General features: G+C 40.3%; 60 protein-coding genes and 1 riboswitch (1 of these 61 running past the window's edge). Of the genes, 6 read left to right on the top strand and 54 right to left on the bottom strand.

The window, feature by feature from the left end:
• The 4 genes from ACFX4I_RS07775 to ACFX4I_RS07760 form a co-directional block, all read right to left on the bottom strand.
• A protein-coding gene (locus tag ACFX4I_RS07775; protein WP_230303338.1) for an APC family permease crosses the window boundary here: on the bottom strand, window positions 1–590 show its 5' portion. It extends 748 nt beyond the left edge of the window; 590 of the gene's 1,338 nt are visible here — the first part of the coding sequence; the start codon lies at window positions 588–590; the stop codon falls past the left edge of the window.
• A gap of 387 nt (window positions 591–977) precedes the next feature.
• Window positions 978–2,030, bottom strand: a complete 1,053-nt coding sequence (locus tag ACFX4I_RS07770; RefSeq protein WP_377419894.1) for an NAD(P)H-dependent glycerol-3-phosphate dehydrogenase — start codon at window positions 2,028–2,030, stop codon at window positions 978–980.
• Window positions 2,031–2,046: 16 nt separating this feature from the next.
• A complete protein-coding gene (der, locus tag ACFX4I_RS07765; RefSeq protein ID WP_034308039.1) occupies window positions 2,047–3,357 on the bottom strand; it encodes a ribosome biogenesis GTPase Der in 1,311 nt (436 codons plus the stop codon).
• Between the two features lie 498 nt (window positions 3,358–3,855).
• Window positions 3,856–4,476 (bottom strand): YphA family membrane protein, encoded by a 621-nt coding sequence (locus tag ACFX4I_RS07760; RefSeq protein ID WP_377419892.1) that lies wholly within the window; start codon window positions 4,474–4,476, stop codon window positions 3,856–3,858.
• 111 nt (window positions 4,477–4,587) lie between these two features.
• On the opposite strand from ACFX4I_RS07760, the gene ACFX4I_RS07755 reads away from it, so the two are divergent.
• On the top strand, window positions 4,588–4,719 hold the full coding sequence (locus ACFX4I_RS07755) for a YpzI family protein (protein ID WP_069981702.1): 132 nt from the start codon (window positions 4,588–4,590) through the stop codon (window positions 4,717–4,719).
• 67 nt (window positions 4,720–4,786) lie between these two features.
• Here ACFX4I_RS07755 and fni read toward each other — a convergent pair whose 3' ends face one another.
• The 20 genes from fni to ACFX4I_RS07655 all read right to left on the bottom strand — a co-directional run bounded on the left by fni (window position 4,787) and on the right by ACFX4I_RS07655 (window position 23,608).
• A complete protein-coding gene (gene fni, locus ACFX4I_RS07750) occupies window positions 4,787–5,833 on the bottom strand; it encodes a type 2 isopentenyl-diphosphate Delta-isomerase (RefSeq protein WP_377419890.1) in 1,047 nt (348 codons plus the stop codon).
• Window positions 5,834–5,852: 19 nt separating this feature from the next.
• The gene (gene rpsA / locus ACFX4I_RS07745; protein WP_230302227.1) at window positions 5,853–6,992 is read right to left on the bottom strand and encodes a 30S ribosomal protein S1; all 1,140 of its coding nucleotides are present in this window, start codon (window positions 6,990–6,992) and stop codon (window positions 5,853–5,855) included.
• 215 nt (window positions 6,993–7,207) lie between these two features.
• The gene (locus ACFX4I_RS07740; RefSeq protein WP_170956575.1) at window positions 7,208–7,795 is read right to left on the bottom strand and encodes a lysophospholipid acyltransferase family protein; all 588 of its coding nucleotides are present in this window, start codon (window positions 7,793–7,795) and stop codon (window positions 7,208–7,210) included.
• The gene (cmk, locus tag ACFX4I_RS07735; protein ID WP_377419888.1) at window positions 7,792–8,466 is read right to left on the bottom strand and encodes a (d)CMP kinase; all 675 of its coding nucleotides are present in this window, start codon (window positions 8,464–8,466) and stop codon (window positions 7,792–7,794) included. Before cmk ends, ACFX4I_RS07740 begins: the two co-directional genes overlap by 4 nt.
• Before the next feature lie 192 nt (window positions 8,467–8,658).
• Complete coding sequence (locus tag ACFX4I_RS07730; protein ID WP_048681726.1) at window positions 8,659–8,844, bottom strand: YpfB family protein; 186 nt, start codon at window positions 8,842–8,844, stop codon at window positions 8,659–8,661.
• A 66-nt stretch (window positions 8,845–8,910) separates the two neighbouring features.
• Window positions 8,911–9,324: a flagellar brake protein gene (locus ACFX4I_RS07725; protein WP_377419886.1), complete on the bottom strand. Its 414-nt coding sequence runs from the start codon at window positions 9,322–9,324 to the stop codon at window positions 8,911–8,913.
• Window positions 9,325–9,699: 375 nt separating this feature from the next.
• Entirely contained in the window at window positions 9,700–11,055 is a 1,356-nt protein-coding gene (ypeB, locus tag ACFX4I_RS07720; protein ID WP_377419884.1) for a germination protein YpeB, read from the bottom strand.
• A gap of 14 nt (window positions 11,056–11,069) precedes the next feature.
• Window positions 11,070–11,909 carry a spore cortex-lytic enzyme gene (gene sleB / locus ACFX4I_RS07715; protein WP_377419882.1) on the bottom strand — a complete coding sequence of 280 codons (840 nt, stop codon included), beginning with the start codon at window positions 11,907–11,909 and terminating at the stop codon, window positions 11,070–11,072.
• 124 nt (window positions 11,910–12,033) lie between these two features.
• Window positions 12,034–12,720, bottom strand: coding sequence for a glutamic-type intramembrane protease PrsW (gene prsW / locus ACFX4I_RS07710; RefSeq protein ID WP_230302223.1), 687 nt, complete (start codon window positions 12,718–12,720; stop codon window positions 12,034–12,036).
• A gap of 97 nt (window positions 12,721–12,817) precedes the next feature.
• On the bottom strand, window positions 12,818–13,783 hold the full coding sequence (locus tag ACFX4I_RS07705) for an asparaginase (RefSeq protein ID WP_230302222.1): 966 nt from the start codon (window positions 13,781–13,783) through the stop codon (window positions 12,818–12,820).
• A 27-nt stretch (window positions 13,784–13,810) separates the two neighbouring features.
• Window positions 13,811–14,779, bottom strand: a complete 969-nt coding sequence (locus tag ACFX4I_RS07700) for a YpdA family putative bacillithiol disulfide reductase (protein ID WP_377419880.1) — start codon at window positions 14,777–14,779, stop codon at window positions 13,811–13,813.
• 152 nt (window positions 14,780–14,931) lie between these two features.
• Window positions 14,932–16,209: a Glu/Leu/Phe/Val family dehydrogenase gene (locus ACFX4I_RS07695; RefSeq protein ID WP_048681753.1), complete on the bottom strand. Its 1,278-nt coding sequence runs from the start codon at window positions 16,207–16,209 to the stop codon at window positions 14,932–14,934.
• A 272-nt stretch (window positions 16,210–16,481) separates the two neighbouring features.
• Window positions 16,482–17,057 carry a genetic competence negative regulator gene (locus tag ACFX4I_RS07690; RefSeq protein ID WP_230302220.1) on the bottom strand — a complete coding sequence of 192 codons (576 nt, stop codon included), beginning with the start codon at window positions 17,055–17,057 and terminating at the stop codon, window positions 16,482–16,484.
• 91 nt (window positions 17,058–17,148) lie between these two features.
• Window positions 17,149–18,042 (bottom strand): MerR family transcriptional regulator, encoded by an 894-nt coding sequence (locus ACFX4I_RS07685; protein WP_377419878.1) that lies wholly within the window; start codon window positions 18,040–18,042, stop codon window positions 17,149–17,151.
• A gap of 98 nt (window positions 18,043–18,140) precedes the next feature.
• Window positions 18,141–18,956 (bottom strand): metallophosphoesterase, encoded by an 816-nt coding sequence (locus ACFX4I_RS07680; RefSeq protein ID WP_377419876.1) that lies wholly within the window; start codon window positions 18,954–18,956, stop codon window positions 18,141–18,143.
• Window positions 18,957–19,051: 95 nt separating this feature from the next.
• Window positions 19,052–19,510 (bottom strand): YpbF family protein, encoded by a 459-nt coding sequence (locus ACFX4I_RS07675; protein ID WP_230302217.1) that lies wholly within the window; start codon window positions 19,508–19,510, stop codon window positions 19,052–19,054.
• Window positions 19,511–19,653: 143 nt separating this feature from the next.
• The gene (locus ACFX4I_RS07670) at window positions 19,654–20,445 is read right to left on the bottom strand and encodes a LysM peptidoglycan-binding domain-containing protein (protein ID WP_377419874.1); all 792 of its coding nucleotides are present in this window, start codon (window positions 20,443–20,445) and stop codon (window positions 19,654–19,656) included.
• Window positions 20,423–21,049, bottom strand: coding sequence for a CPBP family intramembrane glutamic endopeptidase (locus ACFX4I_RS07665; protein WP_377419872.1), 627 nt, complete (start codon window positions 21,047–21,049; stop codon window positions 20,423–20,425). Before ACFX4I_RS07665 ends, ACFX4I_RS07670 begins: the two co-directional genes overlap by 23 nt.
• Window positions 21,039–22,544, bottom strand: a complete 1,506-nt coding sequence (locus ACFX4I_RS07660; RefSeq protein WP_377419870.1) for a RecQ family ATP-dependent DNA helicase — start codon at window positions 22,542–22,544, stop codon at window positions 21,039–21,041. The genes ACFX4I_RS07665 and ACFX4I_RS07660 overlap by 11 nt, the downstream gene beginning before the upstream one ends.
• 2 nt (window positions 22,545–22,546) lie before the next feature.
• Window positions 22,547–23,608 carry a YpbB family protein gene (locus ACFX4I_RS07655; protein ID WP_377419868.1) on the bottom strand — a complete coding sequence of 354 codons (1,062 nt, stop codon included), beginning with the start codon at window positions 23,606–23,608 and terminating at the stop codon, window positions 22,547–22,549.
• A gap of 290 nt (window positions 23,609–23,898) precedes the next feature.
• Between ACFX4I_RS07655 and ACFX4I_RS07650 the strand changes: the two genes are divergently transcribed.
• Window positions 23,899–24,147, top strand: a complete 249-nt coding sequence (locus ACFX4I_RS07650) for a ferredoxin (protein ID WP_034308087.1) — start codon at window positions 23,899–23,901, stop codon at window positions 24,145–24,147.
• 139 nt (window positions 24,148–24,286) lie between these two features.
• Here ACFX4I_RS07650 and ACFX4I_RS07645 read toward each other — a convergent pair whose 3' ends face one another.
• Complete coding sequence (locus ACFX4I_RS07645; RefSeq protein WP_230302212.1) at window positions 24,287–24,868, bottom strand: ECF transporter S component; 582 nt, start codon at window positions 24,866–24,868, stop codon at window positions 24,287–24,289.
• A 164-nt stretch (window positions 24,869–25,032) separates the two neighbouring features.
• Window positions 25,033–25,169: riboswitch (FMN riboswitch) on the bottom strand.
• Between the two features lie 309 nt (window positions 25,170–25,478).
• On the opposite strand from ACFX4I_RS07645, the gene serA reads away from it, so the two are divergent.
• Window positions 25,479–27,056 (top strand): phosphoglycerate dehydrogenase, encoded by a 1,578-nt coding sequence (gene serA / locus ACFX4I_RS07640; RefSeq protein WP_377419866.1) that lies wholly within the window; start codon window positions 25,479–25,481, stop codon window positions 27,054–27,056.
• A gap of 133 nt (window positions 27,057–27,189) precedes the next feature.
• On the opposite strand, the gene ACFX4I_RS07635 is transcribed toward serA, so the two are convergent.
• The 18 genes from ACFX4I_RS07635 to ACFX4I_RS07550 all read right to left on the bottom strand — a co-directional run bounded on the left by ACFX4I_RS07635 (window position 27,190) and on the right by ACFX4I_RS07550 (window position 45,168).
• The gene (locus ACFX4I_RS07635) at window positions 27,190–28,413 is read right to left on the bottom strand and encodes a GerMN domain-containing protein (RefSeq protein WP_377419864.1); all 1,224 of its coding nucleotides are present in this window, start codon (window positions 28,411–28,413) and stop codon (window positions 27,190–27,192) included.
• Window positions 28,379–28,939, bottom strand: a complete 561-nt coding sequence (gene sigX / locus ACFX4I_RS07630; protein ID WP_377420014.1) for an RNA polymerase sigma factor SigX — start codon at window positions 28,937–28,939, stop codon at window positions 28,379–28,381. The genes ACFX4I_RS07635 and sigX overlap by 35 nt, the downstream gene beginning before the upstream one ends.
• 213 nt (window positions 28,940–29,152) lie before the next feature.
• Window positions 29,153–30,946, bottom strand: coding sequence for an ATP-binding protein (locus ACFX4I_RS07625; RefSeq protein WP_230302229.1), 1,794 nt, complete (start codon window positions 30,944–30,946; stop codon window positions 29,153–29,155).
• On the bottom strand, window positions 30,943–31,659 hold the full coding sequence (locus tag ACFX4I_RS07620; RefSeq protein WP_230302209.1) for a response regulator: 717 nt from the start codon (window positions 31,657–31,659) through the stop codon (window positions 30,943–30,945). Before ACFX4I_RS07620 ends, ACFX4I_RS07625 begins: the two co-directional genes overlap by 4 nt.
• Before the next feature lie 292 nt (window positions 31,660–31,951).
• Window positions 31,952–33,130: a c-type cytochrome biogenesis protein CcsB gene (ccsB, locus tag ACFX4I_RS07615; protein WP_230302208.1), complete on the bottom strand. Its 1,179-nt coding sequence runs from the start codon at window positions 33,128–33,130 to the stop codon at window positions 31,952–31,954.
• The gene (gene resB / locus ACFX4I_RS07610; protein WP_377419862.1) at window positions 33,123–34,772 is read right to left on the bottom strand and encodes a cytochrome c biogenesis protein ResB; all 1,650 of its coding nucleotides are present in this window, start codon (window positions 34,770–34,772) and stop codon (window positions 33,123–33,125) included. The genes ccsB and resB overlap by 8 nt, the downstream gene beginning before the upstream one ends.
• 18 nt (window positions 34,773–34,790) lie before the next feature.
• On the bottom strand, window positions 34,791–35,321 hold the full coding sequence (resA, locus tag ACFX4I_RS07605; RefSeq protein ID WP_230302206.1) for a thiol-disulfide oxidoreductase ResA: 531 nt from the start codon (window positions 35,319–35,321) through the stop codon (window positions 34,791–34,793).
• A gap of 206 nt (window positions 35,322–35,527) precedes the next feature.
• On the bottom strand, window positions 35,528–36,268 hold the full coding sequence (gene rluB, locus ACFX4I_RS07600; RefSeq protein ID WP_034308106.1) for a 23S rRNA pseudouridine(2605) synthase RluB: 741 nt from the start codon (window positions 36,266–36,268) through the stop codon (window positions 35,528–35,530).
• A gap of 315 nt (window positions 36,269–36,583) precedes the next feature.
• On the bottom strand, window positions 36,584–37,111 hold the full coding sequence (locus ACFX4I_RS07595) for a spore maturation protein (RefSeq protein WP_377420012.1): 528 nt from the start codon (window positions 37,109–37,111) through the stop codon (window positions 36,584–36,586).
• 13 nt (window positions 37,112–37,124) lie between these two features.
• Complete coding sequence (locus ACFX4I_RS07590; protein ID WP_230302204.1) at window positions 37,125–37,718, bottom strand: nucleoside recognition domain-containing protein; 594 nt, start codon at window positions 37,716–37,718, stop codon at window positions 37,125–37,127.
• On the bottom strand, window positions 37,711–38,871 hold the full coding sequence (locus ACFX4I_RS07585) for a D-alanyl-D-alanine carboxypeptidase family protein (protein ID WP_377419860.1): 1,161 nt from the start codon (window positions 38,869–38,871) through the stop codon (window positions 37,711–37,713). The genes ACFX4I_RS07590 and ACFX4I_RS07585 overlap by 8 nt, the downstream gene beginning before the upstream one ends.
• 147 nt (window positions 38,872–39,018) lie before the next feature.
• Window positions 39,019–40,665, bottom strand: coding sequence for an FAD-dependent oxidoreductase (locus ACFX4I_RS07580; RefSeq protein WP_377419858.1), 1,647 nt, complete (start codon window positions 40,663–40,665; stop codon window positions 39,019–39,021).
• Window positions 40,666–40,843: 178 nt separating this feature from the next.
• Window positions 40,844–41,407, bottom strand: coding sequence for an alkyl hydroperoxide reductase subunit C (gene ahpC / locus ACFX4I_RS07575; protein WP_063233159.1), 564 nt, complete (start codon window positions 41,405–41,407; stop codon window positions 40,844–40,846).
• A gap of 445 nt (window positions 41,408–41,852) precedes the next feature.
• Window positions 41,853–42,728, bottom strand: coding sequence for a superoxide dismutase (locus ACFX4I_RS07570; RefSeq protein ID WP_309518766.1), 876 nt, complete (start codon window positions 42,726–42,728; stop codon window positions 41,853–41,855).
• 121 nt (window positions 42,729–42,849) lie between these two features.
• The gene (locus tag ACFX4I_RS07565; protein ID WP_377419856.1) at window positions 42,850–43,338 is read right to left on the bottom strand and encodes a DUF3907 family protein; all 489 of its coding nucleotides are present in this window, start codon (window positions 43,336–43,338) and stop codon (window positions 42,850–42,852) included.
• 22 nt (window positions 43,339–43,360) lie between these two features.
• A complete protein-coding gene (locus ACFX4I_RS07560; protein WP_309518765.1) occupies window positions 43,361–43,777 on the bottom strand; it encodes a hypothetical protein in 417 nt (138 codons plus the stop codon).
• A gap of 55 nt (window positions 43,778–43,832) precedes the next feature.
• Window positions 43,833–44,414 carry an SMC-Scp complex subunit ScpB gene (gene scpB, locus ACFX4I_RS07555; protein ID WP_076365560.1) on the bottom strand — a complete coding sequence of 194 codons (582 nt, stop codon included), beginning with the start codon at window positions 44,412–44,414 and terminating at the stop codon, window positions 43,833–43,835.
• Complete coding sequence (locus tag ACFX4I_RS07550) at window positions 44,401–45,168, bottom strand: segregation/condensation protein A (RefSeq protein ID WP_309518764.1); 768 nt, start codon at window positions 45,166–45,168, stop codon at window positions 44,401–44,403. Before ACFX4I_RS07550 ends, scpB begins: the two co-directional genes overlap by 14 nt.
• A gap of 215 nt (window positions 45,169–45,383) precedes the next feature.
• Here ACFX4I_RS07550 and ACFX4I_RS07545 point away from each other — a divergent pair, with 215 nt between their 5' ends.
• Window positions 45,384–45,476: a YjcZ family sporulation protein gene (locus ACFX4I_RS07545; protein ID WP_072273196.1), complete on the top strand. Its 93-nt coding sequence runs from the start codon at window positions 45,384–45,386 to the stop codon at window positions 45,474–45,476.
• Window positions 45,477–45,643: 167 nt separating this feature from the next.
• Window positions 45,644–46,180 (top strand): DUF309 domain-containing protein, encoded by a 537-nt coding sequence (locus tag ACFX4I_RS07540; protein ID WP_377419854.1) that lies wholly within the window; start codon window positions 45,644–45,646, stop codon window positions 46,178–46,180.
• 28 nt (window positions 46,181–46,208) lie between these two features.
• On the opposite strand, the gene ACFX4I_RS07535 is transcribed toward ACFX4I_RS07540, so the two are convergent.
• Complete coding sequence (locus tag ACFX4I_RS07535) at window positions 46,209–46,553, bottom strand: GNAT family N-acetyltransferase (RefSeq protein WP_076365552.1); 345 nt, start codon at window positions 46,551–46,553, stop codon at window positions 46,209–46,211.
• 567 nt (window positions 46,554–47,120) lie between these two features.
• Here ACFX4I_RS07535 and ACFX4I_RS07530 point away from each other — a divergent pair.
• Window positions 47,121–47,990, top strand: a complete 870-nt coding sequence (locus ACFX4I_RS07530) for a DUF1002 domain-containing protein (RefSeq protein WP_377419852.1) — start codon at window positions 47,121–47,123, stop codon at window positions 47,988–47,990.
• A 38-nt stretch (window positions 47,991–48,028) separates the two neighbouring features.
• On the opposite strand, the gene lysA is transcribed toward ACFX4I_RS07530, so the two are convergent.
• From lysA to ACFX4I_RS07480, 10 genes are all read right to left on the bottom strand, one after another.
• The gene (gene lysA, locus ACFX4I_RS07525; RefSeq protein ID WP_098370824.1) at window positions 48,029–49,357 is read right to left on the bottom strand and encodes a diaminopimelate decarboxylase; all 1,329 of its coding nucleotides are present in this window, start codon (window positions 49,355–49,357) and stop codon (window positions 48,029–48,031) included.
• 274 nt (window positions 49,358–49,631) lie between these two features.
• Window positions 49,632–51,098 carry a spore germination protein gene (locus tag ACFX4I_RS07520; protein WP_377420010.1) on the bottom strand — a complete coding sequence of 489 codons (1,467 nt, stop codon included), beginning with the start codon at window positions 51,096–51,098 and terminating at the stop codon, window positions 49,632–49,634.
• Window positions 51,099–51,102: 4 nt separating this feature from the next.
• Window positions 51,103–51,684 carry a stage V sporulation protein SpoVABEA gene (spoVAEA, locus tag ACFX4I_RS07515; RefSeq protein ID WP_098370826.1) on the bottom strand — a complete coding sequence of 194 codons (582 nt, stop codon included), beginning with the start codon at window positions 51,682–51,684 and terminating at the stop codon, window positions 51,103–51,105.
• 43 nt (window positions 51,685–51,727) lie between these two features.
• Window positions 51,728–52,150 carry a stage V sporulation protein AB gene (locus ACFX4I_RS07510; RefSeq protein WP_377420008.1) on the bottom strand — a complete coding sequence of 141 codons (423 nt, stop codon included), beginning with the start codon at window positions 52,148–52,150 and terminating at the stop codon, window positions 51,728–51,730.
• On the bottom strand, window positions 52,140–52,760 hold the full coding sequence (locus ACFX4I_RS07505) for a stage V sporulation protein AA (protein ID WP_230304085.1): 621 nt from the start codon (window positions 52,758–52,760) through the stop codon (window positions 52,140–52,142). Before ACFX4I_RS07505 ends, ACFX4I_RS07510 begins: the two co-directional genes overlap by 11 nt.
• Before the next feature lie 154 nt (window positions 52,761–52,914).
• On the bottom strand, window positions 52,915–54,210 hold the full coding sequence (locus ACFX4I_RS07500) for an NCS2 family permease (protein ID WP_230304082.1): 1,296 nt from the start codon (window positions 54,208–54,210) through the stop codon (window positions 52,915–52,917).
• A gap of 284 nt (window positions 54,211–54,494) precedes the next feature.
• Window positions 54,495–55,262 (bottom strand): RNA polymerase sporulation sigma factor SigF, encoded by a 768-nt coding sequence (gene sigF / locus ACFX4I_RS07495; RefSeq protein WP_230304083.1) that lies wholly within the window; start codon window positions 55,260–55,262, stop codon window positions 54,495–54,497.
• 13 nt (window positions 55,263–55,275) lie between these two features.
• On the bottom strand, window positions 55,276–55,716 hold the full coding sequence (gene spoIIAB, locus ACFX4I_RS07490) for an anti-sigma F factor (RefSeq protein WP_053346844.1): 441 nt from the start codon (window positions 55,714–55,716) through the stop codon (window positions 55,276–55,278).
• Between the two features lies 1 nt (window position 55,717).
• The gene (gene spoIIAA, locus ACFX4I_RS07485) at window positions 55,718–56,068 is read right to left on the bottom strand and encodes an anti-sigma F factor antagonist (RefSeq protein ID WP_034308142.1); all 351 of its coding nucleotides are present in this window, start codon (window positions 56,066–56,068) and stop codon (window positions 55,718–55,720) included.
• Between the two features lie 131 nt (window positions 56,069–56,199).
• The gene (locus ACFX4I_RS07480; protein WP_283931898.1) at window positions 56,200–57,366 is read right to left on the bottom strand and encodes a D-alanyl-D-alanine carboxypeptidase family protein; all 1,167 of its coding nucleotides are present in this window, start codon (window positions 57,364–57,366) and stop codon (window positions 56,200–56,202) included.
• Window positions 57,367–57,671 lie beyond the last annotated feature (305 nt).

Genomic DNA, 57,671 nt, shown 5'->3' with positions numbered 1-57,671 from the left:
GATATGAGCGTCGACATTTCCAAATGCGGCCCGATGAATGGCTGAACCGACAAGACCTCTCCAGTGCCTTCTCCACTCATGACTCCTTTAACGACAAGTGCCACAAAAATAACGATGACCAACATTTGAAAAAAAACAAGGAAGCTATTAAAGTTGGCTGCAAAATTAACATTGAATAAGTTAATGAATGTCATTAAAAGGACAAATGCCACCACCCATATCCACGGGTATACTTCCGGAAAAAGAGCAGTTAAGTATATTTTTGTTAAAATGCCGTTCACCATTGGTAAAAATAAATAATCGAGTAACGAAGACCACCCGACAAGGAAGCCTAAATGTGGATTAATCGTTTTTTGTGTGTAAGTATAGGATGAACCTGCCTGTGGATAGATTTTCACCATTTTTCCATAACTTGCTGCAGTAAACAACATCGCTGAAAGAGCAATGACATATGCGGTTGGCACATGCCCCCCCGTTTTTTCGGAAACTATCCCGAATGTATCAAAAACAACCATCGGCGTCATATATCCAACACCAAGCAATACGATATGCCATAAGTTTAAGGACCTTTTCAGTTTACCTGTTTGCATGTATCATTCCCCTTCCTTTTTTAGCGAGAAAAGTAAACTAACTTTTCTGGCCTCCCTTATAATTTTTTGGTCATATTACACTTCGCAATTTTCATACCAAAAAAAACAGTCGATTTTTAACAATAAACAAGGAAATATGTAGAATGATTTATGCAAAACTGAATAACCTATTCGATTATTCATAAATCAAAAAAGAACTGATGATTTTTAGACCATAAAAAAAAAGCAGAAGATATCTGGATATCTTCTGCTCATTTGACTAAATCCCCCGTGCCGAGGTCAAATTACTAGTTTACTTTCGTTGCATTGTATGCTGATACACGGCAAGGCGCATCATCAAATGCCTAATTTAATGAAATTCTTTTATGAAAATCAACAAATTGGAGGTTAATCCTGCTGCCTGCTATCCAATATGTTATAAAGTTCTTCCATCTCATTCGTTTTTGAACGATTCATCAAAAGGTCAACAGCCTTTTTCACTTCTTCCCCATTGAATAAAACATCGTACAAGGCTTCTGTGATCGGCATGTTCACTTCGTACTTTTGGGCTAGTTGATAGGCTGCTTTAGTGGTTCTGACACCTTCAACGACCATACCCATGTTTTCCAAAACTTCTTCAAGCTTTTGCCCTTTACCAAGCATATTCCCAGCTCTCCAATTACGGGAATGAACGCTTGTACAAGTGACGATCAAGTCGCCAATCCCAGCTAAACCTGAAAACGTTAGTGGGTTAGCCCCCATGGCCACCCCTAGACGGGATATTTCAGCCAATCCCCGTGTCATTAATGCAGCCTTGGCATTATCCCCATAGCCTAAACCATCCGTAATGCCGGCAGCCAAAGCGATGATGTTCTTTAATGCCCCACCGATTTCAACACCAATCAAGTCCGGATTTGTATAGACACGGAAATTATTATTGATAAAGATGTCCTGAACCCTTTCGGCAGCTTTCATATTCTTTGAAGAAACGGCAACTGTTGTCGGGTGACGTAAACTGACTTCTTCTGCATGGCTCGGTCCAGAAAGAACCACTATATCTTTAAGCCAATCCGCCGAAGAGACTTCTTCAATCATTTCTGATATACGAAGCAGTGTATCAGGTTCAATTCCTTTACTCACATGAACGATCGTCAATGGTTTATCATGAGCCTCTTTAATCTGACCAAGCACTTCCCTGTAGGCTTTTGTCGGCACCGCCAAAATAATTATTTCAATCCCGGCCAACGCTTCCTTAAGGGAAGAATAACCTTTAATCCCCAAAGGCAATTCAATCCCAGGCAAGTATTTTTCATTCGTATGATTTTGATTGATTTCATCGATTTGTTTCTGATTATGTCCCCACAATCTCACTTCATGCTGGTTATCGGCGATTACGAGCGCTAAAGCAGTTCCCCAGCTCCCCGCTCCAATCACTGCGATACTTTCTTTTTCTTTTACCACGGTATAACCACCTTTACTATTTTCTCTGGCGTCCAAAAATTCGTATTGGTGTTCCTTCAAAACCAAAGGCATCCCTAATTCGATTTTCTAAAAATCTCTCATATGAAAAATGCAATAACTCCGGATCGTTAACGAATACAACGAAAGTTGGCGGCTTGATCGCTACCTGAGTCGTATAATAAATTTTCAAACGGTTGCCATTATGAGTCGGTGTCGGATTCATCGCAACGGCATCCATGACCACTTCATTCAAGACATTTGTCTGAACCCGGATAGCATGATTCTCACTAGCCTGATCAATGACCGGAATTAATGTATGTGTCCGTTTTTTCGTTAAGGCAGAAAGATAAATGATTGGCGCATAATCCAAGAATAGGAAATGGGCACGGATCTTTTCTTCAAAATCCTTCATCGTTTTTTCATCTTTCTCGATGGCATCCCACTTATTGACGACGATGATGACCGCCCTACCCGCTTCATGGGCATATCCCGCAATTTTCTTATCCTGCTCACGAATTCCTTCTTCAGCGTTCAGGACTACAAGAACAACGTCTGAACGTTCAATTGCCCTTAATGCACGAAGTACGCTATATTTTTCCGTGCTTTCATACACCTTGCCTTTTTTCCGCATCCCTGCTGTATCAATAATGACATACTCTTTGCCATTATATTTATAAGGAGAGTCAATCGCGTCGCGAGTAGTACCTTCAATATCACTTACAATGACACGTTCTTCACCTAACAATGCATTGACCAAAGATGATTTACCTACGTTCGGTCTTCCAATCAAACTGAATTTAATGACATCATCAGCATAATCCGGGCCGTCAAATTTAGGGAAATGTTTGGCCGCTTCATCCAGAAGGTCACCAAGACCAAGTCCATGAGACCCGGAGATCGGGAATGGATCCCCAAAACCTAACGCATAGAAATCATAAATTTGATCTTTCATTTCTGGGTTATCAACTTTATTTACTGCAAGGACAACTGGCTTTCTCGATTTATAGAGTATCTTAGCTACTTCTTCATCAGCAGCCGTTACCCCTTCACGACCATTCGTCATAAAAATTATCACATCAGCTTCGTCGATGGCAATTTCAGCCTGCTGGCGAATTTGTTCCAGGAACGGCTCGTCACCGATATCAATTCCACCTGTATCAATTATGTTAAAATCATGTGTTAACCATTCACCAGAACTATAAATCCTGTCCCGAGTTACTCCAGGAACGTCTTCGACAATCGAAACCCGTTCTCCAACTATTCTATTAAAGATTGTCGATTTTCCCACGTTCGGACGACCGACTATCGCAATTACCGGTTTTGGCATTGCTATTCACCCTTTCTGCTACTATATCTCTGTCAAAGTCACGAAATTCATGAATGCATTTATTACGGTTGCTGTGCATTATTGATTTTCATCATTTCCTTTTAAAGGAAATGGCTGTATCCATCATCATTTAAAGGAATCTTTCATCAGTAAGAAAATCCTAACTGATATTCAGTTAAACTCATCAAGTAGTCACGGGCAGTTTGTCCTCTTGACGCCCCGGTTCAAAAAGAGACGTGAAGCCGAACCTCTGCATGCTCAAACTTGATTATAAACAGCCCAAAAAAATGAAGAAAGCTTCGACATACGGCTTCCTTTTTAATTGTTTAGAGCATTTTACGATTTATCTACAGACCTCTAACTATCCTATAGTAACAAATTTCTCGCCAATCAACAATGATTGTATGAATAAAAGCCTTCCAATTCCAAATGGTTCCATTTATTCTTCTGCCTTTTGATAAAGCGGCTAATACCCCATACCATTTTTCACCATACTCTTCATTGATTAAAATTCTCTTTTCCTTGTTTTGATAAAAATCTCGATTGGGATATTAAATAAATGTATTGGCCAACCATTTCCAACATTCTCCACAGTATGTTTGCGCCCAATACCAGAACTGCATTATCATGCCATGCGTAAGCGAGGGCCACATAAGGTAAAGAGTGGTAAGCAAGTAATCCAGAATATATGATATCTCCCATCATCATCCCCATTAAAAGGACGAACAATCGATGTTTCCAATTTTTAAAAAGTAATAGGATAAGATAATTCAGGAAAATACACAAAAGATAAGAGGGCTTCATGATGAGCCATATCGGATCAAGCAAAGAAAAAAGTTGAAAACTGGCATAAGCGAGAGTGATAATAAGACTTCCGCTGATCAGTTCCATCATCTTGATGATTGATTTCTTCCTAATATACACACACATTATAAAGAAAAGGTACGGTCCACTCAAATGAACGGAAACCAATGGAGCCTCCAGTTTATAGCCCGCTATTACCATAACGGCTAATAGATGAAAAAGAAAATCAAAACGAAAGGGAACCGTTTTCGGAATAAAAAACATGACAATGACCCAAACTATCCATGAAATCCAATAAAATATAATTCCATCCATGCAACGTCCCCCTTTTAGGAACATTATGGCTTGTTAATTCAAAGTATAAACATAAAGCACGGCATTTAATGAAGAAAACCTTCCCCCTATCAATTAAAAGGAGGTGTGAACATGGGAAAAGATCGGCAAGAGAAGAAATTGAAAGAAAGTAAACGGGTGGAGTCCGACAGGGACCAATCACTGGATCATAAAGGGGCAACAAGAATGGAAAGCCCTGAAGAGGCACGAAAAAGGAATAGTTAAGTCTGTCCCTGAACAAAAAGGAAGCATCTCAATTTGTTTCAATTGAGATGCTTCCTTTTGTGGTCATTCATTTAGCATATGCCGAACAATCAATGCCTCTTTGAGATAACCAATGATAGGTATTTCCTTTGATGATTAATTTCGAATTCCTTAGTTCTGGGATATTACCGCACCCGAGTGCAGTCATGATGACCTTCAAATCTTCATGTATGTAATCTATTTCTTTAATCAATTGTTCCAAGCCCAACTCTTTATAGATTTTGAGGAAATGTCCGGCCAATCCGACTCCCTTCGCTCCTAATGCCAGGCTTTTTGTAATTTCCAAAGGGCTTTGAATGCCACCCGACCCAATGACTGAAAGCTGTGGTGAAACATTAACTGCTTCGACAATCGAAGCGGCTGTCGGTATGCCCCATTCATTAAAATATCCGAGTATTTTTGCTCGTCTTTCATTCTCGATTTTAGCAAAATTCGTTCCGCCAAACCCGCCTACATCAATGATCGAAACACCTACGGAATGTAATTGCCGCACCGTTTCCATACTCATCCCAAAGCCAACCTCTTTTACGATGACAGGAATTCCGATCGTTCTGTTGATTTTTTCTATTCTCGAAAGGGTACCCGCAAAATCCCTGTCCCCTTCAGGCATCGTCAATTCCTGGATGACGTTAATATGAATCTGAAGGGCATTGGCCCCGATCATTTCGCTTGCCCGCTTAGCCTGTTCGACTGTTGCTTCACCACCGAGATTACCAATCAACACACCATCAGGATTTTCCTTCCTTACAACTTTATAAGAAGCTTGCTGGCCAGAATCCTTGATGGCTGCCATTTGTGATCCTACCGCCATGGCGATTCCTGTTTCCCTTGCTGCAATGGCTAGGTCACCATTCAATTTTTCGGTTTCAGGACCTCCGCCTCCGGTCATGGCATTTATAAAAATTGGCGAACTTAATTCAAGTTCGCCAACTTCTGCTGTGAGGTTCACATTATTCAAGGAAATACCTGGTAAGCTTTGGTGAATAAACGAAATATCTTCTAGCCCGGTTTTATGCTGCTGTCCTGTCTTTAGCGCAAATTCTATATGATCTAATTTTCGTTGTTTTCTCTCCAAGGCCATCACCATTATTATATTATTTTAGTTTTTTCAATTGATCACCGATCATTTCACCTAGCTGAAAGCCCTTCGATTCTTCTGGGAGCTCATAATCTGATGTGTTGTAATTGGATTGAGGTTCTTCAAGTTCCTTTATGCTCAATGATAGACGTTGATCCGTTTCATTGACTTCCAGCACTTTCACTTTGACAGACTGGCCTTCGTTAAGTACTTCTTGCGGTGTGGCAATATGCTTGTGTGAAATCTGTGAAATATGGACAAGCCCTTCTACCCCTGGAAAAATCTCCACGAATGCACCAAAAGAAACAAGGCGTTTGACGATACCTTCCAGTGTAGAGCCTTTGGGCGCTTTTTCTGCAATGCCTGCCCAAGGTCCCGGAAGGGTATCCTTAATGGAAAGTGAAATCCTTTCATTATCACGATCGATGGATAGTACTTTCACCTGCACCATATCCCCTTCAGAAACGACATCGGATGCCTTGTCGACATGCTGATGGGAAAGCTGGGAAATGTGGACAAGGCCGTCTACGCCTCCAATATCCACGAATGCACCAAAATCGGTAATCCTTTGGACCACGCCCTCAAGCACTTGCCCGCTTTCAATCTTATCCAAAACGTTTGCTTTTTGCTTTTCCTTTTGGTCTTGGACCACTGCCCGATGTGAGAGGATTAAGCGATTCTTGTCTTTCTCAAGCTCAACGATCTTGAATGTTAAAGTTTTGTTTTTGTAATCAGAAAAGTCTTCAACGAAATAGTCTTCTACTAGAGAAGCTGGAACAAAACCACGTACGCCTAGATCTACAACAAGCCCGCCTTTGACGACATCTTTAACTTCTGCCTCAAATACGTCTCCATTTTCAAATTTCAATTCCAGGTCATCCCATGCTTTAAGAGCGTCAATTTTACGTTTTGATAGAATGAGAGCTTCTTCTTCGACTTTAATGACTTCCAGCTCCAATTCATCACCTTCCGAAACGGCATCTGACGCCTTTTCGACATGCAGGCTTGAAAGCTCACTGATGGGTATGATTCCATCAGTCTTGCTGTTTTCCACATCGACAATGACCTGTTTTTCTTCTACCTTTGAAACGGTTGCTTTAACTTGATCCCCTACTTTGTAATTGTTCACTTCTACTTGGTTCATATCTTCTGTCATTACTAACTCCTCCTTAACCCATGACTGATCAGCAAATTTCCTCTTCATCGGCCACATATTTTATTTAAAGTGGTTCAATAAAAACACTTTCCTAATAAAGATAAAAACAGTTTTTTTTAGAGTAATAATGTTATATTCCTTTTCATCGGCAATAAGGAACAATACCCTTATTTTATAAATTCTAACAAAATCAGAAAATTGTCAAGTATGAAGGACTATTTATGCTCGGAAATCAATTTCCCAATATGCTCCATGATGATCTTGGTGGCTTCATCGGCTGATATTTTCTGTTCACGATATTCGGTAAAATTTATTGGAGGACCGTAAACGACCTTCAATGGACGTAAAAATTTATATGGGCCGATGATTGCACACGGTATGATAACGGCATCAGACCGCAACGCAAAAAATCCGGCCCCTGCCAAACCTTCTCCCAATTGACCAGTCTTGCTTCTGGTTCCCTCGGGAAACAGACCAATCGCCTTGCCCTCCTTCAAAAGCTTTAAGCCTTTTCTAAGGGATTCCCGATCGCTATTGCCGCGTTTCACGGGAAATGCATTTACTCTTGGTAATATCCCCTTTAAAACAGGTGCATGAAACAACTCTTCTTTCGCCATGAAATGAATATCCCTTGGAGACGTCATGCCAACTACGGGCGGATCCAAATTATCAATGTGATTGGCACAGATCAATACCCCGCCCTCTTTAGGGATATGTTCCTTTCCGAGTGCTTTAACCCTAAACGAAGGCGTTAAAACGCCTTTTACGATGTTCTTGGCAAATGTGTAAAAATCCAATGTCATCTTTTCCTCTCTTCTATTAAGGACATGATACTTTCTGCAACTTCCTGAATCGATAATGAGGTCGTATCGATTTCGATAGCATCCGCTGCCTTTTTCAATGGCGATACCTCGCGTTCGGAGTCCAGCTTGTCCCTTGTTGCGATTTCTTCCCTTAATTTTTCGATATCTGATGGAAAACCTTTCAATATATTTTCCTGATGCCTCCGCTGTGCCCTTTCATCCACAGAAGCGATTAGAAATACCTTTACTTCGGCGTTTGGTAACACATGCGTACCGATGTCCCTGCCATCCATGACGACACCGCCATTTTCACCTAAGATTTGCTGCCTGCGAACCAATTCCTCCCGGATGCTCCGGTGCTTGGCCACTTCCGAAACGGAACCAGTCACTTCATTGTTCCTGATCTGGGCTGTCACGTCCTCGTTATCCAAGAAAACCAACTGCCCATTTTCACTTGGTCTTAATTCGATTTCCGTATTGGTGAGAACTTCTGATAATGCTTGTTCATCATCAAGAAGAATCTTTTGATTAAGGGCCTTATAGGTAATGGCCCTATACATTGCCCCTGTATCCACATATATGTAATTGAACTTTTCTGCAACAATTTTAGCAACCGTGCTTTTTCCAGCAGCAGCTGGTCCATCGATTGCAACTGATAATTTTTTTTCCATAAATCCTCCCAAGAATCCTACAATCATGCTGATTATTTAGTACCCTTTCATTTTATCACAACTAGCGGGAAAATCATTAATAAAAGGGATGTGTACTTTCAAAATAACCTTTGTTCTTTTTTTGATCGCAACAGCCATCAATAGTGATCCTTTACCTGAAAAACTTCATACAAAAAAAGCGGATCACCTCTTTTACTTATGGGTCCCATTGAATGTTTCAATGATTTTCGTATAATTATTGCTGGTGACACCTTCATACCTCGAGAGCTTGGTCAAATCAAAGATTTGATCCTCCCTGCTCAAAAGGAACTGGAAAAAAAATAAGCAGGCCAATTGGATGATGATCACTTTAATTAATAGTCTTTCAAATGTTTTCATAAGCCGCACCCTCCATCTGTTTATATTAGCAGTATGGATGGAATCTCTGTTTTTCATTCAATCATGTTAAACATACAAGCCTTTTTTCTTTAAATCCGCCTGCTTTTCAAATATAAATCTCATTAATATCTGTACATCATTTTTTGCAGTTTCAAGAAATTGGACGTGCAGCAGCATATTTCCATGCTTTTTCTCCGTCACGCGAATGACTTTGCTTTTTAGCCTTAAATAATGAATCTCACCTGATTTTAACGTAAGCTCCATCCACAGGTATAATTGCGAAACCGATTGAATATTAGTGCCTTTTAAAAGCCTTATTGAAGCTCCGCCTGCACTGATATCCTCCGTTAATGCGCGCAAAGGGGTGAACTCGGAATGTTCTGGATGAATGGCTGTATCCAAGGTTACATCCAGGCGCACGTATTGCCTCCGTTGGATTTTCACAAACGTTTCTGCTTCGGGCAGCAATAGTTGCATCATGGGTATTCTACCTTTCACTTTTCCAAGCACTTCTGAATCACATACATAATCAGCCTGCTATTCATTGGAAAATGTAACGTTGAACTGTGTCTCACCCATGAGAAATGCTATTTTTCCAGTCCCTACATTGATGGGAAAGTCGGTATAGACACAACTCGGTCCCATTTCGACAACCATACAATTGAACGTTTCCTTCTGTTGTTTTAACCATCGTCGTCCACGTCCTTTTTGATCGTAAGGAAACTGCATAATATTACCTACTAATTTTCCTATATAATCCAATTATTATTTAAATCATTATGTCATGAAATAAGAAAAAGGGAAAGTGACTAAGCACATTTCCCCACAACTAATGATTCATGATAATAGTTTAAATTAAATAATATTCTCGTATACAGGTTCGGAATTCTTTAATTTTTCCACCTTTTCTTCTTGACCGGTATCTGCATTAATGAAAATACGGTAGGTATCATCTTTAATCGTACCGAGAAATTCATAACAAAGAACTTCTTCACCGATATCATTGATGATTAGCGCCTTTCCTTCTTCCATTATTTTTACATTATTGTTGATTTTGTCCTTAGCATCTTTCTCGGATATATTCGGATTCCCTATTTCCCTGGTTTTATGTGATTTTAAATACTCGTCGGCTGAAAACCCTATAACAGATCCATCATCCAATGCGATTTTGACCTTGACTGAATCTGGATAAATCTTGACGCCATTTTCTGATGTTACGAAATTCAATAATGCGATATTATCGTATTGAGCACTTTCAAATAATTCAAGTGAACTGAAATCATGTTCCTTTAAAAAATCTTCGGCTTTTGTATAGGCTTGATTCAAATCAATATTTGTTTTGTTCACGTCCCTATTATTGATATACCAAATAGGGTAACCGCCTTTTTTTGTCAAATCCATATTCAATTCGGTATTGGAATCTTTATCGAGGATGCTCACACTATAAAATCCAAAATCCGAACCTTTTCCGTTCTCTTCCACATTCACCTTCAAATTCTTGCTTTTTGAGTGTGCATAGTTTTTTGCCGTCGCAATTGCTTCTTCCTTCGTAATGGTTTCACCTTGCAAATTATTAAAATTTTCATCCCTCTGTTGTGCAGAAGTAAAAGTCGGATTCATCTCATTCGTTTCCCCGTACCCAGATACTTTTTTCTCTACAGTCTTTAATCCGTCGATGATCGTGTTATCCGAATTTTCTTTCCCTGATGCAAGAGCCATTTCGACATCCATCCATCTTAAATTGTTTTTAAGGACTAGATACTGCACTTTTCTTAACTCGCCCTGGATGTCCCCTGCCTGTGTGTACAAGGATTGGAGCGTCGCATATTCCTTATCATTCAATGGTTCTTTTTCAAGGTCACGTACCGCTGTTTTATAACTGAAGTCCGCAATTTTAGATAAAAATTCCTCTGTCTTATTAAAAGGAAGCAAGGTCAATGGCAACTGCCCGACATCACTTTGGGCTTCGGAAGTGATACGCCAAACATCTGTTAAAGCCGGACTTAATGAATAACGTGAATTCATAGCCAAAGTACTGCCGACCTTATCGTGCAATAAATCCACTTGATAGCTTAGATCATGAAAGGCTCGCTGATACGTATTTTCCGCGTTGATTAGTACAGCATTTTTTTCCTTATGTTCTTGATAGCCCCAGAATGCAGTTCCCGCAACAACTACAACAAGCAGGGCAATCACTATATTCCTGATCATTTTCCTTCACCTCTTTACTTACAAAAGATATGTTTTCCGATTCTTTTAATTTGTTCCCTTGACCAGATCCATTTGCTTGTTGCTGTATCGGGATTAAAGTAATATTCTGCATTACCGCTTGGATCCCACCCGTTGATAGCATCCACCACGGCTTCTTTCGCCCTTTCGTTCGGTGTCAGCCAAATCTGCCCATCCGCAACAGCCGTAAAGGCCCCAGGTTCAAAAATCACTCCCGAAATGGTATTAGGAAAGGCAGCACTTTCCACCCTATTCAGAATTACTGCTGCAACAGCAACCTGACCAGTATACGGCTCCCCTCGTGCCTCTCCATAAACGGCATTGGCCATCAGCTGAATATCGTTTTGAGAATATCCTCCTGGAAGATTGGCTGATGTCGTAGTTTTGGAAGGAGCATTTCCCGAAGCGGCCCCTCCGGAAGTAGATCCATTTCCTTTCGCTTTTACCTGTTTTTCAATGGGGACTCCCCCATAATAGGTGAACTCGTTCCCTTTATTGATCTGTTCGTGAACAAATTGTTTATTGAAATTAGACGCATTCGTCAACTTCTGTTTTGTTGTTGTCCCTGCCAAACCATCGATTGGAAGCCCGAAATCTTGTTGAAAGTTTCGAAGTGCCCAATAAGTGCCCCATCCATAGGCTCCATCAATCTTCCCATTATAGTAACCGATATTTTGCAGGCGTGCCTGCAGTTCAATTACATCATCTCCAACCGCACCTTTTTGAATGACTTGGCCCGAAAAGGCATTTGTTCTTGTTTCCGGGTAAATTACGAAACAAATAGTTATACACAAAAACAGCAAAAGCCATTTCCATTTTGACGAAATTCCTTTCATCAAAAACACTCCTCTTTTTCTTGAATTAATGTAATTCTATTTTCTTCTTTACGGGTTTTTTTATTCCAAACATAAAAAAAACGGAGCGGGCAAAATATGCCAGCACTCCGTTTTGATAGTATCATCATTTGCTAAGGTAATGATTTTGTGAAAGTTTATTTGCGTGAAAATCAGACAACAAACGTGCTTTCTTTACTTTTTTCATGCCTAACCACCATAGATAAATCATGAATGGCATAATAAAGTATACCCAAAATTTTTGGGAAACTAAAATATAATCGTAAACCCCATGTAACGAAATCGGTATGATCAATGCCAATAATAAAAAGACCCTATTATTCGAAGCCGAAAATTTCGCCTTGCCCAAATAATATCCCATGATCACACCGAACAAAGCATGACTGGATACAGGGAGTACCGCCCTGAGAAAAGCATGTTCCACCCCGTTGGCCAGCAGGTACAAAATATTCTCCATTGTGGCGAATCCAAGGGAGACTGCAGCTCCGTAAACAATCCCATCATATGGCTCATCGAATGCCACATGCTGATAAATAACATAAATGAGTATGAACCACTTGAAGAATTCCTCAAGCAGTGCAGCCCATAAAAAAGCATTTGCTAAATCAGTATTCAAGATATGTTCGGTTTCGAGCACATACTGTATGAACATAATCGGCAATACCAGAAATACACCGAATAAAAATGTTTTGACCACAACCGATATCGGTTCGGTTTCATATTGATCTTTCAAATAAAAATAGCTCAGTAGCGCCAATCCTGGCGCAATGGCCGCTGACAACATGACCAGCATTAGCTGACCCTCTTTTCATCTTCTTTTCCTTAATCGTACCATGGAATGAAGAAAAACTGAATCCAAGAATGAAATCTTCCAAATTTTATTTACTCATTCAGTACTTAAAGAAGGTCTCATCTATAAGGTTTTCGCTTGCCAGCATGACAGCTAACTTGATTCGAGCCTTCTTGCTGTCATAATCAGCTCCTAATATCACACCGCGTTGTTTTAAATCAAATGCGCTGCCTTCATAATCATAAGCTGGGTAAACTTTGCCTTCTTCTGCACTTGTAGTCATGATGATCGTAATTCCTTTATCGATTGCAGCTTGTATGGAAGGTACCATTCCAGGGGTAACTTGTCCCCTTCCTACACCCTCGAGCACGATTCCTTTCGCACCGTTTGCAACCGCAGCATCAATAAAGAGGCCATCAGCGCCTGTATGGCACTTGATGATATCCACCCTTGGGATGCGATTCTGAATATCATAACACTCCCTATGTAAAGGTTTTTGATAGATGCTGACGACATCATTATCAATTATCCCCAAATATCCATAGCCAAAAGATTCGAACCCCTGCAAATTGGAAGCATGAACTTTTTTGACATACTTTGCAGAATAGATCCGCTCATTAAAAACGACCACTACACCAACATCCCTAATAAGATCACTCGCAGCGCATAATATCGAATTCCTTAGATTGGAATATACATCGGTGCCCACCTCTTGAGGAGAACGTTGGGAGCCGGTAAATACGATAGGGCGTTGATCCTTACTCGTGACATCAAGGAAATAAGCAGTTTCCTCAAGTGTATCCGTACCGTGGGTCACGACGATTCCCGTAACTTCGGGATCCTCCAATTCCTTTTGAATGGCTGATTTAAGCTGTTGCATTTTCTCAAAGGACATGGACATGCTTGAAATCCGGAAAAGATCAACCACTTTAACTTCGATATCGTTGGGCAATTCGCAAAGTGATGCCAACTCATGGCCAGTCAATGCACCAGAGGCCAGCATACCATTCACAGTTTCTTTACTGGCGATAGTCCCACCAGTCGTTATTAATGATATTTTTTCCATACGGTCACTGCTCCTCATTTAAATACTTCACTTTTCTTTAACAGCCAAATGATAGGCAATCAATCCACCATGAAACCTGCCGTTCTCGATGAAGATTTCGTTCGCATTATTTCCGGCTGCCAGAACTCCTGCAATATAAAGACCTTTAACGTTCGTCTCCATCGTTTCCTCGTTATATGCGGGCCTTCCAGTCTGCTTATCAATAGTAATGCCCATTGAAGCTAAAAAGGAATGGTCAGGATGGTAACCAGTCATTGCAAATACAAAATCATTTTTAATGACTTTTTCCTCATCACCCACATGATAGATGACGCTGTCTTCCGTTATCCTGTCAACATTTGCATTAAATTCCATCTTGATGGTTCCATTGCGGACTAATGATTCAAATTCAGGTAGAATCCAAGGTTTGATACTTGGAGAGTAATCCGATCCTCTATAAAGGACTGAAACCCTTGCTCCTGATTTGACCAATTCCAGAGCGGCATCCACACTTGAGTTTTTGCCACCGATGACTGTAACATCACAATTGAAGTAGGGATGGCCCTCCTTGAAGTAATGAAATACTTTAGGAAGCTGTTCACCCGGTATGCACATATAGTTCGGATGATCATAGTAACCGGTCGATATGATCACATGCAAAGCGGTATACTCACCTTTCGATGTCTTGACTAAAAACTTGCCATCTTCTCGTTTTTCCACCTTTTCCACTTTTTCGAATTTATTGACCCGCAATTCTTTCCTTCTGACTACCTCCCTATAATAGGCTAGCGCCTGATTGCGGACCGGTTTACGGTTTTCGATTATAAAAGCAATATCACCAATCTCGAGTTTTTCACTCGAACTAAAAAATGTTTGATGTGTCGGATAACGGTAAATGGAATCAACCACATTGCCTTTTTCAATGATCAAGGACTGTATTCCCACTTCTTTAAGAGCGATCGCAGCAGCCAATCCACAAGGGCCCCCACCTATGATAATGACTTCTTCAACATTCATCTTTATTCCACTGCCTTTCCATGCACTATGTAATTCGTTCGTCTAAAAAATAAAAACTCCTATCAATACATGATAGGAGTTTTTACAAATCATTTCAATGATAATGCAATGAACATGATTTTAACTATAAATCAATACATGATTTGAATCTCTTAGATCCAACCACGGAAGCGAGAAGCTTCAGCCATTTTTCTTACACCAATCATATAAGCCGCTAGGCGCATATCAACACGTCTTGATTGTGCAAGTTCATAAATGTTATTAAAAGATTTCACAAGGATTTTTTCCAGCTTTTCGTCAACTTCTTCTTCAGACCAGTAATACCCTTGATTATTTTGTACCCATTCGAAGTAAGAAACCGTTACACCGCCAGCAGAAGCAAGGACATCAGGAACAAGAAGGATTCCGCGATCCGTTAGGATTTGAGTCGCTTCAATCGTTGTAGGTCCGTTTGCAGCCTCGACAACGATCGATGCTTTGATATCAGCAGCATTTTCTTCAGTGATTTGGTTTTCAATTGCAGCCGGAACTAAAATATCACATTCCAATTCAAGCAGTTCTTTATTTGAAATTGTGCTTTTAAACAATTTCGTTACGGTTCCGAAACTATCTCTCCGATCGAGAAGATAATCGATATCCAATCCTTCAGGATCATGAAGAGCACCATATGCATCCGAAATCCCAATAACTTTAGCACCTGCGTCATGCATGAATTTAGCTAAGAAACTACCTGCGTTACCAAAACCTTGAATGACTACCCGTGCACCTTTAATATCGATGCCGCGTTTCTTGGCAGCTTCATTGATACAAATTGTCACACCCTTAGCAGTGGCTGATTCACGGCCATGAGAACCACCAAGCACTAGCGGTTTACCCGTAATGAATCCTGGCGAGTTGAATTCATCCATACGGCTGTATTCATCCATCATCCAAGCCATGATTTGGGAATTTGTAAATACATCAGGTGCCGGGATATCTTTAGTCGGCCCCACGATTTGGCTAATTGCGCGAACATAGCCCCGGCTCAGCCTTTCAAGTTCACGGAATGACATATTACGAGGATCACAAACGATACCGCCTTTACCCCCGCCGTATGGCAAATCAACGATACCGCATTTCAAGCTCATCCAAATGGATAATGCCTTCACTTCACGTTCCGTTACATTAGGGTGAAAACGGATACCACCTTTTGTAGGCCCAACAGCATCGTTATGCTGTGCACGGTAACCTGTGAAAATTTTAACCGAGCCATCATCCATGCGGACCGGTATCTTCACCGTTAATAAACGCAATGGTTCCTTCAACAGCTCAAAAACTTCTTCCGGGTAACCCAGCTTATCCAAAGCTTTATGTATTACAGTTTGGGTAGACCTCAGTACGTCGTGTTTTTCTTCTTCATTTACATGGCTATTCCCTTTTGCCGATTCCATTAAAGTACCTCCTAGAAAATCTCATCCATATATAAAATCATAATGTACAAATAGTCCTCTTCATGTGCTAGTATACACCTTCGTTACATTAATGCAAGAGTAAAAATGGGAATTTAAAAGTTGGAAATATTCTAAAAATGAAAACGTTATCATATCAACTGTTTTCTTACTCTTTTAGCGTATATCTTCTTCGGCAGAAAGTTGAGACAAAAAAGGCAAACCGCATTTTTTTACCATAATGTGGGTGACTTTTTTGTCTCATTTGTTTTACATCAGCTAAAGTGTGTGAGCAAAACATGTATCGCTTCATTTTCGATTATACATGATCCATATTCATTGATGCGGCTGAGTGTCAATGTAGATGCATGGCCATACTCAGCCGCTAAAGATATGACCGTGTCATAGGTCGTGTCTTTAACATTTTCGATAAGTAAATAGTATCTTCCCTCAAAATGATAAAGAGTACTATTAAGCAAACCTTGAAAAGATAATCTGCGACATAATTGGACGATATCTTCAAAGTCATTGAAAACATACAGGATATGGGGGAAGTCATCTATTTTCACTTGTAAATCCAAGAATTCCTCTTCGTCAGTCAATAATTCCTCTTCGTCCTTTGTAACAATGATTATCAACCCTTGTGCAGGCAAAGAGAAAATTTCGATTGCAATGGAGCCACTCATTTTAAAGCTGAGTTCTTCGCACGCTTCTTCGACCATATCCTGAAATAGCTTGTGGACCTTTAAGGAATTCCCTAAAATATCTTCTTTTGTTATGCCTCTATCAATTAAATCATCAAGGGTCAAAAAAATCTTGATTTTATTATTAGTTAATCGCTCCAGCTTCATAAAAAAATGCCCCCTGGTTACCATCTTCATACATCATATGAAGCCTTGGTCGCAGGGTGCATATCCATTATTTCTCCTAAGCTGGCCGCCGCTAACCTTTCAGCCATTCCTCCCATTTCGATTGCGTGTCCCCCATTAAAACTCCGCTGAAGGCTGTACGGTTTTCCTCGGAAATAAGGCTCAGCGCCGCACCGCCAAGACCCACCTTCAAATCCGGGAAATCCTTTAATAATGCTTCAACCAGCCTAAATGTTCCATCAAGATTCTCTTTCAGTGAACATGACATGAATAGGTAAGAGGGTTTTATGATGTTTAAAACGGTGAAAAGGTCATTATCAGCAATGGATTCACCTAAATAAATGGTTTCATACCCTTTCCTCTTCAAAAAAACGGTAAAGACCAACAGTCCAAATTCATGTTTTTCACCGGGAGCACAAACGGTTAGGGCTTTCGGCAGAAAACCATTAGTCGGAATGGTATGCATAACTGAACTGATCCTGGATTTCAGGATGTTCGACGCAAAGTGTTCATGGGCGGAAGTAATCTCTCCCCTTTCCCACTTATCCCCAATCTGAACCAATATTGAGCCAAGTACATCAACTATGGTTTGTTCGATTGTATACATACTGAATGCTTGGCTTATCAGCATATGAGCTTTATTTTCATTGAAATTCATTAGAGCTTCGATTAATTCATCCGATAACTTAATCGCTTGTTCATCCTTACGGTTCGTTTCAGGAACTCCAGGAGCTAGAGTGCCAGTACTTTCGAGAAGTGAAACGGCTTGGCTTATTGTAAAACCTTGCTTTGTTTTATTGATGAGCCACTTAAGGATTTGCAGATGTTTTTCAGTATACAGCCGGTGCCCCGATTCATTCCTGACAGGCTCGATAAATTTATAGCGCCTTTCCCATGCCCTAAGGGTTCCCGACTGAATGTCCAGCAGTTTTGAAACTGCCTTTATATTATATTTACCTTCTTGCATGGTTTTACAAGGCCTCCAATAACTGTACGATCATTTGTTGAAATTATAGTGGATTTTTCATGGTCTGTAAAATCCCGATATGCTCGATTAATAGCAGCCTAATAGGTCTTATCCACAGCTTCGCCTATTTCAGTGTCTGTCCCCCTTTTCAGGGTGAAGAGGTGCGTTTCCGGCTTCGCCTCAAGCCTTAAAGGCACTGCGCTTGTCCCATAGCCATTACTCGTCATATATAAACAGTCCCCCTCTTTTTCAATGCTGCCGATCTGATAGGGACCGAATCCGAATATGCGAATCTGCCCGCCATGGGTGTGACCTGACAGGACAAGACTAATACGGTGTTCCGGAGTCAACTGTTTCTTGACCAATGGATTATGGCTCACCAAAATCCGAAAATCTTCATTCCCGCAATCCGACAGGGCAAGGTCAAGCCTATCACGTTCTTCTGATATATCATCAATGCCCAGAAGAGCGATTTTGCTGCCATTATGAGACTCAAAAGAAACAGCTGTATTATCAAGGATTTTCACACCATGTTTCAAAAGAGTCGCATCCAGTTCATGGAAGTCTCCTTCATAATCATTATTACCCCAAACAAAATAAAGGGGACCAAGGTCTTTTAGTTTCAATATATTTTTTTCCACACGTTCTAAGGGAACCCCACTTTCCCTAATGTCCCCGCCGATTATCACCAAATCTGCCTTGTCACGAGCTTCCTCAATTATTTTATCCGCAACGATCCGCCGATGAAGATCGGATATAAAAAAAATCCGAATATCTCCAAAGCCTTCAGGAAAGTCTTTAAAATATAAGTCTTGAGAAATCACCCTATCTTGCATAGCCGTACGCCACATGTAAATGATCGTGGCAAATGACAGCAGAATGATGACTAAAAATAATCCAGATAACCATAACATCTTAGTTAAACCTTCTTTCCATCCTTATCCTAAACGTACTTTCATATAACCATAAAACCATATTACCCGCAATTAAATATGATTTAACGCGATCATCATTTATTTTCATGATATAAGTTAATATCATAATTCTTCTTCATCATTTCAAAAACCTTATGGCGGCTTTTCCATTCTTCCTCTTTTTCCCACAATTGCTTACTTTTATTAATGATTTCACAGCGTAGCAGTTGAAACTCCTTTTCAGCTTTATCAAGCTTTTTTTTAATTAATACCATATATCCATATAGACCAATGGCTGCCGCCAAAAAAAGGAAATGGCTAAAATGGTCGACGAAAACACTAAACATACTGAAAAAGGAATAGGAATATGGTACAACGATATAAAAATATAGATAAATCATAAAAAGGGCAGCAACAACCATGGTTGCCCATAAGCTTTGAAGGTGCTTCTTTTTAAGTGCCTCGAATTTTTTCTTTCGATCCACGACATTCTGCAGCATTTGCTTTGTTGCTTGATCCGTCTTCTCATCCAATAAAATGATTGTCGATTCCATCGCATTTCCTCCTCTACTCTTTCAAATCATGATATGAAAGAGTAGAGGAAAAAATGATAAAGTACCTGTCACGTTTACCTTCACACCGAAGTAAGTCAAACAATCTTAAAAAACACCCTGCCTATAAAGACAGAGTGCCATCGTTATTTCTTGATAGGAATTTTCAATACCTGACCTTTGGAAATTTCATTGCCATTCAGCCCATTCCACTCCCTGATCAGAGCAATCCCTTCCTGTGATTTGTAGTAATTCATGGAAATGCGAAATAATGTTTCTTCACCTTGAACAGTATGTAAGACCACTTTGTATCCCTCTTTATCCGGTTTCGCAGCTTGAACATTTTCGGCAGCCTTTTTCTTTTCTGATTCTGCCTTCTTTGCTTTTTCGTCAGCTATTTGCTGTGCTTTGGCTTTTTCCGCAGCTTCTTGCTGCGCTTTAGCCTTTTCCTCAGCTTCTCGCTGTGCTTTGGCCTTTTCTTCAGCTTCTCGCTGTGCTTTGGCCTTTTCTTCAGCTTCTTGCTGCGCTTTGGCTTTTTTCTTAGCTTCTTGCTGCGCTTTAGCTTTAGCCGCAGCTTCTTCTTTTTCTTTCTCCGCTTCAGCCTTTGCCGATTCTTTTTCCTTTAAATCATCTGCAGTAGCTGTAGTTGGAATCGATTCATTAGCTTCCTCACTAAAGACGACTTGGTCACTTTTCACAACAGGTACAGGCCTATCCTGCAGATATGTATAAAGGGTGTAAAATCCAATTGGAAGTAAAATAAAAAATAATGCTAATAATTGTATCATCGGGAACTTCTTCACTTTACTTTTTTTCTTTTTATTCTGGTGGACTTTGCTCCGCTTGGGCAATGAGGACTTAGCCTTATGACGTTCAATTCGCGAACGAAGTTCACCAGCCTGATCGTTTTCTTTTTCATTCTTTTGCACTCGGCTCATTCAAGTCACCCCCTTTCTTGCTAAACCCTCTTTGCTTTTTGTTCCTGATTAAAATACCAAGGATAAAGTCAATCAAAAAGTGAGCTGTTATCGTCACGATGAGATTATTAGTCATTTCAAATAGAAAACCGATAAAGAAGCTCAAAACCAAAACATTTAAAAATAAAAACCAATTAAAAAGGTAACGATAATGAACGGCTGCAAAAATTAGGCTCGTAAGAAGCAAACCAAAATGCGTTTGCAACACTCCACGGAATAATACTTCTTCACTTATCGCAACCACTAAAGTTACGACAAAAATCATCGGGTATGACAAATTACTGAAAATGCGTTCGTTAATGCCACCATCATCCTGATAGGAAGATGGAGTCACTTTCATAAACAATATGTCAAATAATACGACAATGACTCCAGCGGGAACTCCAATAAGCAAAATGTTCAGGTCATCAAAGATAAATAAGTCGAAAAAAGCTGAACGGTCTTTAAATAAAATAATACCTAAAAAGAGGGCTAACGTTAAGAGAATAATTTGCGTAAGAAACAAATTATATAGCAACTGTTTATCTGTAAGTTGTTTAATTAATTCAGCTTGCTTATTTTTCATTGCCATTTTCCTTCTTTAATAAGATATAAGCCAATTCTTTTTTCCAAGTGGAAAAGGAATTGACCGGATTCACTTTGACTTTCGGCCATACATCAGCCATTTTTTCGACATCCATCCCACAGATATCACAGCAGATGGGGTTCACTTCCCGATGCTTTTCTCCAAAGTAGTCCAGTATCCCTAAACGGCGACATTCCTGGGCATATATCCAGTGAAGGAATTTATGCAGCTTTTCCTGATTCCTTGATTTTCTCTTTTGACAATACTCTTTCATCTCTGCCATTTGATCTAGGTTATTGCCCGTGATAAACTGCGTAAAAAAACGGAGCTGGATTTCGTTCAACGAAAAGGATTGAGACAGCTGTTCTTTTTCCGAGAGGGTCAAAATCGCCATATTTTTGTGTGAGGCATTAAGGAAAGAACATACACCATCGATTTGCGAATCCGTAGGCAACTGTTGCTCCATCAAATGCAGGGGAAGCCCTTCATCCCCTTCGCTATATAATAAGACAGCTACACTTTGTTTCCGATCTCTTCCCGCCCTGCCTATCTCCTGAAGATATGCTTCCATCGTGGACGGGATATGAAAATGGATAACATATCTGACATCCGATTTATTCACACCCATTCCAAAAGCACTTGTTGCACATATAATTTTCAACTGGCCGGAAATGAATTGCTGCTGAATGAGCATCCTTTGCTCCTGTTCCATTCCACCGTGATAATAATTGACACTATCGATTCCGTTATCCTGTAAAAACCCAGTGACTGACTCCGCCACTTTTTTAGAGGAAAAATAAATGATTCCGCTGCCGGCAAACTTCCTGACAAGTTCCAGCACACGGGCTAGCTTTTCATCGTAGCTGAACATTCGCTCGACAATAATTGCAATATTTTCCCTATCAACAGATGAGACCATTTCCTTGGCGTGCCCAATGTTGAGTTTACCAATGATGTCCCTCCGGACCTCATCGGTTGCAGTTGCCGTCAGGGCAAGAGTCAACGGATTGTTCAATTCACGCCTCACTTCTCCTAAATTCAAATAATCCGGACGGAAATCATACCCCCATTGTGAGATGCAGTGTGCTTCGTCTATGACGAACAAACCTATGTCTATGGATTTCAAGGATTTTATCACACCATCCAGGCTTAGCATTTCAGGGGATAAAAAGATAAAACGATAACTATGTAACCGGTCGAAAGCTTTCCTTTTTTGATTTAGCGTCAAAAAAGAGTTGAGGGTCAATACACTTTTTTCGCCACTCATCTTCAGCTGATCTGCTTGATCCTGCATTAAAGATAATAACGGGGAGACAATTATGACAGTCTTATTTAAAAGATAAGCAGGCAGCTGGTAACATAATGATTTACCTGATCCCGTTGGGAGCATCGCTAAGGTATGACGGCCGGACATCAATGATTCAACCACTTCCTTTTGTCCAGGGCGGAATTCATCAAATCCGAATTTTTCTTTGAGGACTCGTTCTATGTTCATCATCACTCACCTATTTTCGCAAGTACAAGTCTTATTTGGAAAAAGCTTATTTGTTTATTATCGACCATCTGCTTGATTGCTTTAAGCTTTTTCGTACCAAGTTCCTTAATAGCCTCAGCAATTTCCCTCTCATCCTCGATAGTTACATAATCGGAAATCGGAAAATCTTTTTCCGATAAAACAATTTCTACGAGGTGATCTTCGATGGTGTTGACTTTCAATCTGCGGATTTCAGCTATTTCACCCAGATTTTTCCCTTCCTGGATGTATCGTAAAGTTGTCTTTGTAGATTGTGTCAATTGAGGATTTCCACTTCTTTTCCAATCATTGGTTAATGAGGACAAGAGAGGGTAATCCTTTCCCGTTTCCATTTCTGCAAGCATTTGATGCATGGAGTCAAGGAATGTAAAGCGAACATACTCTTCTTCTACATCTTTCCTTTTTGCAATCTGTTCAAACGTAAGTCCAATCCTGTTTATTCCGGTTAACCTCAAAATGAAAATGTCTCGTTTCATATCACTTTGACTTTCTAAAAGGGATATCAGTTCATCATATAGATGTTGGGCAATCACCGCTCGATCTTGACGATTGACATGTAAAAATTCCTTTACGAAGAATTGGATTTTGGGATTTCGTTGTATCGGATAAAAACGCCTTTCATTGTGGACAATATGGGATATGGTTTGAATGAGTAAGTTTAACCTTCCCCAGAAAACCGGGGTGATATTGTGATACTTCCAACCATTTATATACGTCGGAAAAGGATTATTTTTAAAGTAATCGCCTAACATTCCCTCACCTTGCATACTAATTTCATACGCATCTGATCTATCCGTTAACTTAATCATGTCATGCTTAAGTAAATGTTCAATGTTTTGATTTAATTGCTGACGGGTAAATCGGGGTATTGTCCCAAAAATATCCGTTAACCCGAATAAATGGGCATCCTGGATTGTTTGTGACGATTTCTTACCCTGCAGCATATGGTATATAGCATAAATGGAACGTTCGCCTTGAAATTTTTTTATCGCATATAGAATGATGGCCTGTAGATAATTATTCATGGGACTCACATCCTTGTTTCATTTAACCAATAACCCCATTGTAACAAAAAACTGCAAAAATCGCCGTTATTATTGATGAATACAAGGGAAATTATGTGACTAAATGACGAACCATGGATAGAACCGAGTTAATTATTTCGATGTTTTTCGTTGACATTCAGCTAGATGATAGTTATTATCAATACAATTTCTATTGAAAAGTTTTGCATTCGGTCTTACAATAAGAAAGAGATAATAATCTGAAATAAAAAGATTATCAGTTGTTAAACAACTTAGGAGGGGTTATATTCATGGCTAAATTTACTATTGTGGATAAAGAAACATGCATAGCTTGTGGAGCATGCGGAGCAGCGGCACCAGATATATATGATTATGATGACGAAGGGATTGCATTTGTTACCCTTGACGATAACGAGGGAATCGTTGAAATTCCAGATGTACTTATAGACGACATGATGGATGCATTTGAAGGATGCCCAACGGATTCCATTAAAGTTGCTGACGAGGCATTTGACGGGGATGCACTAAAATTCGAATAACGGTACAAGCCATTTTCAAACGAGAATGGCTTTTTCTTTTGGCCAATATCGGATTACATCTTCTCATACCAAAAAACAAACATAAAAAACAACCGAATATGGATATCCGGTTGTTTTTTCATTTCTATCGTCAATGCCGTTAAGCATTTTTATATAATGTTTGCTTATTGATCCATGTCTGTAATTTAATGAACAGCAACATGAATACAGATGTGATGAGCACGCCTTTAATCACGTTGAAAGGCAAGATTGCCGTCGTAACGAACTTTCTTGACTCGGGCGCCGACATTGCATCCCACCCCATAAAGAAGGTATATGCCGGTAAAAAGACAAAATAGTTTAAAACACTCATGAATACTGCCATGGAAACTGTCCCCGCAAGTAAAGCGAACGTCATCCCTTTTTTTGAATTGATTTTCTGAAATACATAATAAGTTGGCAAGACAAACAGTATTCCGGCTATAAAGTTAGCTATATGCCCCACAGGTACAGCAGTCAAGGTCCCTGTCATGACTAAATCCAATAGGTTTTTAATGAACTCGACTAGAATTCCAGCCATCGGACCGAAAATCAATGCCGCCATCAGTGCTGGTATGTCGCTAAAATCGACATTGAGAAAAGGCGGGAATCCTGGAAACGGGAAATTTAAAAGCATCAATAAATAAGAAATGCTTCCCATCATCGCAAGTGTGACCGTTTTTTTCACTTTGTTCTTATTCATAGTTCTCTCTCCTTCTTTTCCGATCTACCTGAAAAAGAGGTTTGGGTTCCAAAATATGTTGATGCTCAATAAAAAACCTTTAATTCCAATAGAATTAAAGGGATAAATTAAAGGTTACATCAAACAAACGTTCAGCAAATAACTGTTGAAACGCATTCAGGAACCTCCATCTTCTCCCATCCAGACTATACTGTCGGCTTTGGAATCACACCAAATCCTGCCTTGTAAGGCTCGCGGGCTTAGAAGAAGAAATTCCTTCATCACCGCCGGTGGGGAATTGCGCCCCGCCCCGAAGATAGACCTATAAAATTTTTATACTTCCCATTATATCTGAAATTCCATTTTTTTGATAGCATTTTTTCTCAGTTGATGCATTTAGGATGAATATCGATAGTCGCAGTGAATGGTTTAAAACAAATAGCGAAAATTTTTTTATATTATGGCAAACAAAGACGAAGCCATTTATATCACCATATTAAACAAATGATCAGATGATAATCATGTTATTAAGCGCTTACATCCAGATAAGCCAAATTGACATAAACAGCATTTCAATTGTAAAATTAACTGAAATTTAAGATAATTCTTTTCCCTAGGAAGGTGTTTAGACGTGTATCGGATTTTAGTAGCAGACGCCATTAAACCAGAAGGACTTGGACCGCTATCAGAGGCATCCAATATTCATCTCATTCAGAAAACCGTAGAGGAAGCTGCAAACGAGCTTGATCGGATCGATGCAATTCTTGTGAGAAGTGCAACGAAGGTTTCGGAAGATTTAATGAACCGCATGCCGCAGTTGAAAATTATAGCACGCGCTGGTGTCGGTGTTGATAACATAGACATCCCCGCGGCGACAAAACGCGGGATTGTCGTGGTTAATGCACCTGACGGCAATACCATCTCAACAGCTGAACATACATTTGCGATGATGGCTTCATTAATGCGCCACATTCCGCAAGCTTATGCTTCACTGAAGAATGGGGAGTGGAAACGTTCTTCATATACGGGAACTGAACTTCGTGGTAAAACATTAGGTATAGTTGGCTTTGGACGTATCGGAGGGGAAATTGCAAAACGTGCTAAAGTTTTTGGCATGGATGTCATTGTCTATGATCCGTTCCTGACTGTCGATCGTGCAAAGAAAATGTCCGTAACGGCCCTGCCGTTAGATGAATTGCTTCCAAAAGCAGACATCATTACTGTTCATACACCACTAACGAATGATACTAGAGGATTAATCAATAAAGAAAAACTGCTTACCTGTAAAAAAGGGGTATATGTACTAAACTGCGCCCGTGGTGGAATTCTAGACGAAGATGATTTATATGAAATGTTAGTCGAAGGACATGTTGCAGGGGCGGCACTGGACGTTTTCGTCGAAGAACCTCCACTTGGCAATAAACTGCTTGAACTGGATAGCGTCATTGCTACACCGCATCTTGGTGCTTCCACTAAAGAAGCCCAATTAAATGTGGCCGTACAGGTTGCCCAAGAAGTATTGACCTATTTTGAAGGAAACCCAGTCTCAAGTTCTATCAACCTTCCAGCCATATCTAAAGAAGTGTTTGAAAAGGTACAGCCTTTCTATCAACTTGTTCAGCAAATGGGATCCATTGCTTCTCAGTGCATGAATGAAGGAATTCAGGAAATCTCCGTTACGTATGCAGGAGAATCATTGGATTTCGATACAGAGATTCTTACAAAAAGTCTAATCTCTGGCTTTTTCAGATCAAGAGTTGATGCATCAGTCAATGAAGTGAATGCCTTGTTGATTGCAAAGGAGCGTGGCATAACGGTTGGTGAAAAAATCTCTACGGACTCTTTAGGTTACTCGAATTTGATCAGCCTTAAAGTAAAAGGTGACAACCGAGAATTAACAATCAGTGGAACCTATATCGAAAATTACGGGTCTCGAATTGTAAGTTTGAATGGTTTCAAAATCGACTTTCATCCAGAATCGAATTTACTTTATATCCAGCATACCGATAAACCTGGTGTAATCGGTAACGTAGGTAAGGTCCTAGGTGATCACGGAGTGAATATCGCCACCATGCAGGTTGGCCGAAAAGAAGCTGGTGGGGAAGCCATAATGGTTTTGAGCTTTGATTTACCATTAGAAGACAACATGAAACATTTTTTAATGGAAACAGAAGAAATTACATTCATGGCCCGTATCTCATTAAACTAAGAAGAAAAAAGTGCCCGTCCAGTGCGGGCACTTTTTCTGTGAATGCAAGGGGCTTTTGCCAACCATACACAGGGTGTTTTTAACGCACCATCATATGGGAAACCTCCCCATCATTTAGTCTTGGCTCCTGCAATCAATTCACTTGGTTCGGTGCTTTGGGCACCAATATGTCCTCAGTTAAATTCAACTGGCCTACCTCTTCAATAGGAGCATTTTCAAACTTCACTTTTTCAAAACCAAAATCCTTGGCAATGAAGAGTATGGCTTCTAAAGCTAGAAGGGATTCCTTACTATTTTTAATGGCAGCTTGATCTGATAATTGGATTATCACCAGATTTCCATTAGAGCTTACCCTTTCCCATTTCAGGTCATGCGGGATTGCAGGTGAAATTCCCTCGATGCCCGCCTCCCCTTTTCCAGCTTGCAGCGCCTCCTCAAAGTCCTGATAACCCATATTGCTTGGAACAAGGAACCTTGGGGAGGACTCATCCCTTTGGTAAAGAAAGTATGTGCGATTTTTTTGATGAGGAATATCCACCTCCTTTAAATATCCCGCGTGCGCAAACATGGCACCTTGCTTACCATCTGTAGAAAATGTCATTTTCTCTATATTGTTATAGGAAAGCGTTTCCTCCATCGAATGGAGAAAAAGTGTATCTTCATCCAATAGTCGGCTTTTTTCTTGAAAATCAATATGAGCAGTGGTCATATCGTTTCCTTGGCTGATCTTTATATCAAGTGGAAAATAGTCAGATAGCCCATATTGCTCTTCATCCATATCGGACATTTGCTTAACTAACTGATTCAGTTTATCATTTTCGTCATAATGTTTGAGTTTAATTGAAATGGGAACGATGAAATTCATTTGATCATCTGGGACACCCATCGTAATGATCGATGCATTTTTAAGGTCATCTTGATAGATCGCTTGTGCAAATGTTTTTTCCTTTTCCCCTTTTCGGGGTTCCATTTCTGAAGCCTTGTCTTTAGATTCGATTTCCGCTTGCTTACTCGAAAACTTTTGACTATCCTGTTTATCTGCTGAATGATTTTCTTTGTTACTTGCATCCTGCCGTTCAAGATTTGCCATATCCTTATTTTCAGATAGAGATAATTTCCCACTACTGCCGCTATCCTCTTGACTTGTCGTTCCTTTTTTTTCAATAATTAAAGATGATGCCAAAACAACCATTAAGAATAAGGAGGCAACACCCGCAAATAGAGGTATCCAGTGTTTCTTTTTCTTCTTATCATCTATTCTCGCAAACACCTCTGCCTTGGTTCGGTCATCTTTTAATTTAGGAAGCTCGCGCAGCATGTCTTCAATTTCGCTTTCTTTCCAACGGAATCTTCTCAATGCGGTGGCCCTCCTTTCCTAATAAATCTTCCATCAACTTTTTAATAGCCTTCAAAGCACGGTGCTGGGTCGTTTTTACCTTACTTTCACTCCAATTCAATACTTCAGCAGTTTCCGTAATGGACAATCCCTGAATATAACGTAAAATGATGACGGATCTTTGATTCGTGGTACACCGGTTTAAGCATTGATAAATATCTTGGATTTCATCGTTCATGATAGCCACTTCTTCGGGAATGGGCTCTTTATCTTTTATCAATTGCCTATCCCAATCAAAATTAGGAAAGATTTTATCTTTCCACCCTTTTTGTTTCCGAAAGTAATCAATCGTCACATTTCTTGCAATCGAGTACATCCACGTTTTTTCACTGCTTTTTCCTTCGAAGCGTTCATAGGCCTTCATCACCCGGATATAGACTTCCTGAACAAGGTCCTCAGCCGTTTCTCGATTTTTAGTCATATAAAAAATGAATTGATATATTTCCTGATGATATTTTTCATAAAGATCGTGGAAAACGGAATCCATCATTTCCCCACATCCATTCATAAATATAGTCGTCAATCCTAAACAAAAGTTACATAATTCGGCTTTAATCTTATTATAAAATTCCGTTAATTTCCACATATCAGGGACTTCTTATTTTGTTTCCTAAAAAAAACAAAGACAAGTTGGAAAGAAATCCAATTGCCTTTGTCTTCTCAATTCATTATGAAACAAGATTTTTTGGCAAGCCACCCGTCATTCAGCTTTTTCCATAATTCGAGGCAGGATAAAACTGAACGTCGTCCCTTTATTAGGTAAACTGTTTACCGAAATGAAGCCATCATGGGCATTGATTATATTTTTTACGATTGCCAAACCTAAACCGGTGCCCGAACGGCCGCGGGTCCTTGCTTTATCCGCTTTATAAAACCTCTCGAATACAAAAGGCAAATCTTCTTCGGGAATTCCAGATCCAGAGTCCCTCACATCAATGATCAGACCCCTTCGATCACTTGTCCTCTGAATGACATCAATGTTACCGCCCGGAGGAGTATGACGAATCGCATTATCAATTAAATTGGTCAAAACCTGTTCAATGCGGTCCGGGTCGAAATGCCATTGAATTTGATCGTCTTGCATGCTGGCTGATATTGTGATCCCCTTTTCTTTAGCCAGCCCGGAAAACTTACTTGTAATCCTCTTTAAATAAGGAGAAATAGGTACGCATTCATAGCTAAGGTTCATTTTACCCGATTCCAATTTAGCTAGGTCGAGGAGATCATTGACTAAACGGCCCATTCTCAAAGACTCATCATAGATGATGCGTGCCATTTCCACCTTTTCCTCTTCACTGCCCGCAATGTCATCTACAATCGCTTCACTATATCCTTGCAACATTGAAATCGGCGTTCTTAACTCATGGGAGACATTCGCTATGAAATCAGTCCTAAGTTTGTCCATACGTCTTTCATCACTCATATCCCGTATGATGGCCACCGCTCCCCGAATATTGTCGGCATTTGTATATAGCGGACTGACAATGAATCCCCAATCACGGCCCTGCAAAGTAATTTCACCGACTTGCTCCTTATCGAAGGAATCTGATTCATCAAAAAGATTCATCAAAACCAAGGGGACATTGACATTATCTTCCCGGTTATAGCCCTTTTCAAAGTACCAGGATTGCAGAAACCTTTCTGCTGGCGGATTCGTTTCAAGAATTGTGCCATCTTTATTGAAGGTAATGACCCCATCTGCCATACTGCTAAGAATGCTTGAGAGATGTTCCTTTTCCTGACTAAGTGCATTCATATTGAATTTCAGCTGTTTTCTCATCTGGTTAAACGCTATGGCCAGCTCACCTATCTCATCTTGAGTCAAGATTGGAACCTTTGTATCAAATTTCCCCCGGGCAATCGCTAGTGCGGCTTCCCTCATCTTCACCAGTGGGGCATTGATTCTTGTAGATAAAAAGAAAGCAAAAATCGTTGTCAAAATAATGGCGATGCCTGCTGCCAATAATATGAACTGTGTAGTTGATTTTGTGGTTTCTTCCATGGACTCCAACGATTGAAATAGGAAAACTTCATCCTGTTCCCCATTCAATTCAAGTGGAATGCCTACTACGATTGCGAACAATTCATCATTGCCTGCATCATCGGAAAGCGCCATTTCCTTTTTTACAGTCTTTCTTTCCGTAAAAACCTTGAGCAATTCGGAATCATTTTTAATGAGTTCCGGCGTGATTTCGAACTCATTATCTCCTCCGATTGATGAGAATATCATTTTGTCATCATTAAGAATGATCATTTTCGTTTCGTTGCCTATTATTTCCGAAGCTATTTGTAAAACCTCATTGCTGGATCCCTGATGTTCATTGGTTACCTTAATGATTTGTTCAGCTGTTTTGGTTAAATCATTTTCAATATTTTCAATCTGGAAATTCTCAAAGAATTCGACCAGCAGAACGGTTAAAACAATTAATACAAACGACACGAGCAATAGGATCGTTGCCCATAGCTTCCCTACAACACTGCCCCATAGCATCAGTCATTCATGACTTCGAACTTGTAACCTACACCCCAAACAGTCACAATCATCTTGGCTGCATTTTCGGATATGCGGTTTAATTTTTCACGTAAGCGTTTGACATGCGTGTCAACAGTTCGAAGATCCCCAAAGAATTCATAGTGCCACACTTCTTTTAACAATTGCTCCCGATCGAAAACCTTATCTGGGGATTTCGCCAAGAAATATAATAATTCATATTCTTTTGGTGTTAATGAAACCTCTTTGTTATCAGCAAGTACACGGTGTGCATCATTATCAATGGTTAGATGTGAGAAGACGATCACATCTTTTGCTGTCGTTTCCGTCTGCATGTAACTAGTGCTTGAAGAGCGTCGTAATAAAGCTTTAACCCTTAATACCACTTCACGGGGACTGAACGGCTTTACGATATAATCATCTGTTCCCACTTCGAACCCTTGAACGCGGTTCACTTCTTCCCCTTTAGCAGTCAGCATGATAATCGGTGTCGTTTTCTTTTCCCTTAATTCACGGCAAACTTCGATTCCATCTTTACCAGGCATCATAATATCCAATAAAATTAAATCATAATCATTTTCAAGGGCTTTTGTTAAAGCCATATCTCCATTTTCCGCTTCATCGATCATGTATTCTTCCCTTTCCAAATACATCTTTAGCAGCCGGCGGATTCTTTCCTCATCATCCACCACGAGAATTTTTATAGCATTATACATTATGTAATCAGCCTCCTATCATATATTCTACAAAATGAAAACTTCCATGACTAATACTTTTTCCTTACAAAGTACGATAAAGAGCCGATTTTGCATGGCTTCCATGAACCTTTCACCATTTTGTCACAAAAAAGACTTCGACCGCTCACTAAAAGTTCATAAATGCTTTCACCGAAATATCCTTATTAATGGTTATGACTGAAAAAGGGATCATTCTCTAGAAAAATCGATAAGCCAACTCCTCGACGTTTCTATCAAAAGACCCCCTTCATCTAAATATTACAATATAGAATCAAGCATATGAATGCAAACCAGCAATAACAAGATTGACGAATATCAAGTTAAACATTATGATGGCAAAACCGATGACGGCAAGCCAAGCTGATTTTTCCCCTTGCCATCCCTTTGACATGCGCAGATGCAAGAAAGCTGCATAAAACAACCAAGTAACAAGTGCCCAGACCTCTTTCGGATCCCAGCCCCAGAATCGTGTCCAGGCCACTTGAGCCCAGATCATTGCAAAAATGAGGGCACCGAGTGTAAAAATCGGAAAACCGATAAGAACCGAACGATAACTAATCTCGTCCAATAAATTTAAATTCACATTTTTAACGATCGGTTTAATCAATGCTGCCACTCTTTTGCGAGCAATCAACCTTATTAAACCATACAAGACAAGCCCCATACCGAATGACCAAAGTACAGTATTCAGTTTCTTGGCATTGATCAGTGGAGGCATGTCCACAAGTGGTTCAAATCGATCCGTCTCGATTAGTTTCCCTTCATTGGGACCAACCAAAGCCGGTAGGTTGAATTCCTGTTTGACCTCGGCTCCGTGTTTATCGACCCAATCAAAATTCGCCTTATAATCCATCGCAGCAAAAGAAGAAGTGATGATGACGAATCCGATGGTGCAGACTAATGTGAACATGATGCCTTCAAGCCAGAACGTTCTTTTGCTTGATTGTGTCTGATCGACGAATTTGATTAAATAAATGATGGCAGTAACGAAACTTATGGCAAGGATCGACTGTCCTGCCGCTGCAGTCGTTACATGAATATGAAGCCAATCGCTCTGCAAAGCAGGAATGAGTGGCGAAATTTCTGTAGGAAACATACTTGCATATGCGATTATCAATAACGCAATCGGTAAAGCGAATAGCCCAAGGGCAGGTGTTTTATAAAGGTAATATATTAATATGAAAGCACCGACCAGCATCATTCCGAAAAAGGTCGTAAATTCAAACAGGTTACTTACCGGGGCATGGCCGGCAGCAATCCATCTAGTGATGAAATACCCAATTTGCGCCGTGAAACCGAGAATGGTGATGAAAATGCCCAGTTTAGCCCATTTGTTTTGTTTCTTTTCTTCGGCTCCGCGTTTATCCTTGATCGATCCCCCAAATAAAAAGGTAGCGACAAGATATAATAAGAAAGCTGCATATAAAAAGTTACTGCTTAATTCAGCCATTTAAAACTTCCCCCTTACTAGAAGATTTCTCATCTTCAAGTTGATCCATCGGTTCGGAAAGTGATGTTGATTCTATCGCTTGTTTTATATCTCTTTTAATACCGTGCCAGTTTTTGTTTGTATGGCCGGCCATTAATATCTCATCATCTTTCCTCTTAATCCAAATTCTCCGGTGATTCCAATAAGCCCCTTGGACAACTCCGATCATGAAAATGATTCCACCCGTGAATAGGATCCAAAGCGTTAAATCCTTCCTGACGGTCAAAGCCGTGACATCTTGGGTTTCCACACCATTAAAAGCCATTTTATAAGTGTTTTCCCCTAAAGGCTCCACAGTCTCCTTAATCGCTACGAAACTGACCTCACCCTCTGGCTTATCTGGAGTATGCATTTTAAAGATAAATGCTGGATTATTCGGAATCTTCGATATCGTTCTAGGTTCACCTTTTTCATCGAACTCGAAATCGGGGAAGTAACTGATCAAGTCAACGGAATATCCTTCTTTCAACTCGTATTTCTTTTGTGGATTGTTCAAATCAACCTTTAAGCTTCCATATTTCTCTTCGGTTTTTTTATTTATCAAATTAAAAGCCATCGTACTGAGCTCATCCAGTTTATAGTCTACTTGGTAGAGAGCATAATGATCATGTTTCAGAGGTTCATTGACTTTGATTTTATAATCTTTAAGCTTATCAAGGTCCACTTTTTCCCCTGGTAAGGTTTCTCCCTTGCGCTCATACAACGTAACATCGGATTGATAGGTTTTTGCGATCGTACCGGTTTTATCAATTGCAGCACTGTACTGCTCATCTTCTTCATTCTCTTTGTCATACACCTCTAAGGTAAATTCATTATTCCGGAGGTAATATTCACCATTTGTACCCGGGATTTCTTTTCTCTCGCCTTCACGCAGCCAAAGTACTTTGTCGATATACATCCCAGGGACAGAACGCAATAATGCTCCAATTAAGAAAATGATAAGTCCAATATGATTAACATAGGGTCCCCAACGTGAAAAACGACCCTTTTCGGCAAGTATATGACCGTTTTCCTCCCGTATATGATAACGCTGCCTTTTTAGTCTATCCTTTACTTCTTCAAGGTTTATATCTTGGTCTTCAAGCTTTGTCACCCCATAAATCCGCTGGCGTTTCATGAAACCGTCATGACGTGTGACCCCTTGTTTTTTTAACGATCGGTATAATGGAAAGAACCGATCGATACTGGCAATCAATAGTGATATGCCTAGCATGCCTATGATAATCAAATACCACCATGAACTATACAAGTTATGAAATCCGAGTTCATAATACACTCTTCCGAACCAGCCGTATTCCAGTTCATAATGCTCTGCAGGCGTAGCAGTTGAAGGGATGTACATTTCCTGAGGTAAAATCGTCCCGATAGCTGAAGCGATCAAGGCAATGACAATGAGCGTCACCCCTACCTTAACGGAAGAAAAGAAGTTCCATATTTTATCGATGATCGTTTTTTTATATGTTTGTGAACGCCTGGCACTTCCTTCATATCTCATATCAATAAGCTTGTTTTCTCTTTCGTTACCAAGCACCATCCCGCATTTCCCACAAATCTTTGTGCCAAACGGATTTATATGACCACAATCGCATTTTACTTCTTTCATGTCAAAAACTCCCCAATATTATGGTTTAATTCTCTCCATATGCTTTTGGATGCTCTCTTCTGTCAAAGCTCCGGTGATGATATCTATCACTTTCCCATCTTTATCGACCAAAAAGGTGACAGGCAATATATCCACGCGGTATGCATTTTCCACTTCCCTACCTTTATCGATCATGACAGGAAAGGTCAGATCATGCTTTGTAATGAAATTATTGACAGCATAGTCAGATTCCCCGACATTAACCGCCAATATTTCAACGCCCTGTTCTTTAAAGTTTTTATATTGATTTTCCATATAAGGCATTTCGTATTCACACGGCTTGCAATATGTACCCCAAAAGTTCAGGAAGACGCCTTTTCCCTTGTAATCGGAAAGTTTATGCTCTTTGCCTTCCATATCAGTCAAGACGAAATTGGGTGCATCGGATCCTTTTCTCAGACTTTCATTCTTATCTTTAGTGAAGTTCGTATAAAGGGCAAACACTAAAGCTGCACCTAAAAGCAGGAGAATGATGGTTCTGCTAATTAGGCGTCGCTTCTTTTTATCCATAGAGATCCTCCTAAGTCCACACTAAATTTAACTACCATTATACCATTTAACGCCATGTCCTTTTTATTTACATTTCTGAAGGTTTTGTGACATTCTTTCCTGATTCATGAAGGAAAAGGTATTTACAGGTTGTTTTCCACCACCCATTCTTCCGGGGGAAGAATGGGGTAGTGGTTTCAACCTATTAATACAGGAAAAATTCTTATCTACATTCTCCGCTGTTTAGGTTCGGTCGTTGCTAAAGTCCGCATTAATTTAACTTCATGTGGAGTCAGCTCCCGGGAATCTCCTGCTGTTAAACCGTCCAAGGTCAAGAAACCATATTGTTCCCTCTTCAATTTAATGACGGGATGGCCAATTGCTTCGAACATCCGGCGGACTTGCCTGTTCCTGCCTTCATGTATTGTGATTTCAACTATCGCCGTTTCCTTTTTCTTGTCGGTAGACAATACCCTTGTCTTGGCTGGTGCAGTCTTGCCATCCTCCAACTTGATACCTTTATCCAACTTTTTCAAGCTTTCACGCAAAGGCATCCCTTTCACTTTTGCCACATACACTTTATCCACTTCATGCTTCGGATGCATTAACGTGTTTGCAAATTCCCCGTCATTGGTTAAAATCAATAAGCCCGAGGTATCGTAATCCAAACGGCCAACCGGATAAATCCGTTCATTGATGTAAGGGAAAAAGTCAGTTACGACTTTTCTATTCTTATCATCAGAAACTGCCGAAATGACGCCGCGCGGTTTATAGAATAGGAAATAAACCGGGGCTTCTTTTTCTAGCGGGACTTCATTAACCTCAACTTTATCATTAGGCCCAACTTTCACACCTAATTCCTTCACTACTTTGCCGTTCACTTTTACCTTACCTTCTAAAATCAACTCTTCTGCTTTACGGCGGGAAGCCAGTCCAGCATGTGCTATCACCTTTTGTAATCGTTCCATCTATCTTCACCCCATAGTATAATCATTCGTTTGTTATTGTCTATACATACACAATCATACAATTATTACATATTGAGAGGCAAAAACAAAAGGTTTTTCGTGAATAAGAGCTTTTCTTTTATTATTACACCAATAATGGGACGATTAAATGGGGTGGTTTCCATAATGAGTGTAACATAGCTTATTTTTCCATACAAAAAAATGTTTCTTTTGGATGAAAGTTCGATTCCGTTTAAAAATGGAGAGCTTAACATAGCCGATTGTTTAAGAAAAAAGACAAAAAAAAAGAAATGGAATCGCCCATTTCCCTAGCCTTTATTTCATACCGAAAACCATTGTGACGACGATAACGGCAGCTATGATACCGATCAAGTCTGCCAAAAGACCGACCTTTAGGGCATCACCCATTTTTTTGATCCCGACAGCTCCAAAATAAACGGTCAATACATAGAAGGTGGTATCTGTACTTCCCTGAATCGTGGCAGCCAAGCGCCCAATAAAGGAATCCGGTCCATAAACAGATATCAGGTCGCTGGTCATTCCTAAAGCGGCTGTTCCGGATATCGGTCTAATAATCGCAAGGGGTAAAACCTCAGATGGAAAATGAAGAAAGGAAAGCAAGGGGTGCAGTGATTGTACAATGAAATCCAGGGCCCCTGATGCCCTAAATACTGAAATCGCCACTAGCATCCCTACCAGGAAAGGGATGAGGGAAAAAGACATGCTGATTCCTTCTTTCCCCCCCTCAACGAAGGTCTCATAGGTGGGAACTCTTTTCAATGTGCCGTACAGTAATATACAGAGGATCAAAATCGGTATCATCCAAATTGAAATGGTGGTCATCCAGTGCAACATCCTATTCCCTCCCGTTCCTCTTTCTCTTGTAATAAAAATATCGATCTATCGCGATTCCTCCAATTGCAGAAATGGCCGTTGCTATTATGGTCGGAAAAACGATGTCCGTCGGGGAGTGGGAATCGTAATTCATGCGGATAGCAATGACAGTAGTTGGAATCAACGTTACGCTTGAGGTATTGATGGCTAAAAAAGTGACCATCGAGCGGCTGACCGTTGCTTTTCCCCCATTTAGTTTCTTTAGCTGTTCCATGGCTTTTATACCAAGAGGCGTAGCTGCATTCCCCAATCCGAATGTGTTTGCCATCATATTGGAAAGTATATACCCCATAGCGGGATGATTAGGAGGCACTTCAGGGAATAGCCATCTCATGAACGGCTTGAACAAATTGGATAGTTTATCCAACAACCCCGATTCCTCCGCTATTTTCATCAAACCCAGCCAAAAGACAAGTATGCTCATCAGTCCCAGGCAAAGGGTGACCGCTTCCTTTGCGCTGACAAATAGAGCTTCATTCACCTGATCCATCGTCCCATTAATCATGCCAAAGACAATACCGATCACAAACATCCCGACCCAAATGTAATTAACCATTGCGTCCGATTCCCAAAACCGCTTCAAATACCTCAGCCCATGAAGATTGGAATGATTGTTGCTTGAAGCTTTCTTTTGATTCCCCATAAAAAATCGAACGAGTACCTATTTTCTTTCCATCGAGATAGATGGATGCTCTGCCGACCACTGCCGGGATTTTCCTTTTATCCTTCCAAGCCCTCTGTGGCTTCAACAATTTCATTTTCACATTGACCAACTTTCTCTCTTCTTTTGTCAGTGGGTACGAAAAATCATTTTTAATGTAGACATGCCCTTTATATATTTTATTTTCCATATTCTTTACCATGCCTTCAGGTAAAATTTCTGTTGGCTTATAATCCTTAAATGCGGATTCGTACATTTGAATATGATCATTCCAATCATCCGGACCATTCAATGTCACAGCAATCAGGTCATGCCCGTTTTTTGTTGCGGTCGTGACCAAGGTACGTTTTGCTAGTTTGGTATACCCTGTTTTCCCCCCTGTGCAATACTCATACAATTGTGTAAGTAGGCGGTTTTTGTTCTTCCATACATAATCCCATTGTTCTGTGGAATTAGGTGCCCTGTGTTCCTTTGTGCCAGCAATCTTTGCATACGTTTCATTTTGCATGGCATAACGAGTGAGTATGGCCATATCATATGCGGTTGAATAATGGTTCTTCGTATTATCCAAACCATGTGGATTTGAAAAATGGGTATTTTTCATCCCGATTTCTTCCGCCTTCTGATTCATCATCCACACGAATCCATCCAGGCTTCCACCAACCTTTTCACTGATTGCGACTGCTGCATCATTACCTGAACGAAGCATCAAGCCATAAACCAAATCTTCGAGCTTAATTCTTTCTCCTTCTTTTAAATAAAGTGACGAGCCCTCCGTCCCGAAGGCATTGCTGCTCACCTTCACTGTTTCATCCATTAGTCCCGATTCAATAGCCAAGATAGCTGTCATTATTTTCGTAATGCTTGCTATACGATTCTTTTCATGAGCATTCACTTCATATATGATCCTTCCGCTATCCTCATCCATTAAAATCGCACTATGGGCACTTACGGATACATTTGCATTGGCGCTTTGTACGGGTGCCATAAAAGACAACAGGAGAATGACGATACACAAACTTGATAACCCTTTATATGGAAAACGCATGAGTGCCCCCTCGTCTCTTTACTTGTTTTTGTACAAGTTTATGCAAATGGACAAGGGTTATGAATAAAAGAATGTAAACCTTCATGATATCTATTGATTTTCAACATAAAAAAAATCGATAGGGGCCCCTATCGATTTAGTGTTCTATCATACTAATAATGCAGCGATTTCATCAATTTTCTTAGCTCCGAATACCACTTCTTCATCGTTGATGATCATGGCCGGCACGCTCATGACTTTATATTTCTTCTTGATTTCCTGGAAATTGCTTATATCGACCATTTCAGCTTCAACGTTAGGGTTTTCAATCGCAATGCGCTGTGCACCGACTACAACGTCTGGACAGTAGTGACATGCCAATGAAACCATGACCTTAATGTTCGCTTTTTTACTAATTCCCTTAATTGAATTCAATACGACTGAATCCAATGCTTGACCAGGTCCGGCCAAGTTATAGATAGCCAAAATGAAGGAATTCAACTCATGGCCGCCTGGTACACCGTGGTATTTGACGCCACTGTATTCACCATTCGAATTTAAGAGGGAAACGACAGGGAACTTATCTGCATTGATTTTTTCTTCAATTTCCGGACTTTCCCCCTTGTTGTATAACTCAAGATGCAGCTTGTCTCCTAATTCCGCAACATCCAACAAGAAGTCTCGCAATTCGACTGATTTTGGCAAACTTTCATCGACGATGGACACCAATGTTACTTCGCTCTCCATCTTGCCGAAGATTCCCTTTAATTGGCCGCGTAACGCATCACTTAATAAAGCGCTTTTACCTGCCGGGACAGCGGCCTGTTCTTTTTTCGCCGGTTTTTCAACTTCAGGTTCATCTTTGATTCCTAGGCGATCTTTTTCTTCTTCAATATATTTACCGGCATCCGTTGCTGCAATCGCTCCATCAGATACAGCTGTAATAATCTGGCGCAAGGATTTTGGCCTTAGGTCGCCCGCTGCATAGACCCCTTTCACATTAGTCTTCATATCATCATCGGTTAAAATGTAACCAGCATGATCCATTTCGATATGGCCCTTGAAAATTTCTGTTTTCGGCTCATAACCTATGAAAACGAATACTCCAAACGTACTGTCTTCTTCCTTCGCCTTATATTCAAATTCTTCTTTAGTCGCATTATTGATGAAACGGGCACTTTGAATCATCCCGTCTCCATATACCCCAAGGATCTCCGTATTGAATTTCACTTCAATCTTATCATTTGCCATTACTTTATCCACAATGGACGGGGCACACGAGAAGCTTGATTCCCGGGCGATGATTGTAACTTTTGTAGCAAAGCGTGTCAGGAATATAGCTTCTTCAGCGGCTGCATATCCTGCCCCGATAACGAAAACTTCCAACCCTTCAAAGAATTCACCATCACATGTTGAACAATATGCTACACCGCGGCCAGTAAATTCCTCTTCACCTGGAAATCCTAGTGTTCTTGGAGAAGCACCCGTTGCAATGATGACGGCGCGGGCATGGTAGTCCCCTCCAAGGGTTTTAACGACTTTCACCTCACCGGAGAAATCCACGCCCGTTACATCAGCTTTGGCGAATTCAACGCCAAAATCTTCGTTTTGAAGCTTCATTTCTTCAACTAACCTAGGGCCCGATATATGGCGGATACCAGGATAATTGGCTATTTCCGATGTAGTTGCAGCTTGACCGCCGCCAGTTCCTTTTTCAAGAATTATTGTTTTTAACTTAGCTCTTCCTGCATAAACGCCGGCTGAGAGGCCTGCAGGTCCGCCACCAATAATTAATAAATCATATATTTTTTTCATCTTTTGTGCTCCTTGCTGAATGATAATACGTGCTAAACTGATTATTTTAAAAAACAAAAGGCACTTATTTTAGATAAGTGCCTTTTGTCATAAGATCTTGTAGGACGAGTTGTCCCAGTAATCGTAATCAATGCTAGGTATGTCCATTACCTTTAGAAATGGACCATCCCATTAAAAATTAAAGTTTACCTACAAGGTCTAGGCTTGGTTCAAGAGTAGCTTCACCTGGAGTCCATTTTGCAGGGCAAACTTTATCTCCATGTTCCGCTACGAATTGTGCAGCTTGAACTTTTCTTACAAGTTCTTCAGCATTACGGCCAATTCCTAGATCATTAATTTCGTATGCTTTAATTTGTCCTTCTGGATTTACGATGAAAGTTCCACGTAGAGCCAATCCATCTTCTTCAATCAATACACCGAATTGACGGGATAAAACGTTTGCTGGGTCAGCTAGCATTGGATATTGGATTTTACCGATTGTATCAGTAGCATCAGCCCATCCTTTGTGGCTGAAATGAGTATCTGTTGAAACTGAGTAAACTTCACAACCAATTTCCTTGAATGTTTCATAGTTATCTTGAAGATCAGCTAATTCAGTTGGACATACGAAAGAGAAGTCAGCTGGGTAGAAAAAGAATACTGCCCATTTTCCTTTAACATCTTCAAGTGTAACTTCTTTGAATTCTCCTGCATGGTAAGCTTGTACTTTAAAATCTTCAACTTGTTTATTGATCAATGACATAATAAATTCCTCCAATAGCTAATTTTTTTATCTGCTCCTGTTTATAATAATTATTAAATAGAAACTAGTCAATAAATATACCTTAATAATTTTTAAGTTCACAATTTGGTCACACTTTTTATATTGATATAAATTAATTATTTTTAAAAACCCATAGTACTTCAAAGTAGCATATTTAACACATTTCCAATGTTATTTCAAGGATTTAAGTAAGACACATGCTCATTATTTCGTGAGATGATATCATCTCCTTTTCAATCTAATTATAATATCCAAATGAGAATCATAAGTCGCTTCCAAATAAAATTTGCAGCTCCCCCTTCATATCCTTCCCATATTTTCCCTAAAAAATTCTTGATACAAAATTTCAGGCAAAAAAATACGAACCCTCACGGCTCGTATTTTTGTAATTGGTTCTCCAAAGACTTTCCTATATTGTATTCAGTTATTGCTTTTTCCAAATAAGCTTTTTCGCTTCAGTGAACCTTACGGCTGTTTTCGGCCAGTTTACAACGTCCCACCATTTATCCACATAGGCTGCCCGATTATTTTTATATTGCAGGTAATAAGCATGTTCCCATACATCAAGCACAAGGATTGGGATCGTATCCCACTGGGTCAAAACCATATGCAATTCCGATTGAAGTATTTCTAGCCGCCGCGCACGCGGAACCCAGACTAAAATCGCCCAGCCAACACCTTCTACTTGTTTGGCAGCTTCACTAAAATGACTTTTAAAAGCTGCAAAGCTTCCAAAATCCGTCTCAATCTGTTTGAGTAAATCCCCCTTTGGCTGTCCGCCCCCTCCCGGAATCATCTCTTCCCAGAACAGTGTATGGAGATAATGGCCTGACCCATGAAAGGCCGCTTCCTTTTCCCAATGTTTCAACAACGAAAAATCTCCCGTTTCCCTCGCTTTTTTCATCATCAATTCCGCTTTATTCAGCCCATCGACATATGCTTGATGATGCTTATCATGGTGCAGATACATGATTTCCCTCGAAATCGTCGGTTCCAACGCATCATAGGCATAAGGTAACGGCGGTAGCGTATGCTTCCCAATTGGCACTGATTGCCTATCCTGTATACTGAATTCTCTAGCGAGTTCTTCAATTTCCTCGTAGACCCGAGCCATCTCTTCTTCAATCAGGACCATATCCTCATAATCCATTTCTTCCTCATCCATATCTTTTGTCAACTGGGAAAGCCGTTCAATATTTGACACCAATGGCGAATCGGTGATATCGATTTTCTCAAGATATTCCATCACTCCATCAACCCAATCACTTACCTCTTTAGCATAATCTCTTTCATCAGACATCTTGCAACCTCCTCTTAACCTTTATGCACATAAATCATCAAAGTATTTTATGTTTCGATTAAGCAGAGATTCCATTTATAGCTAAAAAAAACAGCTAGGCCTCTTAAGCCCAGCTGTTTCATTATCTTGACTGTAACATTTTCGTCCGGTAATCCGTTTCATAAAACTCCAATTCTTCACGCATGGTCTGGAATCCACTTTCCACGGCCTTCATAATGGATATTATGCTGTCAGGTACACTTTGGTGAAATTTAATCGAGTTTTTTCCTGTATAGGCAGATCTGCTGTCCTCAAACCACCGATCTGATTTTGGGGAAAAGTATTCTTCGATACATTGATGATAAACTCTATAAAGCGTCTTTTCAGCTGCAGCTTTATTGAAAACATCATTTTTCAGAACGATTTGGGAAGCCTCCAAGCCCTCTTCACAACTTACAAGCATTCTTCTTAAACTAGAAAGGATTCCTTTATAATAGGTTTCATCCCCGCTTTTTTCCTCTTGCAGCTTAGAATAGGTCGTCTCATTTATAAATTCTTCTAGTTGAGCCACTGTCGTTTCTAAAAACCCTTTTACATCCTCAAGCTGAGATTTTACCAATGTATTCCCCAACCGTGAACCCTCCTCAAAATGATTAAGATTGAATATAATAGTCAACATGTGACTCTATATCATATGGTTTAGCTTGGTCAATAGATATAAACACTTTCTCCAATTTTTCAAAATCTATATTTTCGAAATAACCAGCCATCTCTTTTTCTGCATTTATATAAATACGTTTTCGGTTAACCAGGCTCGGGTCTTTAAGTAGACAGACCATGGCAATGATATCAGCCATATAAATATCTCTGTTAGGGCTTTTGAATATAGGATTGGCGGGATATGGGGTCCAACGGGTGACCATCTCATCAAAATAGCGAAGATACAGTACATTCAGCGTCTTTTCTTCTCCATCCCTTATGTATTGTATAACGGATCGATTAAAGAAGTCCTCAGGTGAATTTGACTTTTCCTTTTCAAGGCCAAATCCATTGCATGCTACAATTCGCACCCGCAATCCCCCCGCATTCATTTTTTTCTATATTATCACAATTTAATGAAAAATGTTATTCGATTGTTTGCTGAAATTTTTCAAAAAACAGATCGGCTTCACCATTTTCAAAGCTATCATCCGAATTATCTGCAAGAGGCGGTAATTCATCAATGGAATTCAGGCCGAAGTAATCCAAAAACTCTTTTGTTGTCCCATATAAATAAGCCCGGCCTGAGCCTTCAGCACGTCCGACCTCCTTTATTAAGACTTTAGTGACAAGTGTATGAATGGGGCGTTCCGTTTTCACTCCGCGAATTTCATCAATTTCAGCTCTAGTAATCGGCTGCTTATAGGCAATGATTGCGAGTGTTTCCAAAGCCGCCTGGGACAATCCTTGAGTGCTTGATGTTTCCACCAGCCTTTTCAAGTAATCCGAGTGCTCTTTCTTTGTCGTCATTTGATAAACACCCGCTATTTCGATCACCTGAATCCCGCGTACATCCGATATATATTCTTCCTTTAAACTTTCAACGATGTCCGTTGCTTGATATTCCGTAATTTCCAGGACAGAGGCAATTTGTTTGACGGATAGCCCTTCATCTCCGGCAGCAAACAATAATGCCTCAAGAATCCCTTTCCAATTAATAACTTCCAACTGGTTCTACACCTTCCTTAGCAGCAATCATGATATCCGAAAAATTATCTTCCTGTTCAACGATGATTTCATTTAATTTCATCAGTTCCAGCACCGCCATAAAAGTGATGACGATATGCTCTTTAACCGGGAGCGAGAACAGTTCAAAAAAACTTTTCTTTCCTTTAATCGATTGTAACTCAATCATGATTTCATCCATTCGTTTCTCTATCGATATCTCTTGTTTCGTTACCTTCGTGTAAAGCGGCTTTTGAATTTTTTGCCTTCGCAGCAGTTTTTGAAGAGCCCCCAACATATCGTATAGACTTATATTCAACTCTTGCTTATCACTTTCCGCTTCTTTAACATAAACTGATAAATCACTTGGGGGTTTGGTGAAAATCAAGCTTCTTTCTTCTTCCAACCCTTTAAATTCTTCGGCTGCATTTTTATACTTTTTATATTCTAATAGTTTTTCCACAAGCTCATCCCGTGGATCTTCCTCAAATATTTCCCCATCTTCATCAATCATTAGTTCATCTTCATGCTTTGGAAGCAACATTTTACTCTTGATGGCAAGCAGCGTTGCAGCCATCACCAGATATTCGCTGGCGACATCCAATTCCAGATGCTGCATCGTATGGATGTAACTTAAGTATTGATCTGTAATATCAGCCATCGGAATATCGTAGATGTCTATTTCCAGGCGATTAATCAAATGCAGAAGTAAATCCATCGGTCCTTCGAAAGCGTCAATTTTTATATTATAACCCATTAAATTACCTCATTTAAATCTAATTGGCCGATATAGACCTATTTCTTTTACTAATCAAGTATAGAGGATTGCCGCCCTTTATCCAAATAATAATTTACTGACCTTAGAAAAGTTTTTATTTGGGATTACCGTCAAATGGGTCGGTGCCCAATCACATTCTGAAAACCAACATAACCTAGAAATGTAAGAATAGCAGAACAAAGGAGGTACTCATTATGGGTGCAGGTGGTTTTGGAAACGGCGGCGGATTCGCGTTTATTGTAGTATTGTTCATTTTATTAGTTATCGTCGGTGCTTCTTGGTGTTAATTGAAGACTGATGAATCAAGCTGATTGCCTTGCAATCGGCTTTCTTTATTTTCCAGAAAAAAAATTCTATGCTAAACTTAGTGAGTGTACATAGCGGGTGTTAAGCTATAAGAAATTGCTTTTTGCCTTACTTTAGATGATTCCATCAAACAAAAGGGGTGCTCCTATTGAATTACGCGGAAGACTACCTTTCTTTTCTTGTCCATTTCCATGGGCCAAGGGATTACTTCGAATGTCATGAAATTCTTGAAGAATATTGGAAGGAAACTGCACCAAAAGAGCGTGACTCTCATTGGGTCGGGCTCATTCAAATTGCGGTTGCCCTCTATCATGATCGCAGGGGAAACAAAAAAGGAGCTGCAAGGACCCTGTCTAAAGCCCTGGCAAATCTCCACCTTAAAAAGGCCGAGCTCCTGAAGTTGGGACTCGATCCAGAACGACTGTTCAAATTGCTCGAGGACACCCATGAGCGAATGTTATCACAAAAGCCTTATAAAAGCATTAATCTGCCGATAGCCGATCAAAGCTTGATCGAAAAATGCCAGTCCATCTGTTTGCAAGAAGGATACTTATGGGGTACAGATAGCGACATGGCTAATTCCTCAATAGTTGATAAGCATCTAATGCGTGACCGTTCAGATGTCATTTCTGAAAGGGCTCGGCAGCTATCCCTTCGAAAAACAAGAATGGAGGACCGCCCTTAAAGGTGGTCCTCCATTCAAGCTTTCATATTCAAAAATCTTCACACCTGTCAAGAAAGCTTTCCGTAAACTCATTTGCTTTTAATTCTTTGTCAGGATATTGCTCCTTGATGGCCCTGACCATCGTTTTACCGATACCTTGCTTCCGGAAGGATGGATTTACGGAAATATGTTGTATCTCAATGTGGTTTGGAGAGACTTCTATCCCGATCAAGCCCGTAATCTCTTCATCTTTCCATAAGAACAGCTGTAGATTTTCATCCGTTTCATAATTCTTCATCGTATTCCGAAGCGTTTTTATCTCTTTTTCATTTGGCATGAAAGATAATAATCCCATGGCAAACTTCTCATAACTTTTCTTATACTTAATCAACATAATATCCCTCGTTACTAAATAACGTTTTTATTATCTTCCTGTTTCCATTTAATTTGCTTTGAATAATAATCCTCACATATATCATTTACATCATACATAAAAACCTCGTTCGTTTCAACATCACTTTCAGCACTTGATTTAACGATGTGCTATGTGCTAAGCGATAAACAGCCAATATACGATTCCCCACATCAAAGCGATAATAAGCATCATAAGTAAAAGAGTCTTATTACTTTTCCTCATCCCATACTCCCTTTATGAATGGTCCCAATATTTAAATAACGAATTCATTCTACTATATCTTAACACAATCTGACAAATATCCTTGCAATCTTGCTTCGATTTTACTACATTGGTAAAGTGAGTGATCTAGGTTCATAGAGAAACAAAGATACACCCAACTACTTCGTTAAAAGAACGTAGCGCCTTGGGCTATATAAATTTTTTTCAGGAAAATATGTATCTTTTTTATCCTTTGTTTCGTCAAATACTATGAATCTGATTTAAAGTGCCGCCCTTTTAATTGAAAGATTCCCAATTCAGCAGGAAAAGTTAAGGAGGATTATCATGAAAAAAACGAATAAATGGGTCATTGTGACCATTTTGTTATGTCTATTATTGCCATATAAAGCTTTTGCAGATGCAGCTGTTGGTGAAATGGTCGTCACACTTGGTGAGAATTTGACAAATGAACAAAAAAATATGATTTTATCAGAAATGAAAGCACCAAACGATGTTGAGGTTCTAACGGTTACAAATGCGGAGGAACATGAATACTTAGGAGACTATATCGCTAGCCGTCTGATCGGTACAAAAGCGATTTCATCTTCTGCCATTACTTTGGAGGAAAAAGGTACCGGACTTAAACTGGAGTCGAAAAACATTAACTGGGTTTCCGATGAAATGTATATCAATGCACTGGCAACTGCTGGAGTAAAAGATGCTACCGTTTATGTCACAGCACCTATACCCGTTTCCGGTACAGCGGCTTTGACAGGAGTCATTAAAGCCTATGAAATCTCTGCCGACAAGAAGATTCCTGAAGATGTGAAACAGGCAGCGAATGAAGAAATGGTGAAAACAGCAAAATTGGGTGACGAAATCGGTACAGAAGAAGCTTCTGCACTGGTTACGAAAATCAAAGAGGAAATGGCTGCAAATCCACCAGCCAATACTGAAGAGGTCCGCGAGGTTGTCGAGTCTTCAGCAAAAGACCTTGGAATCACCTTAAATGATGCTCAAGTTCAAAGTTTAATTGATTTATTCAATAAGCTAAAAGAATTGGATATTGATTGGAACGCTGTCGGTGATCAGCTTACTGCAGCTAAAGATAAACTTTCAAATTTTCTTGAATCCGAAGAGGGTCAATCATTTCTGGATAAATTGAAAGAAGTCTTCATTAGTTTAATAGACGCGATCAAGTCACTTTTCAGCTAAATCAAATAAAAAAAGGATGGCAGTGGCCATCCTTTTTTCTATTCTTTTGTGACGACTGCCGCTTCATGAAGGGCCAAATCCAAATGGATAAGATCTTCGTACGTCTCGCGTTTGATGACCAACCGGGCTTCTCCATTTTCGGCAAAGACGACAGCCGGTCTTGGAATCCGATTGTAATTATTCGACATGGAATATCCATATGCCCCTGTACAAAATACCGCCAAGACATCACCGCGGCCGGCTTTTGGCAATGGTAAATCCCAAATCAACATATCTCCGCTTTCACAGCATTTCCCGGCAATGGACACTGTCTCTTCTACAGGGTCAAGCGGCCGGTTTGCAAGGATGGCATCATATTTCGCTTCGTAAAGAGCGGGACGTATATTATCACTCATGCCCCCATCAACGGCAATATATTTACGAACATTAGGAACTTCCTTTTCAGAACCGACCTTGTACAGTGTCACTCCGGCGTCTCCGACTAATGAACGGCCAGGTTCGATCCAGATTTCAGGCATCACTAAATCAGAATCAGCAATCAGGTTCTGCACTTCCCTAACGATTTCCTCAACATATTGAGACGCCGGTAGCGGGTCGTCCTCTTGTGTATACCGAATCCCGAACCCCCCTCCAAGATTCAATACCTTTGGTTGAAACCCTACCGAGCCGTGCCAATCATTCAGCTTGCCGATAATTTTTTTTGCTGCAAGAAGGAAACCGGTCGTTTGAAAGATCTGGGAACCGATATGACAGTGAAGCCCCAGCACTTCGAGGAATTCACTTTGCAGCGCTTGCCGAAGGGCAGCTTCGGCCTGGCCGTTAATAAGGTCAAAACCAAATTTCGAATCTTCTTGCCCTGTCAAAATATAATCATGCGTATGGGCTTCGATACCTGGTGTTACACGAAGAAGGATTTTCACCTTTTGTTCACGGTTTGTACAAATTTCTTCCAACAGTGTCAACTCTGAAAAATTATCGACTACTATACAGCCAATGTCATGATCCAAAGCCATATGTAGCTCTTCATCACTTTTGTTATTTCCATGAAAATGAATTCGTTCTGTTGGGAAATTTGCCTTAATTGCCGTATACAATTCCCCTGCTGAGACAACATCGAGAGAAAGTCCTTCTTGCTCTGCCAACTGGATCATGGCAATCGAAGAAAAGGCCTTACTTGCGTAAGCAACTTGAGCTGAAATCCCCAATTCCTCAAAAGTTCTCTTGAACCCTCTTGCCCGTTCGCGAATTAGCTCTACATCATAAACATATAATGGTGTTCCAAATTGCTCGATCAATTCGATCGTGTCCACTCCGCCAATCTCCAGATGTCCACGTTCATTTACACCGCCGGTTCCGTACAAATGCATGATAGCCTCACCTTCCTGACTTAAAACTAAAGATTAATTAGAAATGAGGCAGCCACAAATAAAGAAACCCTGCTGTAAAAGGTCCTCTATATGAACAAGCCTCATCCGAATCGATATCCCATGTAAATATTGTTCTCTATGACTGCTTGGTAGTTCGAAGGGAAAGACAGATTGGTTTAAACTCCAAAGAGTCATAGTAGCTCTATCTCTTTGTGAAGCCTAACAATACCTCTTTATCCGAATAAAATTAAATTACCACAACTTTTCGACAACATCAACCTTTAGATTTTCTCGGCTGCCTATATAGATCCTGGGGATGTACAATACTCGGACGTTCTATTGTACCAGGATAAGGTCTTCTTAATATTATATGTGACAAGGCCTTTGGCTGAAACGGGAGAAGCGGCCATAAATAAGGCGTATTTAACGTTTTTATACTAGTAAGCATAATAATGTAGAGTGTGATGCCTATGACTAGGCCAGGCACTTTAAATAAAGCGACCAATACTAGCAGGACTAAACGGGAAATTTTATTTGCAACTCCTAGTTCTAAACTTGGAGTGACAAATGTACCGATTGTCGCTACGGAAGCGTAGAGAACCACCTCAGGAACAAATAGGCCAACATCTATCGCTATCTGCCCTATCAAAACTGCCGCAACCAAGCCCATTGCCGTAGAAAGCGGGGTCGGGGTATGAACGGCTGCCATCCTTAAAAATTCTATCCCAATATCGGAAATGAAGATTTGGATCACAATGGGTATATGCGTTTTTTTATTCGGCCCGATATACTCGAACTTCTCCGGCAGGAGGGAAGGCTCTAAACAAAACAATAACCAAATCGGCAGCAAGAATAACGAAACGAAAATCCCCAAAAAACGTACCCAGCGCACCAAGGTTCCAACAGCAGGTGCCTGCCGATACTCCTCAGCGTGCTGCATGTGATGGAAAAGAGTGGACGGAGTAATGATGACACTCGGTGACGTATCCACATAAATAAGGACATGCCCCTCAAGTAAATGTGTTGCAGCTACATCTGCCCGTTCCGTGTACCTGACAAGCGGGTATGGGTTATATCTTTGCTTGACGATGAACTCTTCGATCGTTTTATCAGACATCGTTATGCCATCAACCTCAATACTATTCAATTCCTTACGAACGATATCAATCAAATCAGGATCGGCAATATCTTTTATGTAGCCGATGGATATATCCGTTTTCGACCGTTCCCCTACATGCAACATTTCGAAACGTAATCTTTCATCCCTGATTCTCCGTCTTGTTATCGCTGTGTTAATGATGATATTCTCGACAAAACCGTCCCTTGATCCACGGACGACTTTTTCCGTATCGGGTTCTACTGGCTGTCTCCCGGGATAACTCCTGACATCCACAACCAATCCTATTGGTTTACCATCAACAACAACGACTATTAAACCGGATAATACCTGATCAACAAGCTCATCCATCGTCTTTATTTCCTCAACGGATTGGTGTACAAGCAAGTCTTTGACTACATCAAAAACTTTAGTAGACAAGATTTCCGCATTTTTGTTATGAATAAGAGAATCGAGGATTGCAATGATGTACTCTGTATCCGTCAGTCCGTTTATATAGTAAAGATGCACATCTTTTCTTAGGACCTTTATCCTTCTTACACCTAAGTCGAAGCTGACACCTAGACCTACATTCTTTTCCATGTACGCGTCAACTTCCGCTACCCTATTCGGGATCGGTTTCATGTTTTCAGGTTTTTCTGAAGTCATCATGACCACTCCTTTCCAATATGATTTCCACCGCTAGCTTCGTTATCGGTGCTCCTCTTTTAAAATCGTCCTGATGGGACATTTTACCAATATCCCCTATCCCCACTACTATGGGAACATGTAATTGATCGATACAATACACCGTATCTCCAGTTATCTTGCCGAGTTCAAATTCTTCGGCGCCGTATTTATCAACCCCGTTCGGTGTCAGGTTACCATCACGGTCAATACAGATATCCACCTTTGTCCATTCTTCCCTTCTAGTCTTTGAAGCGACCGCTATCACACCAAGGACATTAATATCAGGGTGACCGGCAACTACCTTCATTGCCTGTTCGCCTGATCCTTCACCGATAAAACCGCTATCATCAAACATGACCAATACAGGATCATACTTTGCCTTTTTTATTAATTCAACTAGCTCCAAGCCCGTATATCGTGATGGATTACCTTGGGACATGGAGATACACCTTCCCCCTATTTCCTTGGCTACATGCTCGACAGCACGTTTTGCATACTCATCTCCATCCGTAATCAATATCACTTTTCGTTTGGTCACCATCTTGGGCCTACCTTTCATCATCAGGAATAGTTACCTCATAAACTTATAAATCCACTAAATAAATCCATTGGAATAATGATCCGGCTATTTTTCCCAATACGAGTGCCATTAACAGATAAATGATTTTCTCTTGAATTCCGATTCGCTTTGACAGAACCGGAAATACATTCAGGACTTCAGTTAAGGCAGCAGCAAGCATTCCATTAAATATCCCGTCAGCCAATCCGATCGGAATTAATAAAAAATATGGGAGGGAAAATTCCGTTTCCTGTAATCCTAACCATGTTCCTGCGACAACGCCGGAAATGATGGCTCCTTCGTAGTAATGAATCATCTTCATTGTTTTTGTCAGCTGAGTCAGTCTCGGAATCACCCCAAGTACAGTTAAAAACGCTACAAAACCGGCACCTGTTGCAAAACCCCCGGCTAAACCGACAAAGATTCCAAAGATAATTTTACCGGTCATCAAGGTGGCGCACATTCTCCTTATTTTCATTCATGATTACATAACTGTCCAAATCCTGCTGATAGTTGAACATTTCAACCTCGAGCGGACTAGGTTCCTCATTGAAGCGTTTTTTAAAAAAGTGATTAAAAAATAGAATCATGCCCATACCAAGGCCGAAGCTATATGGGATTTGGATCAATAACGGCTTATCGTCCACTTTTCCCGTGATTATAGTAAAGATTTTTTGATGCACTTCTCCCATGCTGACATCCACATGAAAATTCATGATCGTCATCCCGCCGCCGACAAATAACAAAAACCAAACTAAGGCGAATGTCAGGTATGACATTTTCTTTTTCGAGAGGATGATTTCGATGATCGTTTGGGAGGGCCCGAATGTATCCAGTTCAATAGTCGGATCCATCTTGCGGATGGCCACGATAACTTGAGCCAAATCAACGACAATAATATTCTTATCTTCCTTCTTGACCGTTAATAATATAATTTCTTCAATAATGGTAATCACTTCTTCAGGTCCGATTATCCTTGCAATATCTTTTATCCTCACCGTTTGATTTCCCTTTACTTGTACACGGTTCCTCATCCTGATATATACAACTGCCACTATCATCACATCCCGACCTTTTATTTCCTTATGCTAGTAGTATGGTTTGGAAACAGTTTGAAAATGCAGGAAGTGAACCATGTCCAAATATTACTAATTTGAAAACAAAAAAAGACACGCTGCAATGACAGCATGTCTTTTTGATTACATTCATATATTAATGAGTGGGGAAGAAAATCAGCTGAATCAAAAATATAAATCCAAAAATATAAATGAGAGGATGTACCGATTTTCCTTTTCCACTGAATACCTTCATAAGGGGATATGTAATGAACCCGATCGCAATCCCTGTAGATATACTTGAAGTAAGCGGCATCGTTAAAATGATAGCAAATGCCGGAAATGCCTCATCGAAAATTTTCCAATTTACTTTTGCCAGCCCTTCCATCATGAAACATCCTACAATGATCAAAACGGGAGCTGTGATTGCTTGAACTGAAGAAATTGCCGATATCAATGGAGAAAAGAAAATCGATGCAGCAAACAAGATTGCCACGACAGTAGCGGTCAATCCCGTACGTCCGCCTGCGGCCACTCCCGTGCTCGATTCAACATAGGCCGTTGAAGGACTTGTACCAAACATCGAGCCGACTGTTGTCGCAATCGCATCACCTAAAAAGGCTTTCTTGGCACGAGGGATTTTCCCATCCTTCGTTAGTCCAGCCTGTTCCGTCACACCAATCAAGGTTCCTGTCGTATCAAAGATCGTCACAAGTAAAAAGGCGAAAACAACTGAATATAATGAATTCGTGAAGACCCCAGCAATATCGATATCGAAAAATACCGGTGTTGGAGGTACAGATAAGACCCCATCAAAGTTGAGCAAACCGATAAAGTAGCCAATGATTGCCGTAATGATCATACCAATGAAAATTGCTCCTTTAATATTACGGGCCATAAAAATCAAAGTAATGAATAAACCTGCTAACGCTAAAACGGTTCCAGGCTGGTGCAAATCTCCAAGCGTCACCATCGTTGATTCATTAGGCACTACGATTCCAGCATTTTTCAATCCGATAAACGCAATGAATAAACCAATTCCGGATGTGATGCCATATTTTAATGAGTTAGGAATCGCATCAATTATCATTTTACGCAAGCTTGTCACGCTAATTAATAGAAATAGCAAACCAGCAATGAAAACCGTACCGAATACGGTCTGGTATGAAAGGCCCTGTGCCCCCACTACGCTGGCAAAATAAGCATTCAAACCCATCCCTGGTGCTATCGCAATCGGATATTTTGCAACAAGCCCCATGATAAGGGTACCAATCACCGCTGATATGACCGTTGCCATGAAAACTTGTTCAAATGGAATTCCGATTGAAGACAATAAAGCCGGATTCACAATAAGGATATAAACCATAGTTAAAAATGTCGTAACACCCGCCATGACTTCTGTACGGACATCCGTCCCATTTTCTTTCAGGGAGAAAAACTTTTCCAAAAACATATTTTAGACCTCCAGATCTAAAGGAAACACCGACAACCGTTTGCACGAAAGTACAAGGTGTCCTAATATTGTACTGCATCGACGTTTTTCCTGATCGTTATTCATTAAAAGAAAGATAAAAAAACGAATGAGAAACGCGACCTTTACTATAATATTCGTTTTTATTCCTAAATTCAACTAAAAATTCGCCCCCATTCATATTTTCGCCCTACCTGATAAGGAATCACTTTTACTTTTTCCTAAAATCAAGATTTATTTTCAGCTCAATAAAAAAACCACATGAATCACTGATTCATGTGGTTTTTCATTTGCTGAAGAATCTTCTTTTCCAGCCTTGACACCTGGACTTGGGAAATACCAAGCCTTGCCGCCACTTCCGATTGCGTCTGATCTTTATAATACCTCAGGAAAACAATCAGCCTTTCACGTTCATTCAATTCATGTATGGCTTCTTTCAAAGCGATTTGATCGAACCAGGATGTTTCATTATGGTCGGCAATCTGGTCAAGAAGAGTAATCGGATCTCCATCATTTTCGTAAACCGTTTCATGGATGGATGAAGGGCTCCTGCTAGCTTCTTGGGCCATGATGATTTCCTCTGGCGACAGCTCTAGATGTTCCGCCAATTCGTTGACAGTCGGAACACGGCCATTCGTCTTTGAAAGTTCCTCTTTGGCCCTGCGAATTTTATTCGCCATTTCCTTTAATGACCGGCTTACTTTAACCGTTCCGTCATCACGGATAAAACGTTGGATTTCACCAATGATCATAGGCACAGCATACGTTGAGAATTTCACTTCAAACGATAAATCAAATTTATCCACGGACTTCAACAGACCAATACAGCCTATTTGATAAAGGTCATCCGGTTCGTAACCTCGATTGAGGAATCTTTGCACTACTGACCATACAAGTCTTAGATTGCTGTTGACAATCAGGTTCCTCGCATCTTGGTCACCGCTCTGGCTGCGTTGGATTAAATTCCGCAATTCCTCATCTTTTAAATGGGGCTGGCTTTTCTTGCCCTTCTCGTTTTTAACCTCCACATCCATATGCAAGTCTCCCTTAATTGCACAAAGCTCTGCTTGTAGTTAAGTGCTTTTTTAATCGAATGATCGTGCCTTCGCCCTTGTGGGAAATTATATTGATTTCATCCATGAAGTTTTCCATGATGGTAAATCCCATACCGGAACGTTCAAGTTCGGGTTTTGTCGTAAATAACGGCTGTTTAGCCTCCTCGACGTCTTCAATGCCCAGTCCTTCATCCCGGATGGTCAATTCCACAGTATCGCCTTCGATGATCACTGAAATGTAGACCCAACCTTCCGGGTCACTTTCATAACCATGGATAATCGAATTCGTAACGGCTTCTGACACGACAGTCTTGATCTCTGTCAATTCATCCATCGTCGGGTCCAATTGGGCAATGAAAGCCGCAACAGTTACCCTGGCAAAAGATTCATTTTGGCTAAGTGCAGAAAATTTCGTTTCCATTTTATTTTTCATCTTAGGCAACCCCCAGTCTTTGCAAAGCGTTTTTTTCGGATAGTTCCATTTTAACAATTTTAAACAACCCTGACATCTCAAATAACCGCTTTACTGCTGGAGAAATTGCACAGACCACCATTTCACCTTGCTTTTTGTTTACCTGCTTATAGCGCCCTAAAATTACTCCGAGCCCTGAACTGTCCATAAAATCCAATTCTTCCATGTTAAGGATGATATGCTTGATATTATGCTTTTGAATGGCTGCCTCTGCCTGGTTTTTCAATTTTTCTGCTGTATGATGATCCAAATCACCTTTGAGACGAATGCACAATACGCGGTTTTTCGCCTCCATATTAATCGTAAGACTCATTATATACAGCCTCCTTCACTGTCTTATAAAGAGTCAAATTCTCTTTTTCACCTGCCGATTCCTCCTTACTAGCAAAACTAGTGGAGTTTCGCCTAAATTAGTACGATTAACAGGCAATGCGACAATTTATTCTATTTCGCCTGGGTAAACATGCCGAAAGCCCTTTTATACAATTGCCACCAGCTGGCATTTTCAACAGTTTCCTTCGCAACAATCGGAGATTCGACATACACCTTACCGTTTTTCTTCAATTCAAGCGTACCAATTTCATCCCCTTTTTTAATCGGGGCATCCAAATCTTTATCAAGTGTGATTTTTTTTGTAAAGTCCTTTGCCGTTCCATTTTTGGCAGTCAAAACTGAAATCGGTTCACTTGTGACTCCCATCACGGATTTTTTTTGTCCTTTACTTACCTTGGCTTCACCTAACACCTCGCCGCGTTTATAAATCGGGTATGTGATGTATTGTGAAAATGCATAATCTAACATCTTGGTGACCTGAGCGTTTCGTTCTTTTGGAGAAACGGCTCCGAAAACGACGGCAATGACACGCATATTCCCTTTTTTAGCAGTCGCTGTCAAACAATACTTCGCTTCATTTGTGAATCCTGTCTTCAATCCATCGACCCCAGGGTAAAATTTCACTAATCTGTTCGTGTTGACAAGCCAGAATTTCTTTTCGGTATTTTCACGGAGATAATCTTCATATGTACCCGTGAACCTTGTAATCGTATCATATTTCAATAATTCCTTTGCCATGATCGACATATCATGTGCCGAGCTGTAATGATCTTTAACAGGAAGGCCTGTTGCGTTTTGGAACTTTGTATTTTTCAACCCGAGATCCTTCGCCTTTTTGTTCATTTTCCTAACAAACTCTTCTTCCGATCCAGCTAGACGTTCAGCCATCGCCACCGATGCATCATTCGCCGAACCAATCGAGATGCCCTTGAGCATTTGTTCTGTGGTCATTTCTTCACCTGGCTCAAGAAAGATCTGGGAACCGCCCATCGATGCTGCATACTCACTAGTCCTGATTTTCTCCTTCATGCTAAGTTCGCCTTTATCGATCGCTTCCATGATCAGCAGCATCGTCATGATTTTCGTCATGCTTGCCGGTGAAAGACGAACGTCTGCATTTTTATCATAGAGAACAGTACCTGTATCCCGTTCAATCAAAATAGCGGATTTAGCATTTGCCGCCAATTCGATTCCTTTTTCTTCAGCTGCTTTTGTATGCGGGATGCTAAAACCCATTGCTACCAAAACGGTTAAAAATAGAGAAAGAATCCGCTTCATCTCCATACCCTCCAATCTTTATAGGTTTTATTTTTTCCATTAAACCCATTTTTATACAAATAAAGATGAATTTTGAAACATATATTGGATATAGGTAACAAAGTGAACCAAATTAAAAGAGGATGCGCATGGGCATCCTCTTTTAACATTCAATGGGATAAACGTAAAAAGGCCGCTCTTGAGCGGCCCCAGTTTGTAGACAAAAGGGGTTCGGAATTAAAAAATTCTGAACCCCTTTTGAAATTCCCTTTGAATTTTCGCCTAAAGTTAAGAGATTGGGGCTCTACGAGCCCACTATGTTAGGC

This window comes from Peribacillus sp. YIM B13472 (assembly GCF_042788005.1).
Lineage (GTDB): Bacteria > Bacillota > Bacilli > Bacillales > DSM-1321 > Peribacillus > Peribacillus simplex_E.
The sequence above is the reverse complement of the archived record's forward strand: the minus strand, read 5'-3'. Positions and strand labels throughout refer to the sequence as shown.

What these genes read in the sequence shown, in the direction of transcription:
- der (WP_034308039.1), bottom strand. Translation starts at nt 3,357, where the DNA reads ATGCCAAAACCGGTAATTGCGATAGTCGGTCGTCCGAACGTGGGAAAA.
- ACFX4I_RS07760 (WP_377419892.1), bottom strand. Translation starts at nt 4,476, where the DNA reads ATGGATGGAATTATATTTTATTGGATTTCATGGATAGTTTGGGTCATT.
- ACFX4I_RS07755 (WP_069981702.1), top strand. Translation starts at nt 4,588, where the DNA reads ATGGGAAAAGATCGGCAAGAGAAGAAATTGAAAGAAAGTAAACGGGTG.
- rpsA (WP_230302227.1), bottom strand. Translation starts at nt 6,992, where the DNA reads ATGACAGAAGATATGAACCAAGTAGAAGTGAACAATTACAAAGTAGGG.
- ACFX4I_RS07740 (WP_170956575.1), bottom strand. Translation starts at nt 7,795, where the DNA reads ATGACATTGGATTTTTACACATTTGCCAAGAACATCGTAAAAGGCGTT.
- cmk (WP_377419888.1), bottom strand. Translation starts at nt 8,466, where the DNA reads ATGGAAAAAAAATTATCAGTTGCAATCGATGGACCAGCTGCTGCTGGA.
- ACFX4I_RS07730 (WP_048681726.1), bottom strand. Translation starts at nt 8,844, where the DNA reads ATGAAAACATTTGAAAGACTATTAATTAAAGTGATCATCATCCAATTG.
- ACFX4I_RS07725 (WP_377419886.1), bottom strand. Translation starts at nt 9,324, where the DNA reads ATGATGCAACTATTGCTGCCCGAAGCAGAAACGTTTGTGAAAATCCAA.
- ypeB (WP_377419884.1), bottom strand. Translation starts at nt 11,055, where the DNA reads ATGATCAGGAATATAGTGATTGCCCTGCTTGTTGTAGTTGTTGCGGGA.
- sleB (WP_377419882.1), bottom strand. Translation starts at nt 11,909, where the DNA reads ATGAAAGGAATTTCGTCAAAATGGAAATGGCTTTTGCTGTTTTTGTGT.
- prsW (WP_230302223.1), bottom strand. Translation starts at nt 12,720, where the DNA reads ATGCTGGTCATGTTGTCAGCGGCCATTGCGCCAGGATTGGCGCTACTG.
- ACFX4I_RS07705 (WP_230302222.1), bottom strand. Translation starts at nt 13,783, where the DNA reads ATGGAAAAAATATCATTAATAACGACTGGTGGGACTATCGCCAGTAAA.
- ACFX4I_RS07700 (WP_377419880.1), bottom strand. Translation starts at nt 14,779, where the DNA reads ATGAATGTTGAAGAAGTCATTATCATAGGTGGGGGCCCTTGTGGATTG.
- ACFX4I_RS07695 (WP_048681753.1), bottom strand. Translation starts at nt 16,209, where the DNA reads ATGGAATCGGCAAAAGGGAATAGCCATGTAAATGAAGAAGAAAAACAC.
- ACFX4I_RS07690 (WP_230302220.1), bottom strand. Translation starts at nt 17,057, where the DNA reads ATGAAGCTGGAGCGATTAACTAATAATAAAATCAAGATTTTTTTGACC.
- ACFX4I_RS07685 (WP_377419878.1), bottom strand. Translation starts at nt 18,042, where the DNA reads ATGCAAGAAGGTAAATATAATATAAAGGCAGTTTCAAAACTGCTGGAC.
- ACFX4I_RS07680 (WP_377419876.1), bottom strand. Translation starts at nt 18,956, where the DNA reads ATGTTATGGTTATCTGGATTATTTTTAGTCATCATTCTGCTGTCATTT.
- ACFX4I_RS07675 (WP_230302217.1), bottom strand. Translation starts at nt 19,510, where the DNA reads ATGGAATCGACAATCATTTTATTGGATGAGAAGACGGATCAAGCAACA.
- ACFX4I_RS07670 (WP_377419874.1), bottom strand. Translation starts at nt 20,445, where the DNA reads ATGAGCCGAGTGCAAAAGAATGAAAAAGAAAACGATCAGGCTGGTGAA.
- ACFX4I_RS07665 (WP_377419872.1), bottom strand. Translation starts at nt 21,049, where the DNA reads ATGAAAAATAAGCAAGCTGAATTAATTAAACAACTTACAGATAAACAG.
- ACFX4I_RS07660 (WP_377419870.1), bottom strand. Translation starts at nt 22,544, where the DNA reads ATGAACATAGAACGAGTCCTCAAAGAAAAATTCGGATTTGATGAATTC.
- ACFX4I_RS07655 (WP_377419868.1), bottom strand. Translation starts at nt 23,608, where the DNA reads ATGAATAATTATCTACAGGCCATCATTCTATATGCGATAAAAAAATTT.
- ACFX4I_RS07650 (WP_034308087.1), top strand. Translation starts at nt 23,899, where the DNA reads ATGGCTAAATTTACTATTGTGGATAAAGAAACATGCATAGCTTGTGGA.
- ACFX4I_RS07645 (WP_230302212.1), bottom strand. Translation starts at nt 24,868, where the DNA reads ATGAATAAGAACAAAGTGAAAAAAACGGTCACACTTGCGATGATGGGA.
- sigX (WP_377420014.1), bottom strand. Translation starts at nt 28,939, where the DNA reads ATGGATTCCGTTTTCCACGATCTTTATGAAAAATATCATCAGGAAATA.
- ACFX4I_RS07620 (WP_230302209.1), bottom strand. Translation starts at nt 31,659, where the DNA reads ATGTATAATGCTATAAAAATTCTCGTGGTGGATGATGAGGAAAGAATC.
- ccsB (WP_230302208.1), bottom strand. Translation starts at nt 33,130, where the DNA reads ATGGCTGAATTAAGCAGTAACTTTTTATATGCAGCTTTCTTATTATAT.
- resB (WP_377419862.1), bottom strand. Translation starts at nt 34,772, where the DNA reads ATGAAAGAAGTAAAATGCGATTGTGGTCATATAAATCCGTTTGGCACA.
- resA (WP_230302206.1), bottom strand. Translation starts at nt 35,321, where the DNA reads ATGGATAAAAAGAAGCGACGCCTAATTAGCAGAACCATCATTCTCCTG.
- rluB (WP_034308106.1), bottom strand. Translation starts at nt 36,268, where the DNA reads ATGGAACGATTACAAAAGGTGATAGCACATGCTGGACTGGCTTCCCGC.
- ACFX4I_RS07595 (WP_377420012.1), bottom strand. Translation starts at nt 37,111, where the DNA reads ATGACCACCATTTCAATTTGGATGATACCGATTTTGATCCTCTGTATA.
- ACFX4I_RS07590 (WP_230302204.1), bottom strand. Translation starts at nt 37,718, where the DNA reads ATGGTTAATTACATTTGGGTCGGGATGTTTGTGATCGGTATTGTCTTT.
- ACFX4I_RS07585 (WP_377419860.1), bottom strand. Translation starts at nt 38,871, where the DNA reads ATGCGTTTTCCATATAAAGGGTTATCAAGTTTGTGTATCGTCATTCTC.
- ACFX4I_RS07580 (WP_377419858.1), bottom strand. Translation starts at nt 40,665, where the DNA reads ATGAAAAAAATATATGATTTATTAATTATTGGTGGCGGACCTGCAGGC.
- ahpC (WP_063233159.1), bottom strand. Translation starts at nt 41,407, where the DNA reads ATGTCATTGATCAATAAACAAGTTGAAGATTTTAAAGTACAAGCTTAC.
- ACFX4I_RS07570 (WP_309518766.1), bottom strand. Translation starts at nt 42,728, where the DNA reads ATGTCTGATGAAAGAGATTATGCTAAAGAGGTAAGTGATTGGGTTGAT.
- ACFX4I_RS07550 (WP_309518764.1), bottom strand. Translation starts at nt 45,168, where the DNA reads ATGGGTTATAATATAAAAATTGACGCTTTCGAAGGACCGATGGATTTA.
- ACFX4I_RS07545 (WP_072273196.1), top strand. Translation starts at nt 45,384, where the DNA reads ATGGGTGCAGGTGGTTTTGGAAACGGCGGCGGATTCGCGTTTATTGTA.
- ACFX4I_RS07535 (WP_076365552.1), bottom strand. Translation starts at nt 46,553, where the DNA reads ATGTTGATTAAGTATAAGAAAAGTTATGAGAAGTTTGCCATGGGATTA.
- ACFX4I_RS07530 (WP_377419852.1), top strand. Translation starts at nt 47,121, where the DNA reads ATGAAAAAAACGAATAAATGGGTCATTGTGACCATTTTGTTATGTCTA.
- lysA (WP_098370824.1), bottom strand. Translation starts at nt 49,357, where the DNA reads ATGCATTTGTACGGAACCGGCGGTGTAAATGAACGTGGACATCTGGAG.
- ACFX4I_RS07520 (WP_377420010.1), bottom strand. Translation starts at nt 51,098, where the DNA reads ATGAAACCGATCCCGAATAGGGTAGCGGAAGTTGACGCGTACATGGAA.
- spoVAEA (WP_098370826.1), bottom strand. Translation starts at nt 51,684, where the DNA reads ATGGTGACCAAACGAAAAGTGATATTGATTACGGATGGAGATGAGTAT.
- ACFX4I_RS07510 (WP_377420008.1), bottom strand. Translation starts at nt 52,150, where the DNA reads ATGACCGGTAAAATTATCTTTGGAATCTTTGTCGGTTTAGCCGGGGGT.
- ACFX4I_RS07500 (WP_230304082.1), bottom strand. Translation starts at nt 54,210, where the DNA reads ATGTTTTTGGAAAAGTTTTTCTCCCTGAAAGAAAATGGGACGGATGTC.
- sigF (WP_230304083.1), bottom strand. Translation starts at nt 55,262, where the DNA reads ATGGATGTGGAGGTTAAAAACGAGAAGGGCAAGAAAAGCCAGCCCCAT.
- spoIIAB (WP_053346844.1), bottom strand. Translation starts at nt 55,716, where the DNA reads ATGAAAAATAAAATGGAAACGAAATTTTCTGCACTTAGCCAAAATGAA.
- spoIIAA (WP_034308142.1), bottom strand. Translation starts at nt 56,068, where the DNA reads ATGAGTCTTACGATTAATATGGAGGCGAAAAACCGCGTATTGTGCATT.
- ACFX4I_RS07480 (WP_283931898.1), bottom strand. Translation starts at nt 57,366, where the DNA reads ATGAAGCGGATTCTTTCTCTATTTTTAACCGTTTTGGTAGCAATGGGT.